Annotated in this window: 52 protein-coding genes, 1 pseudogene and 1 riboswitch (1 of these 54 only partly in view); of the genes and pseudogenes, 25 read left to right on the forward strand and 28 right to left on the reverse strand. The window is 72.3% G+C overall.

Annotated features, from left to right (window positions below; genetic code table 11):
• Window positions 1-17: 17 nt before the first annotated feature.
• A complete protein-coding gene (locus ACZ4O3_RS14920) occupies window positions 18-548 on the reverse strand; it encodes a hypothetical protein (protein WP_467722357.1) in 531 nt (176 codons plus the stop codon).
• A gap of 131 nt (window positions 549-679) precedes the next feature.
• Complete coding sequence (locus ACZ4O3_RS14925; RefSeq protein ID WP_467722358.1) at window positions 680-1675, reverse strand: WD40 repeat domain-containing protein; 996 nt, start codon at window positions 1673-1675, stop codon at window positions 680-682.
• Between the two features lie 94 nt (window positions 1676-1769).
• On the opposite strand from ACZ4O3_RS14925, the gene ACZ4O3_RS14930 reads away from it, so the two are divergent.
• From ACZ4O3_RS14930 to ACZ4O3_RS14945, 4 genes are all read left to right on the forward strand, one after another.
• A complete protein-coding gene (locus ACZ4O3_RS14930; RefSeq protein WP_467722359.1) occupies window positions 1770-2453 on the forward strand; it encodes a GDSL-type esterase/lipase family protein in 684 nt (227 codons plus the stop codon).
• Window positions 2454-2509: 56 nt separating this feature from the next.
• Complete coding sequence (locus ACZ4O3_RS14935; RefSeq protein ID WP_467722360.1) at window positions 2510-2866, forward strand: Uma2 family endonuclease; 357 nt, start codon at window positions 2510-2512, stop codon at window positions 2864-2866.
• 177 nt (window positions 2867-3043) lie between these two features.
• Window positions 3044-3679, forward strand: coding sequence for a maleylpyruvate isomerase family mycothiol-dependent enzyme (locus ACZ4O3_RS14940; protein ID WP_467722362.1), 636 nt, complete (start codon window positions 3044-3046; stop codon window positions 3677-3679).
• Between the two features lie 67 nt (window positions 3680-3746).
• Window positions 3747-4739, forward strand: a complete 993-nt coding sequence (locus tag ACZ4O3_RS14945; RefSeq protein ID WP_467722448.1) for an aldo/keto reductase — start codon at window positions 3747-3749, stop codon at window positions 4737-4739.
• A gap of 229 nt (window positions 4740-4968) precedes the next feature.
• Here the strand turns inward: ACZ4O3_RS14945 and thpR are convergent, their stop codons facing one another.
• Complete coding sequence (gene thpR, locus ACZ4O3_RS14950; RefSeq protein WP_467722363.1) at window positions 4969-5541, reverse strand: RNA 2',3'-cyclic phosphodiesterase; 573 nt, start codon at window positions 5539-5541, stop codon at window positions 4969-4971.
• 26 nt (window positions 5542-5567) lie between these two features.
• Here thpR and ACZ4O3_RS14955 point away from each other — a divergent pair.
• A pseudogene (locus ACZ4O3_RS14955) lies at window positions 5568-6083 on the forward strand (GNAT family N-acetyltransferase); the annotation flags it as partial.
• Between the two features lie 38 nt (window positions 6084-6121).
• Here ACZ4O3_RS14955 and ACZ4O3_RS14960 read toward each other — a convergent pair.
• Together ACZ4O3_RS14960 and ACZ4O3_RS14965 are read right to left on the reverse strand one after the other, a co-directional pair.
• Window positions 6122-7471 carry an MFS transporter gene (locus ACZ4O3_RS14960; RefSeq protein ID WP_362720887.1) on the reverse strand — a complete coding sequence of 450 codons (1350 nt, stop codon included), beginning with the start codon at window positions 7469-7471 and terminating at the stop codon, window positions 6122-6124.
• Window positions 7472-7553: 82 nt separating this feature from the next.
• Window positions 7554-7991, reverse strand: a complete 438-nt coding sequence (locus ACZ4O3_RS14965; protein ID WP_362720890.1) for a MarR family winged helix-turn-helix transcriptional regulator — start codon at window positions 7989-7991, stop codon at window positions 7554-7556.
• A 190-nt stretch (window positions 7992-8181) separates the two neighbouring features.
• Here ACZ4O3_RS14965 and ACZ4O3_RS14970 point away from each other — a divergent pair, with 190 nt between their 5' ends.
• Window positions 8182-8376, forward strand: coding sequence for a ribbon-helix-helix protein, CopG family (locus ACZ4O3_RS14970; RefSeq protein WP_352223476.1), 195 nt, complete (start codon window positions 8182-8184; stop codon window positions 8374-8376).
• Between the two features lie 25 nt (window positions 8377-8401).
• On the opposite strand, the gene ACZ4O3_RS14975 is transcribed toward ACZ4O3_RS14970, so the two are convergent.
• Window positions 8402-9853, reverse strand: coding sequence for an NCS2 family permease (locus ACZ4O3_RS14975; RefSeq protein ID WP_362720894.1), 1452 nt, complete (start codon window positions 9851-9853; stop codon window positions 8402-8404).
• Between the two features lie 112 nt (window positions 9854-9965).
• Here ACZ4O3_RS14975 and ACZ4O3_RS14980 point away from each other — a divergent pair, with 112 nt between their 5' ends.
• Window positions 9966-10223, forward strand: coding sequence for a DUF2530 domain-containing protein (locus tag ACZ4O3_RS14980; protein ID WP_467722450.1), 258 nt, complete (start codon window positions 9966-9968; stop codon window positions 10221-10223).
• A gap of 112 nt (window positions 10224-10335) precedes the next feature.
• A complete protein-coding gene (locus ACZ4O3_RS14985) occupies window positions 10336-12735 on the forward strand; it encodes an HAD-IC family P-type ATPase (protein ID WP_467722366.1) in 2400 nt (799 codons plus the stop codon).
• A 64-nt stretch (window positions 12736-12799) separates the two neighbouring features.
• On the opposite strand, the gene ACZ4O3_RS14990 is transcribed toward ACZ4O3_RS14985, so the two are convergent.
• From ACZ4O3_RS14990 to ACZ4O3_RS15000, 3 genes are all read right to left on the reverse strand, one after another.
• Entirely contained in the window at window positions 12800-13585 is a 786-nt protein-coding gene (locus ACZ4O3_RS14990) for a DUF5707 domain-containing protein (protein ID WP_362720899.1), read from the reverse strand.
• 369 nt (window positions 13586-13954) lie between these two features.
• The gene (locus ACZ4O3_RS14995; protein WP_467722368.1) at window positions 13955-17071 is read right to left on the reverse strand and encodes a sacsin N-terminal ATP-binding-like domain-containing protein; all 3117 of its coding nucleotides are present in this window, start codon (window positions 17069-17071) and stop codon (window positions 13955-13957) included.
• A gap of 600 nt (window positions 17072-17671) precedes the next feature.
• Window positions 17672-18598, reverse strand: a complete 927-nt coding sequence (locus tag ACZ4O3_RS15000) for a DUF3027 domain-containing protein (protein ID WP_362724059.1) — start codon at window positions 18596-18598, stop codon at window positions 17672-17674.
• Window positions 18599-18981: 383 nt separating this feature from the next.
• On the opposite strand from ACZ4O3_RS15000, the gene ACZ4O3_RS15005 reads away from it, so the two are divergent.
• The 4 genes from ACZ4O3_RS15005 (at window position 18982) to ACZ4O3_RS15020 (ending at window position 22466) form a co-directional block, all read left to right on the forward strand.
• Window positions 18982-20352 (forward strand): MFS transporter, encoded by a 1371-nt coding sequence (locus ACZ4O3_RS15005; protein ID WP_467722452.1) that lies wholly within the window; start codon window positions 18982-18984, stop codon window positions 20350-20352.
• A gap of 80 nt (window positions 20353-20432) precedes the next feature.
• Entirely contained in the window at window positions 20433-20906 is a 474-nt protein-coding gene (locus ACZ4O3_RS15010; protein WP_384987114.1) for a DUF2771 domain-containing protein, read from the forward strand.
• A gap of 23 nt (window positions 20907-20929) precedes the next feature.
• The gene (locus ACZ4O3_RS15015; RefSeq protein WP_467722370.1) at window positions 20930-21628 is read left to right on the forward strand and encodes a futalosine hydrolase; all 699 of its coding nucleotides are present in this window, start codon (window positions 20930-20932) and stop codon (window positions 21626-21628) included.
• Window positions 21615-22466, forward strand: a complete 852-nt coding sequence (locus tag ACZ4O3_RS15020; protein ID WP_467722371.1) for a 1,4-dihydroxy-6-naphthoate synthase — start codon at window positions 21615-21617, stop codon at window positions 22464-22466. The genes ACZ4O3_RS15015 and ACZ4O3_RS15020 overlap by 14 nt, the downstream gene beginning before the upstream one ends.
• Before the next feature lie 51 nt (window positions 22467-22517).
• On the opposite strand, the gene ACZ4O3_RS15025 is transcribed toward ACZ4O3_RS15020, so the two are convergent.
• Complete coding sequence (locus tag ACZ4O3_RS15025) at window positions 22518-22901, reverse strand: cold-shock protein (protein WP_351711400.1); 384 nt, start codon at window positions 22899-22901, stop codon at window positions 22518-22520.
• Window positions 22902-23089: 188 nt separating this feature from the next.
• Here ACZ4O3_RS15025 and ACZ4O3_RS15030 point away from each other — a divergent pair, with 188 nt between their 5' ends.
• Window positions 23090-23344 (forward strand): hypothetical protein, encoded by a 255-nt coding sequence (locus tag ACZ4O3_RS15030; RefSeq protein WP_362730943.1) that lies wholly within the window; start codon window positions 23090-23092, stop codon window positions 23342-23344.
• Here ACZ4O3_RS15030 and ACZ4O3_RS15035 read toward each other — a convergent pair.
• Both ACZ4O3_RS15035 and ACZ4O3_RS15040 read right to left on the reverse strand, forming a co-directional pair.
• Window positions 23317-23955, reverse strand: a complete 639-nt coding sequence (locus ACZ4O3_RS15035) for an HAD family hydrolase (RefSeq protein WP_362730945.1) — start codon at window positions 23953-23955, stop codon at window positions 23317-23319. The genes ACZ4O3_RS15030 and ACZ4O3_RS15035 overlap by 28 nt on opposite strands.
• A 182-nt stretch (window positions 23956-24137) precedes the next feature.
• Window positions 24138-25067, reverse strand: a complete 930-nt coding sequence (locus ACZ4O3_RS15040) for a hypothetical protein (protein ID WP_467722373.1) — start codon at window positions 25065-25067, stop codon at window positions 24138-24140.
• A 232-nt stretch (window positions 25068-25299) separates the two neighbouring features.
• On the opposite strand from ACZ4O3_RS15040, the gene ACZ4O3_RS15045 reads away from it, so the two are divergent.
• Window positions 25300-27837: a helicase-associated domain-containing protein gene (locus ACZ4O3_RS15045; RefSeq protein WP_467722374.1), complete on the forward strand. Its 2538-nt coding sequence runs from the start codon at window positions 25300-25302 to the stop codon at window positions 27835-27837.
• A 92-nt stretch (window positions 27838-27929) separates the two neighbouring features.
• Here ACZ4O3_RS15045 and ACZ4O3_RS15050 read toward each other — a convergent pair whose 3' ends face one another.
• The gene (locus ACZ4O3_RS15050) at window positions 27930-28469 is read right to left on the reverse strand and encodes a hypothetical protein (RefSeq protein ID WP_467722376.1); all 540 of its coding nucleotides are present in this window, start codon (window positions 28467-28469) and stop codon (window positions 27930-27932) included.
• A gap of 220 nt (window positions 28470-28689) precedes the next feature.
• Here ACZ4O3_RS15050 and ACZ4O3_RS15055 point away from each other — a divergent pair, with 220 nt between their 5' ends.
• Window positions 28690-30360 carry a DNA repair helicase XPB gene (locus ACZ4O3_RS15055; RefSeq protein WP_362720842.1) on the forward strand — a complete coding sequence of 557 codons (1671 nt, stop codon included), beginning with the start codon at window positions 28690-28692 and terminating at the stop codon, window positions 30358-30360.
• Here the strand turns inward: ACZ4O3_RS15055 and ACZ4O3_RS15060 are convergent.
• Window positions 30291-31556 (reverse strand): glycosyltransferase 87 family protein, encoded by a 1266-nt coding sequence (locus tag ACZ4O3_RS15060; protein WP_467722454.1) that lies wholly within the window; start codon window positions 31554-31556, stop codon window positions 30291-30293. The two genes, ACZ4O3_RS15055 and ACZ4O3_RS15060, sit on opposite strands and share 70 nt — an antisense overlap.
• A 33-nt stretch (window positions 31557-31589) precedes the next feature.
• Window positions 31590-31775, reverse strand: coding sequence for a hypothetical protein (locus ACZ4O3_RS15065; protein ID WP_362720845.1), 186 nt, complete (start codon window positions 31773-31775; stop codon window positions 31590-31592).
• Window positions 31776-32145: 370 nt separating this feature from the next.
• Here ACZ4O3_RS15065 and ACZ4O3_RS15070 point away from each other — a divergent pair, with 370 nt between their 5' ends.
• Window positions 32146-34224 carry a HelD family protein gene (locus ACZ4O3_RS15070; protein ID WP_467722378.1) on the forward strand — a complete coding sequence of 693 codons (2079 nt, stop codon included), beginning with the start codon at window positions 32146-32148 and terminating at the stop codon, window positions 34222-34224.
• Window positions 34225-34287: 63 nt separating this feature from the next.
• On the opposite strand, the gene ACZ4O3_RS15075 is transcribed toward ACZ4O3_RS15070, so the two are convergent.
• Window positions 34288-34980 carry a copper homeostasis protein CutC gene (locus ACZ4O3_RS15075; protein ID WP_467722380.1) on the reverse strand — a complete coding sequence of 231 codons (693 nt, stop codon included), beginning with the start codon at window positions 34978-34980 and terminating at the stop codon, window positions 34288-34290.
• 159 nt (window positions 34981-35139) lie between these two features.
• Complete coding sequence (locus ACZ4O3_RS15080) at window positions 35140-35814, reverse strand: maleylpyruvate isomerase family mycothiol-dependent enzyme (RefSeq protein WP_362720854.1); 675 nt, start codon at window positions 35812-35814, stop codon at window positions 35140-35142.
• A gap of 47 nt (window positions 35815-35861) precedes the next feature.
• Here ACZ4O3_RS15080 and ACZ4O3_RS15085 point away from each other — a divergent pair, with 47 nt between their 5' ends.
• Both ACZ4O3_RS15085 and ACZ4O3_RS15090 read left to right on the forward strand, forming a co-directional pair.
• Complete coding sequence (locus ACZ4O3_RS15085) at window positions 35862-36527, forward strand: HD domain-containing protein (protein ID WP_362720857.1); 666 nt, start codon at window positions 35862-35864, stop codon at window positions 36525-36527.
• Between the two features lie 10 nt (window positions 36528-36537).
• Window positions 36538-37611 carry a GNAT family N-acetyltransferase gene (locus tag ACZ4O3_RS15090; protein ID WP_467722382.1) on the forward strand — a complete coding sequence of 358 codons (1074 nt, stop codon included), beginning with the start codon at window positions 36538-36540 and terminating at the stop codon, window positions 37609-37611.
• Window positions 37612-37621: 10 nt separating this feature from the next.
• On the opposite strand, the gene ACZ4O3_RS15095 is transcribed toward ACZ4O3_RS15090, so the two are convergent.
• Window positions 37622-37891 (reverse strand): DUF4031 domain-containing protein, encoded by a 270-nt coding sequence (locus ACZ4O3_RS15095; RefSeq protein ID WP_467722383.1) that lies wholly within the window; start codon window positions 37889-37891, stop codon window positions 37622-37624.
• 10 nt (window positions 37892-37901) lie between these two features.
• Window positions 37902-38288 carry a hypothetical protein gene (locus ACZ4O3_RS15100; RefSeq protein ID WP_467722385.1) on the reverse strand — a complete coding sequence of 129 codons (387 nt, stop codon included), beginning with the start codon at window positions 38286-38288 and terminating at the stop codon, window positions 37902-37904.
• 55 nt (window positions 38289-38343) lie between these two features.
• Between ACZ4O3_RS15100 and ACZ4O3_RS15105 the strand changes: the two genes are divergently transcribed.
• The 3 genes from ACZ4O3_RS15105 (at window position 38344) to ACZ4O3_RS15115 (ending at window position 41743) form a co-directional block, all read left to right on the forward strand.
• Complete coding sequence (locus ACZ4O3_RS15105) at window positions 38344-39288, forward strand: MurR/RpiR family transcriptional regulator (protein WP_467722387.1); 945 nt, start codon at window positions 38344-38346, stop codon at window positions 39286-39288.
• A gap of 111 nt (window positions 39289-39399) precedes the next feature.
• Window positions 39400-40329, forward strand: a complete 930-nt coding sequence (gene murQ, locus ACZ4O3_RS15110; protein ID WP_467722388.1) for an N-acetylmuramic acid 6-phosphate etherase — start codon at window positions 39400-39402, stop codon at window positions 40327-40329.
• A gap of 16 nt (window positions 40330-40345) precedes the next feature.
• Window positions 40346-41743 carry a PTS transporter subunit EIIC gene (locus ACZ4O3_RS15115; RefSeq protein ID WP_362729074.1) on the forward strand — a complete coding sequence of 466 codons (1398 nt, stop codon included), beginning with the start codon at window positions 40346-40348 and terminating at the stop codon, window positions 41741-41743.
• Here ACZ4O3_RS15115 and ACZ4O3_RS15120 read toward each other — a convergent pair.
• A complete protein-coding gene (locus ACZ4O3_RS15120) occupies window positions 41671-42216 on the reverse strand; it encodes a hypothetical protein (protein ID WP_467722390.1) in 546 nt (181 codons plus the stop codon). The two genes, ACZ4O3_RS15115 and ACZ4O3_RS15120, sit on opposite strands and share 73 nt — an antisense overlap.
• Window positions 42217-42226: 10 nt before the next feature.
• On the opposite strand from ACZ4O3_RS15120, the gene ACZ4O3_RS15125 reads away from it, so the two are divergent.
• Window positions 42227-42805: a hypothetical protein gene (locus ACZ4O3_RS15125; RefSeq protein WP_467722392.1), complete on the forward strand. Its 579-nt coding sequence runs from the start codon at window positions 42227-42229 to the stop codon at window positions 42803-42805.
• Between the two features lie 36 nt (window positions 42806-42841).
• Here ACZ4O3_RS15125 and ACZ4O3_RS15130 read toward each other — a convergent pair whose 3' ends face one another.
• The 3 genes from ACZ4O3_RS15130 to ACZ4O3_RS15140 form a co-directional block, all read right to left on the reverse strand.
• Complete coding sequence (locus tag ACZ4O3_RS15130) at window positions 42842-44395, reverse strand: carboxylesterase/lipase family protein (protein WP_467722394.1); 1554 nt, start codon at window positions 44393-44395, stop codon at window positions 42842-42844.
• Window positions 44396-44504: 109 nt separating this feature from the next.
• On the reverse strand, window positions 44505-45374 hold the full coding sequence (locus tag ACZ4O3_RS15135) for a metallophosphoesterase family protein (protein ID WP_362729855.1): 870 nt from the start codon (window positions 45372-45374) through the stop codon (window positions 44505-44507).
• A 593-nt stretch (window positions 45375-45967) separates the two neighbouring features.
• Entirely contained in the window at window positions 45968-47095 is a 1128-nt protein-coding gene (locus ACZ4O3_RS15140; RefSeq protein WP_467722396.1) for an NADH:flavin oxidoreductase, read from the reverse strand.
• 283 nt (window positions 47096-47378) lie between these two features.
• Between ACZ4O3_RS15140 and ACZ4O3_RS15145 the strand changes: the two genes are divergently transcribed.
• The gene (locus ACZ4O3_RS15145; protein ID WP_467722397.1) at window positions 47379-47627 is read left to right on the forward strand and encodes a hypothetical protein; all 249 of its coding nucleotides are present in this window, start codon (window positions 47379-47381) and stop codon (window positions 47625-47627) included.
• Window positions 47628-48028: 401 nt separating this feature from the next.
• On the opposite strand, the gene groL is transcribed toward ACZ4O3_RS15145, so the two are convergent.
• The 4 genes from groL to thrC all read right to left on the reverse strand — a co-directional run bounded on the left by groL (window position 48029) and on the right by thrC (window position 52381).
• Entirely contained in the window at window positions 48029-49651 is a 1623-nt protein-coding gene (gene groL / locus ACZ4O3_RS15150) for a chaperonin GroEL (protein ID WP_351711336.1), read from the reverse strand.
• Window positions 49652-50080: 429 nt separating this feature from the next.
• Entirely contained in the window at window positions 50081-50287 is a 207-nt protein-coding gene (locus ACZ4O3_RS15155; RefSeq protein WP_007493268.1) for a cold-shock protein, read from the reverse strand.
• Window positions 50288-50754: 467 nt separating this feature from the next.
• The gene (locus tag ACZ4O3_RS15160; RefSeq protein ID WP_362719938.1) at window positions 50755-51030 is read right to left on the reverse strand and encodes a MoaD/ThiS family protein; all 276 of its coding nucleotides are present in this window, start codon (window positions 51028-51030) and stop codon (window positions 50755-50757) included.
• 46 nt (window positions 51031-51076) lie between these two features.
• Complete coding sequence (gene thrC, locus ACZ4O3_RS15165) at window positions 51077-52381, reverse strand: threonine synthase (RefSeq protein WP_362719941.1); 1305 nt, start codon at window positions 52379-52381, stop codon at window positions 51077-51079.
• 18 nt (window positions 52382-52399) lie between these two features.
• Window positions 52400-52562: riboswitch (SAM riboswitch) on the reverse strand.
• A gap of 157 nt (window positions 52563-52719) precedes the next feature.
• On the opposite strand from thrC, the gene ACZ4O3_RS15170 reads away from it, so the two are divergent.
• Together ACZ4O3_RS15170 and ACZ4O3_RS15175 are read left to right on the forward strand one after the other, a co-directional pair.
• The gene (locus ACZ4O3_RS15170; RefSeq protein WP_362719944.1) at window positions 52720-53664 is read left to right on the forward strand and encodes a glucosyl-3-phosphoglycerate synthase; all 945 of its coding nucleotides are present in this window, start codon (window positions 52720-52722) and stop codon (window positions 53662-53664) included.
• 93 nt (window positions 53665-53757) lie between these two features.
• Window positions 53758-55191 (forward strand): alpha,alpha-trehalose-phosphate synthase (UDP-forming), encoded by a 1434-nt coding sequence (locus ACZ4O3_RS15175; protein ID WP_467722399.1) that lies wholly within the window; start codon window positions 53758-53760, stop codon window positions 55189-55191.
• Between the two features lie 51 nt (window positions 55192-55242).
• On the opposite strand, the gene otsB is transcribed toward ACZ4O3_RS15175, so the two are convergent.
• A protein-coding gene (gene otsB / locus ACZ4O3_RS15180) for a trehalose-phosphatase (RefSeq protein ID WP_362719950.1) crosses the window boundary here: on the reverse strand, window positions 55243-56004 show its 3' portion. Its footprint extends 87 nt past the window's final position; the window shows 762 of its 849 coding nt (coding positions 88-849); the start codon falls outside the window, past its right edge — the gene reads right to left on this strand; its stop codon occupies window positions 55243-55245.

Below are 56004 nucleotides of genomic sequence, written 5' to 3' on the forward strand. Positions count from 1 at the left end.
CCCGCCGTCGGCCCTTCTCAAGGTGCCGGGGTGCCGACCGTGGCGGTGACGGCGCCGATCACGCCGGTGCTGCTCACGGTGACCGAGACCGTGACGGGCCGGATCGGGTTCGGCGGGACGATCGGGTTGGGCGGGACGACGGGAGAGACCAGCACGAAGGAGGGGCGGGTCTTGAGGGTCGTGGTGGCCCCCGCGGAGAAGGGCAGGCTGTCCCGGCCCGCGCCGACCAGGTCGTACGCACCGCCGCTGGACCCGCCGGTGCCGCCGGTGCCGTCCAGGCTGCTGATGATCTGGGCGGTGCCGCCGCCGACGGCGGCGGGGAGGGTGAGGACGGTGACGTCGAGGGTGCCCGTGACACGGATCTTCTCGGCCGGGCCGGCGAACGTGCCGCTGACCGGCAGGCGGACCGTACGGAACTGCGGGAGGGCGGCCGCGGCCCGTGCGGTCCGGGTGGGCTCGGCGGTGGCGGCGGTGGCGGGGACGGTCAGACCCAGGGCGGCCGTGAGCAGGCAGACCTTCCCGGCCAGGCGCAGGGCGTTGCGGCGCATGGGTGCTCCAGATTCCGTGGGGCGGGACCGGTCGCGTACCTCCGCCCCCGACCCGCGGGACCTTCCCAGCCTGCGCGGGCCGGCGCCCGGCCGCCCCTCCGGTGACCCGAAAGGGTGACGTCCGCCGGGGGTCAGTGCCGGCGGGTGGGCGTGCGCCGCATCCGGCGCAGCCCGAAGAGGGCGAGCACGACGACGCCGACGGCGATCGCGCCGGCCTCGACCTTGCCGCCCGCCGGACCGCCGCCGTCCCCGGAGGCGGCCGAACTCCCGTCGGCGGACGGCGCCTTCCCGGCCGGCCCGCCCGGCACGTCCTCGGCCTGCACCGGGCTTTCGGAGCCCTCGCTGCCGTACATCAGCCTGGTCCCGTCGGCGGAGTAGCTGACCGACTCGCCCTGTTTCTGCAGCGGCACGTCGAGCCGTCCCTCGCGCCTGATCTTCCCGCCGTTCCAGTCGTAGTAGATGCCGCCGAAGTAGCCGCGTACGGCGAGCTGCTTCCCGTCGGGCGAGAAGGCGGCGTCGGTGGCCCAGAGGTCGACGGGGGCGACGGGCCTGAAGACGTTGGTGCCGGAGGAGGACAGCGTCGCCGGGCCCTCGTAGAGATGCCCGCCGTCCTCCTTCTTGTCGATGATGTACACGCGGCCGGTCTCGGGGTGGACGATCAGCGACTCGGCGTTCCGGGCGCCGTTCGCGTACTTGACGACGTACTGGGTGGCCCTGATCGTCTGGTTCCGAAGGACCTTCGGCTCGGGCAGCCGGTAGATCCACACGTACGGCCAGCTGCCGTCGAGGTTGTCGCCGATGTCACCGACGTAGATCTGGTTGTCGGGGCCGATGGAGATGGCCTCGACGTCACGGGGCCTGCCGATACCACTGAGCGTGACGGTCGCGACGGTCTTCCCGGTCGCGCTGTCGACGGCGTAGACGTAGGGGCCGTCGTCGCTGTCGTTGTGCGTCCAGTAGATGCCGGGGTGCAGGTGGGAGGCGGCGAGACCGCTGGACTCGGTGATCCGCGGGTCCGTGATCGTGAACCCCTTGTCGCCCGTGCCGTCGGCGGCGGAGGCGGGTGCGGCGGCGAGGGCACCCGTGAGCAGGATCCCGGCGAGAAGGGCGAGCGAGCGTGGACGCATGGGCCCAAGCCTGCCATCCCGTGCTGTGTCCGGCCGCGGCGGACGTGTCGGTCCTCACACCCCACCCCTCCTCCTGATCGTCCATCATGAGCGGATGCTCAGGTTCATGCCCGTCGGGGACTCGATGACCATCGGCAGCACGGGCGAACACACATGGCGGTACCGCATGTGGCAGCACCTGTGCGCGACCTACGGCGGCCCGTTCAGGCTGGTCGGCCCGCGCGAGACGCTGTACGACAAGCTCGCCGAGGCGCCCGTGTCGTACTCCTACGCCGACCCGGACTTCCCCCGCGCCCACCTGGCCGGCTGGGGCGAGGGCTGGCTGCACATGGCGCCGCTGATCGAGGAAGCGGTGCGGTCCTGCCGCGCCGACGTGCTCCTCGTCTCCCTCGGCCTGATCGACCTTGGCTTCTACACGAACGCGGAGCAGACGGCGGCCAACGCTCAGGCCTTCGTGGCGGCCGCCCGGGAGGCCAACCCGCGCATCCGCATGGTGGTGCTGCCGGTGATCCCGAACATCCGCGCCGCTTCGGACCCGCAGTTCGCGGAGCAGGTGGACCTCTTCAACGTCCTGCTGGCGAAGACGGTCGCCGACCTTGACGAGCCCCGCTCCCCGCTGCTGCTGGCCTCGCCCCCGCCCTCGTACGACATCGACACCGACACCTACGACGGCACCCACCCCAACGCGAACGGCGAACACCGCATCGCGGAGGCGTTCGCGGAGGCGATGTGGCAGGGGTGGGACCTGGGCGAGGAGTACGCGGCGGCAGCGGACTGACCGGATCCCGCCGAAGCCCGGTCCGCCCGGGGCGTCTGAACGGATTCGCGTCCGACGTGAGCGTGATGGCCGAGGGGGCGGCCGAGAACGGGAAGGGGCTCTGGCGCTACCAGGACGTCGAGTTCCTCGCCGAGGCCATCTCCCGGGGCACCGCGGCCAACGACTACGGCCCGAAGAAGACCGCCTACGCCAAGGCCCCCGTCTACCTGATCGCCGGCCCCTGCCAGCGCCGCTGCCACGTCTGCACCAACCCCAGGGGCGACGACCACGCGACCGGGACGAAGGGCGGCTTCGGCGACGAGGCGGACCTCACGTCGACCGCCGTCGGGCTCACCCTGAAGACCGACGAGTTCCCGACCGATCAGCCTCGCACGCAACGGAGTCGGGCCTTTCCTGCGGGCTCCTTCGGCTAGGCTCGACGGTGCCTGCCGTCACCGCGCGCGAAGGTGGTCCCGGATGCCGGACTACGGCCTCGGCCTCTCCGCCCTGGACGGCGGCCCCGCGGTCCCCGACCTGGTGGCCGAGGGGAACGAGCTCGACGCCCTGGTGTCGGCGCATCCCGACTGGACCAGGCCGACTCCGGCCGCGGGGTGGACGATCGCCCACCCCACCTCGCCTCGGCCGACGCCAACGTCGTCATCGCCGTACGGACCCCGGACGCGTTCGACGCCGTGCTGAAGCAGGCCGAGGCCGCGGGCGCCCGGTACGCCGATCTGGACGCCGCGGCGGGAGCGGCCGAACCGCGGGCAACGCTGCTGGAGCGCTGGCGGGAGGGCCGGACCGAGGTGGCGGCGGCGCTCCGTGACGTGCCCCGCGACCACGGGTGGTTCCCCTGGTACGGCTCGCGGCTGGCCACCGCGCTCATGACACCGCTGCGGCTGATGGAGACCTGGGCCCACGGCCAGGACGTCCTCGACGCGCTCGGGGTCTCCCGCCGCCCGACGGACCGGCTCCGGCAGGTGGCCGCGCTGGGCGTGACCGGACGGGAACTGTCCTTCCACGCCGCCGGGCTGCCCGTCCCGGCCGAGCCGTTCCACGTCGAACCGACCGGTCCCGGCGGCGAGATCTGGGCATGGGGCCCGCAGGACGCGGCGCAACGGGTGCGGGGCACCGCCCTCGACTTCTGCCTCCGGGTCACCCACCGCAGGTCCCGGGCCGAGACGGGTCTCCGGGCGGCCGGCGCGGACGCGGACACCTGGCTCGGCATCGCCCGCGTCTTCCCGTGAGGAACTCCGGGCCGGCCGGTCCGAAGCGCTTGCCTAGAGCGCACTCCACGACGTTGGCTGGGTGACCATGAAGTACACGCAGCTCGGACGTACCGGACTCAAGGTCAGCCGACTCGTCCTCGGCACCATGAACTTCGGCCCGCAGACCGACGAGGCCGACAGCCACGCGATCATGGACGCGGCGCTGGATGCCGGCATCAACCTCTTCGACACCGCCAATGTGTACGGGTGGGGTGAGAACAAGGGGCGGACCGAGGAGATCATCGGCAGCTGGTTCACCAAGAGCCCCGGCCACCGCGACAAGGTCGTGCTCGCGACCAAGGTGTACGGCAACATGGCCGCCGACGGTGACGCCTGGCCCAACCACGACAAGCTGTCCGCCGTCAACATCCGGCGGGCCGTCGACGCCAGCCTGAAGCGGCTGGGCACCGACTACATCGACGTCTACCAGTTCCACCACATCGACCGCCGGACCCCCTTCGAGGAGATCTGGCAGGCGATCGACACCCTCATCGCCCAGGGCAAGATCCTTTACGTCGGATCCTCCAACTTTCCCGGCTACAAGATCGCCCAGGCCAACGAGATCGCCGCCCGCCGCAACGGCACGATCGGCCTGGTCAGTGAGCAGTGCCTCTACAACCTCGTCGAGCGGCGCGCCGAGATGGAGGTCATCCCGGCCGCGCAGGAGTACGGCCTCGGGGTCATCCCCTGGTCGCCGCTGCAGGGCGGCCTGCTGGGCGGTGTGATCAAGAAGGAGGTGACGGGCGGACGCCGGGCCAGTGGCCGGGCCGCCGACTCCCTCGCCAACCCCGCCCTCCGCGCCAAGATCCAGGCCTACGAGGACCTGCTCGACAAGCACGGGGTGGAGCCGGGCGAGGCCGCGCTGGCCTGGCTGCTGACGCGTCCGGGCGTGACGGGTCCGATCGTCGGCCCGCGCACCGGCGAGCAGCTGGAGTCGGCGCTGCGCGCCGTCGAGCTGGAGCTGAGCGAGGAGCTGCTGGCCGGACTGGACGAGATCTTCCCGGGCCCGGGGCCCTCTCCGGAGGCCTTCGCCTGGTAGCCGGCTTCAGGGGCAGCGTCCCGTGAGGGGCGCTGGGGGTGCCCCCGGCCTTCGGCCGGGGGGCAGGAACTGCGCGACCGGCCACGAACGGCCCGCGGCCGGCATCGGGCGGCCGCAGTTCCCCGGCCCGCCCTCACCGCATGGCAGAGGCCACCGCAACCACCACGAACAACAACACAAGCGCACCGGCCATGATCCGGTTCCGGGTCTTCGGGTCCACGCGACGAGCCTAACCGCCCGCCCCGAGCTCCCAGCGGGCGACCGGCTCGTACCGTGGCTGCTCGCCCGGTACCCCCGACGTCGGCAGGTTGCTGCGCACCAGCGCCAGGTCGCCCACCGTCCAGGTCCGGCTCGTGAACTCCGCGAGCAGGGTGAGGCAGGGCCCGGTCTCCACCGCCTCCCGGCTGCGCGCCACCGTCAGGTGGGCCTTGTAGCGGCGGTGCTCCCCCATCGGTACGCCCGCCTTCCGCGCCGCCGCCTCCGCACGGTCGGCGAGCAGCCGGAGGGTCCCCAGGTCGCCGTCGGCGCCCGCCCACAGGGCCCGGCCATGGCCGAACTGGCCGCCGCCCGCGACGGACAGCCGGAACGGCGGGGTGCGGTGGGCCGCCCGGGCCAGCCGCTCCGACAGGTCCGGTACGAGGCCCTCCTCGACCTCGCCGTAGAACGCGAGGGTGAAGTGCCAGCCGGGGCGGCCGGTCCAGCGCAGCGCCTCCGCGCCCGGCAACCGCTTCAACCGGTCGACCTCGACGGCGAGTTCGGCCGCCACCTCGGGCGGGGGCAGCACGGCGGCGAAGAGTCTCATGCGGACCACCCTGCCATCATGAGGAGATGCCTATCCCCATCAGAGAAGGCGGCCACGACGACGTGCCCGCGATAATCGGCATGCTCGACAGCTGTGTGGAGTGGCTGGTGGGGCAGGGGCGGACCGAGCAGTGGGGGACCACGCCGCTGTCGGAGAACCGGAAGACGGCGGAGTCGGTCGTCGCCTGCATGGACAAGGGCGTGACCTACATCGCCGAGGCCGACGGGGTGCCGGCCGCCACGCTCACGGTCACCGACGCGCCCGGCGCCTGCCTGTCGCATCTCCCGCCGCCCGGTGAGCCCGAGCGGTACATCCACTGGCTGGCCTCCGACCGCCGCTTCAAGGGCCACGGCGTGGGCAGCGCCCTGCTGGCGCACGCGGCCGAGGAGACCCGGCGGGCCGGGGTGTCGCTGCTGCGGGTGGACTGCTACGCGGGCGCCGACGGCAAGCTGGTCCGCTACTACGAGGGCAACGGCCTCGTCCGCGCGGAGGCCTACACCGTGGGGGACGGCCGGGCGGGGCAGGTGCCGGCCCGGAGGCTCCAGTCCTGCGGGCCGGCACCTGCCGGCGTCGTCCGGTCTCAGGCCGCTGGCGCGAGCTGTTCCTGGGTCTCTCTCGGGACGAACCGCACCCGCGGATGTCCGCCGTGCCAGCCGACCGACAGGCGGAGGTTGCCGACGCGGGCCAGGACCAGGCCGATCACCACGGCCGCCGCGGCGGCGATGGCACCGCCCACCGCCAGGCCGGCGCGGACACCGTACGCGTCGGTGATCCAGCCGGCGATGGGGGCGCCGATGGGCGAGCCGCCCATGAACACCATCATGTACAGGGCCATCACCCGGCCGCGCATGGCAGGGTCGGTGCCCATCTGGACGGTGGTGTTGGCGGTGACGTTGACCGTCATGCCGAACATGCCGATCGGGACCATGAGCAGGGAGAACAGCCACAGGGACGGCGCGGTCGCCGCCACCAGCTCCAGGCCGCCGAAGGCCACGGCCGCCGCGATCATCACCCGCATCTTGGCCGTGCCGCGTCTGGCCGCGAGCAGGGCGCCGGCCAGGGAACCGACCGCCATCAGGGTGTTGAAGAGGCTGTAGGAGCCGGCGCCCGCGTGGAACACGTCGTCCGCGAAGGCGGACAGGTACACGGGGAAGTTGAAGCCGAAGGTGCCGATGAAGCCGACCAGGATGATCGTCCACATCAGGTCGGGGCGGCCTGCCACGTAGTGCAGGCCCTCCCGCAGCTGGCCCTTGCCTCTCGGCGCCCGCCGCACGACGTGCAGGTCACGCGCGCGCATCAGCGTCAGGCCGACGATGGGGGCGACGAAGGACAGGCCGTTGAAGAGGAAGGCGTAGCCGGTGCCGACGCCGGTGATCATCAGACCGGCGACGGCGGGGCCGACCAGGCGGGCCGACTGGAAGTTCGCGGAGTTGAGGCTGACCGCGTTCTGCAGCTGGTCCGGGCCGACCATCTCGGAGACGAAGGACTGGCGAGCCGGGTTGTCGACGACCGTGGCGAGGCCGACGACGAACGCGGCGAGGTAGACGTGCCACACGTGCACATGGCCGGAGAGGGTCAGCAGCGCCAGTGCGATGCCGGTGAGGGCCATGGACGTCTGGGTGACGAAGAGGGCACGGCGCTTGTTCAGCCGGTCGACGAGGACTCCGCCGTAGAGGCCGAAGAGGAGCATCGGCAGAAACTGCAGGGCGGTGGTGACACCGACCGCGGTCGCGGAGCCGGTGAGGCTGAGGACCAGCCAGTCCTGGGCGATGCGCTGCATCCAGGTGCCGATGTTCGAGACGACCTGGCCCGCGAAGAACAGGCGGTAGTTCCTGACCTTCAGCGAGCCGAACATCGAGGACCTGCGAGGGACGGGGGTAGTCGGGGCGGTCGGTGCGGGGGCGGAAGGTGCTCCGGATCCCGTACTCAAAGTGCGTTCGCCTCCTCTTTTTCTGGCTCGTTCGCCTGCGGGGCGCTCCAGCCCCTTCGGCTCACTCGCGGGTGAAGGGTTCCTACAGGTGCGCGAGTTTCTCCAGGACGGGGGCGGCCGCGCGGAGCTTGGCCCACTCGTCCTCGTCGAGGCCGTCGACCAGGCCGGCCAGGAACGCGTTGCGCTTGCGGCGGCTCTCCTCGAGCATCGCCTCGGCCTGCTCGGTCCTGGTGACGACCTTCTGGCGCCGGTCCTCGGGGTGCGGCTCCAGACGGACCAGTCCCTTGGCTTCGAGCAGCGCGACGATGCGGGTCATCGAGGGCGGCTGCACATGCTCCTTGCGGGCCAGCTCACCGGGGGTGGCCTGGCCGCAGTTGGAGAGGGTGCCCAGTACCGACATCTCGGTGGGGCTCAGTGACTCGTCGACCCGCTGGTGCTTCAGCCGTCGCGAGAGTCGCATCACGGCGGAGCGGAGGGCGTTCACGGCGGCCACGTCGTCGCCATGGGTAAGGTCCGGCATGTTCTTTAGAGTAACTCATTACCCTACCTAAGGACCACCCGGGACACGCCCCTTCGCCCGTGACCTCGGCCACGGAATCCGGGGGTCCGGGGTCGCGGGGTGTCCACCGGAAAACATCGCGTCACCCATACGAGTGAGTCAAATCCGGAAAGTCACGCACCGGACGCCCGGATGTGGCGCCCTCATATGCATGGGGACCAGTGTGCTCAGCCTGCGGATAGACAAAGAGCTGCTCGACCGGCTCCGCCATCACGCGGCGAAAAGGGGAATGAGCGTCCAGGACTACGTGGTCCGGACGCTCATTCGCAACGACTTCGACGAGCGGTTCTCGGCCGCCGTCGAGGAGACGGAGAGGTTCTACGGCGATCAGGTCAAGGTCACGTGAGCCCCCCGCCCGATCAGGGCCGGAATCAGGTGAGACCCAGGGCCGGCATCAGGTAGTAGAAGGCGAACACGGCCGCGACCGCGTACATCGCGACCGGGATCTCCCTGGCCCGGCCGGCGGTCAGCCGCAGCACCACGAAGGTGATGAAGCCCATGCCGATGCCGTTCGTGATCGAGTAGGTGAACGGCATCATCACCATGGTCACGAAGGCCGGGATCGCGACGGTGTAGTCGGCCCAGTCGATCTCCTTGATCGAACCGGCCAGGATCAGGAAGCCCACCGCGAGCAGCGCCGGGGTGGCGGCCTGGGAGGGGACCATCGTGGCGACCGGGGTCAGGAACAGTGCCACGGCGAACAGCGCGCCGGTGACGACGTTGGCGAAGCCGGTCCGCGCGCCCTCGCCGACGCCCGCCGTCGACTCCACGAAGCAGGTGGTGGCCGAGGAGGAGCTGGCACCGCCGGCGGCGACCGCGACGCCGTCGATGAAGAGGACCTTGTTGATGCCCGGCATGTAGCCCTGGGCGTCGGTCAGCTTGGCCTCGTCACTGACGCCCATGATCGTGCCCATGGCGTCGAAGAAGCAGGACAGCAGGACGGTGAAGACGAAGAGGATGCCGGTCAGCACGCCGACCTTGCCGAAACCGCCGAAGAGGCTGACCTTGCCGAGCAGGCCGAAGTCCGGGGTGGAGACGGGGTTGCCGGGCCACTTCGGGACGGTCAGGCCCCAGGTCGTCACATGGGCGACGGAGTTGACGATCAGCGCGAGCACGGTCATCGCGACGATGGAGATCAGGATCGCGCCGGAGACCTTGCGGACGATCAGTGCGAGGGTCAGCAGCACGCCGAGCACGAAGACCAGGACCGGCCAGCCGTTGAGGTGACCGTCGGAACCGAGCTGGAGCGGGACGGTGGTCTGGGCGACGTCCGGGATCCGGCTGACGAACCCGGAGTCCACGAGGCCGATCAGCATGATGAACAGGCCGATGCCGATCGAGATCGCCTTGCGCAGGCTGTAGGGCACGGCGTTCATCACGCGCTCACGCAGACCGCTGGCGACCAGCAGCATCACGACGATGCCGGCCAGCACCACCATGCCCATGGCGTCCGGCCAGGACATCCGGGGCGCCAGCTGGAGGGCGACGACGGAGTTCACGCCGAGACCGGCGGCGAGCGCGATCGGGACGTTGCCGATGACACCCATGAGCAGCGTCGTGAAGGCGGCGGTGAGGACGGTGGCGGTGACCAGCTGACCGTTGTCGAGCTGGTGGCCGTACATGTCCTTCGCGCTGCCGAGGATGATCGGGTTCAGCACGATGATGTACGCCATCGCGAAGAACGTGGCGAAGCCGCCGCGCACCTCGCGGGCGAGGGTGCTGCCCCGCTCGGAGATCTTGAAGTATCGGTCGAGCGCGCCGTACGCGGGGGTCGCACCCGGCTGTTCGGGGGCGGGGGCCTGAGTGGGAGCCGGGGTCGACATTGGATGTTCCTACGATCAGAAGTAGCCAGACACAAACGGTTTCAGTATGAACGTATGAGTTCCAGATCGCTATCTCCGCGCGTAGACCCTGCGGATGCGTAAGCTGAGCACCATGGCGAAGTGGACTCCCCAGCACGAGGCACCGGAACCCCTGGAGGGACCCGTGGTGCCGACGATCATCGGCGGCACGATCGTCTGGTTCGCCATCTTCCTGGTCCAGCTCCCTTTCTACGGCTGGTACGCCGACCACGGTCACACCTGGTGGGTGTGGACCTGCCTGGCCGGCGGCGGCCTCGGGCTGATCGGCATCTGGTACGTGAAGAAGCGGGACGCGGCCATCAAGCGGGCGCAGGCCGCCCGCTCCCTGTAGGGGCGATCCCCGGGGCCGCTCTACAACCAGGGCACGACCCGGCTCCTCCGCTGGTCGGATCTTCCGGGCACTCGGCAGGTGAACGCGCAAATCCGCACGTACCGTCGAACGTATGACGCACATCGACGCGGGCGCGGAACTCGACCCTGTGCATCCGGTTCCGCTGCCACCCCCGGCCCGAACGGGCGGACTGACCGCCGCCCAGGTGGCGGAGCGGATCGCGCGCGGCGAGGTGAACGACGTACCGGTGCGCGGCAGCCGCTCGTTCGGCGAGATCGTGCGGGCGAACGTCTTCACCCGGTTCAACGCGATCATCGGTGTGCTGTGGGTGATCATGCTGGTGGTGGCGCCCATCCAGGACAGCCTGTTCGGCTTCGTGATCCTGGCCAACACGGGCATCGGCATCGTGCAGGAGTGGCGGGCGAAGAAGACCCTGGACTCGCTCGCGGTGATCGGCGAGGCGCGGCCGACCGTGCGCCGCGACGGAGCCGCGGTGGAGGTGAGCACGGCCGAGATCGTGCTCGACGACCTCATAGAGATCGGCCCCGGCGACAAGATCGTGGTGGACGGGGTGTGCGCCGAGGCCGACAGCCTGGAGATCGACGAGTCGCTGCTCACCGGCGAGGCCGACCCGGTCGTCAAACGCCGTGGCGACCCGGTGATGTCAGGCAGTTTCGTGGTGGCCGGCGGCGGCGCCTTCGCGGCCACGAAGGTCGGCCGGGAGGCCTATGCCGCCCAGCTCGCCGAGGAGGCCTCCCGCTTCACGCTCGTCCACTCCGAGCTGCGCTCCGGTATCTCGACCATCCTCAAGTACGTGACCTGGATGATGGTCCCGGCTGCGATCGGCCTGGTCGCCACCCAGCTCGTCGTCAAGAACAACGGACTCAAGGACGCCGTCGCCCGTACGGTCGGCGGCATCGTGCCGATGGTCCCCGAGGGTCTCGTGCTGCTCACCTCCGTCGCCTTCGCGATCGGCGTGATCCGGCTGGCCCGCCAGCAGTGCCTGGTCCAGGAACTCCCCGCGATCGAGGGCCTGGCCCGCGTCGACACCGTCTGCCTGGACAAGACCGGCACGCTCACCGAGGGCGGCATGGACGTCACCGAGCTGCGGGCCCTGAACGGGGTGGACGAGACGTACGTGCGCAAGGTGCTGGGCTCGCTCGGCGAGTCCGACCCGCGGCCGAACGCCTCCCTCCAGGCGATCATCGACGCCTGTCCCGACAGCGAGGACTGGCGGTGCGTGGAGTCACTGCCCTTCTCCTCCGCCCGCAAGTACAGCGGGGCGACCTTCAGCGAGGGCGACGGGGAGCTGAGCACCTGGCTGCTGGGGGCGCCGGACGTGCTGCTCGGCGCCGACGACCCGGCCCTGGCCGAAACCGTGCGCCTCAACGAGGAAGGTCTGCGGGTGCTGCTGCTGGCACGCGCCACCCGGGACCTCGACGACCCGAAGGTCGCGCAGGGCGCAGGCGCCACCGCCCTGGTGGTCCTTGAACAGCGGCTGCGGCCGGACGCCGCCGACACCCTGCGCTACTTCGCCGACCAGGAGGTCCGGGCGAAGGTGATCTCCGGAGACAACGCGGTGTCGGTGGGTGCGGTGGCCGCGAAGCTCGGGCTGAGCGGGACCACGGTGGACGCGCGCAGGCTGCCCACCGAGCCCGGCAGGATGGCCGAGGCCCTGGACGAGGGCACCGTCTTCGGACGGGTCACCCCGCAGCAGAAGCGGGAGATGGTGGGGGCGTTGCAGTCGCACGGGCACACGGTCGCGATGACCGGGGACGGCGTGAACGACGTTCTCGCCCTGAAGGACGCGGACATCGGCGTCTCGATGGGTTCGGGTTCCGAGGCCACCCGGGCGGTCGCGCAGATCGTCCTGCTCAACAACAGCTTCGCGACGCTGCCCTCGGTGGTCGCCGAGGGGCGCCGGGTGATCGGCAACATCACCCGGGTCGCCACCCTGTTCCTGGTCAAGACGGTCTACTCGGTGCTGCTCGCGGTGCTGGTGGTGTGCTGGCAGGTCGAATACCCCTTCCTGCCCCGGCACCTGACCCTGCTGTCCACCCTCACCATCGGCGTCCCGGCCTTCTTCCTGGCCCTCGCCCCCAACAAGGAACGGGCCAGACCGCACTTCGTCCGCCGCGTGATGCGCCACTCGATACCGGGCGGTGTGCTGGCCGGTGTCGCGACCTTCGTGACCTATCTGCTCGCCCGGCACTACTACACGGGTCCCGGCTCCCTGGACGCGGAGACCAGCGCGGCGACCCTGACCCTGTTCCTGATCTCGATGTGGGTCCTGGCGATCATCGCCCGTCCCTACACCTGGTGGCGGGTGGTGCTGGTGGCCTCGATGGGCGTGGCCTTCGTCTTCGTCCTCGCGGTGCCGGCCCTGCAGAGCTTCTTCGCGCTGAAGCTGGTGGGCACCGTGATGCCGTGGACCGCGGTCGGCGTGGCGGTGGTGGCCTCGGCGGTACTGGAGGTCCTGTGGCGGTGGGTGGAGCGGCGCTTCCCGGTGTGAGCGGCGAAGCACGTCCGCCCCACCGGTGCGGCACCGGCGGGGCGGACGTCGGGTTCCGGTGGGGCTACTGCACGTCGACGTAGTCGCCGGTGGCGCTGACCGCCGGGGTCGTGGACGTGCCTGCGAAGGAGTAGCGGTAGTAGCCGTCCGCCGTCGCCGTGGTCGTCGTCTTCAGGGCGCCCGTCGAGGAGGACTTGATGGTCTTCAGCGTGGTGTAGGTGCTGGAGCCCTTCTTGCGGAACTGGAGCTTGACCGACTGGGTGCCGTAGCCGGAGTACTTGGCCGCGTCCCAGTTGGCGCGCGTCAGGGACCCGGTGACCGTGATGGTCCTGCCCTTCTTGACCGGCTCGGGGGCGGCGTTGACCGTCAGCTTGGACAGGCGCTGGACCGAGACCTTGCCCAGGTTGTTCCCGAAGGTGGCGGGGTTGCCGTCCGCGTCGAAGGCGATGGCGCCCGCCTGCCAGGTGCCGGCGACGCTGTTGACGACGTCATTGTGGCTGGCGCTGAGGGTGGCCTTGCAGCTCTGGACGGTCGAGGAGGTGTCCGTGCAGGTCGCAAGGTCCGAGGGGGCCACGCCGTACTCGGACGACTTGATGTCGGAGCCGTGGTAGATGACCGGGATGGTGAAGAAGTCGCTGCTCTTCAGGCTGGCGTCGTGGGTCACCTTGTAGGTGATCGAGAACTTCACGGAGCCCGTGGCGGGCACGACAACGGCCTTCCCGCCGTTGACCTTCACGCTGGAGAAGGTGACGTTCAGCGTGGTGCTGCCGGCGGCGTGCGCGGCCGGGGCGACGAACGCGGTGAGGGCCAGGGCGCCGGAGACGGCGGCCACAGTGGCACGAATGCGCATGAATTCCCCAGTGGGAACAGTGGGCACGAGGCCCAAGTGATCTAGGAAGTCTGTTGACTCAGTGAGAAGATCCACGAGGGGCGGGAGTGGTTGTACGTGCGAGACATATTCCGGTCAGATTTTGATTGCTTTGCAACCGGATTACGTTCCCATGGGATTACTCCACGTCGACGCAGTCGCCCGTGGCGTTGCCCCCCGGGGTCCGGACTCCCTCCGCCGGTCGCCCTGACCCCAGCCCGCCGCGCCAGGGACGAGGAGACCCCCGAGCCGGTCACCGACGTCTCGTCCGTGGGCGCTCGACCCGGACCGCTTCGCGTGCTTCCCGGAAGTGGCCGCGGACCGGCCCGGGCGGCTCCTCGGTCGAACCACTCAGTCGAACCAGCGGTCCCTGGCCAGTTCCTCCGTGCGTGACGCGTCCTCCAGCAGGGCGGCCACCTCGAAGCGGCGTGGCCACTGGCCGGACGCCCAGGCGAGGCCCGCGGCGACGCCCTCCAGGGTGGCGGCGTGCAGGACGCCGTCGCCGGTGAGCCGCCAGTCGATCTCGACGCCGTCCACCACCAGTTCCTCGTGCTCGACGTAGGTCACCGGGGTCCGCGGTCCGAGCAGGACGTGAACCGACTCCGGGACGTCGTGTTCGGTGCCCTCCGAGTCGACCGACCCCGTCACCGACTCGCTCAGCCGCCGCACCTGGAACAGTTCGGCCAGTTCGGCGGCGCGGGCGGGCCGTACCGGGAGCAGCGGCACGCCGGTCGTGAACGGCAGCAGGTCCGGGGAGTCGACGACCACCGCGTCCGCCGCGTCCACCACCTCCACCCGGCCGTCGACCACCGCCCGCAGCTCGTCGGGGAGGGTCACCTGCTCGGGGTCCAGGTCCGCCAACGCGCCGTACAGGGCGTGCAGCTGGGCGCCGGTGACCGAGCGGTCCGGGTCGGCGAGGCGGTCCAGGAGTTCGGCGGCACCGCCCGGCTCGTCGAGGAGGGCGGCCACCGAGGTCCGTACCCCCAGCGCCCGCAGCACCTGCTCGTCCTCGAAACCGGTGGCGTCGGCCTCCTCGTAGAGGCCGCGCAGCAGCGGGTCGCCGCCCGAGGCCAGCAGACCGGCGGGACGGCGGCCGTCGAGCACCGGGTGGCCGCGCAGCCACCAGGCCGTGTACGGCCGTACGACCTCGTGGGTGCCGTCCGGCAGCAGGATGCGGACCGGCTGGGTGAGGGCGTCCCGCAGCGGCGGCCGGGCGAGCAGCGCGAGCGCCTCGGGCCAGTGGTCCTCGTCGACGAGGTCGAGGTCGCGGACGGCGACCAGCTCGGTGGCGACCGGGGGTACGGGGGTGTCCGGGAAGCGGTCGAGGACGTCCTCGCACCAGACGTCGACGGCGTCGAGCAGGCCGGCGTCGTCGGGCTCCGCGAAGTCGCCCTCGCGCGGCTCCAGTTCGTCCGGGTCCAGGACCACGTCGGTGGCGCGGACCAGGGCGAAGTCCGCCAGCACCCCGCAGGCGGCCAGTGGCTGTTCGCCCCACTTCTGCGCCAGCTCGGCGTCCACGGCGGCCAGTTCGTCCGCCCTGATCACCCGGGCGAACGGGCTGCCGGGGAGGACGAGTTCACCGGCGGGTGCCAGCTCGCCGTCCTCGTCGGGCAGGGCGAGGGCGCCCAGCCAGGGCTCGTCACCCGGTTCCAGGCCGGCGTCCCGGACCAGGGCGAGGACGGTGTCCGCCAGCTCCTCGGCGTCCGGGGTGTCCTCCTCCCAGCTCAGGCCACCGTCGTCGTCCAGGGACGCGGCCACGGCGGCCCGCACCTGCGGGGTGGTGAGGACCGCGCGCGGAGTCGCGGGCAGGGCGCCGAGCTTCTCCAGCAGGGGGTGGGCGGCGTCCTGGTGGGCGACCTTGAGGCCGAGCCGGGCCAGGACCTCGGGGTCGATGACCGCGTCCGGGGCAGGCAGCAGGATCTGCCGGGGCCCGATCGTCGTACGCCCGTCGGCGAGCGGCACCGGCAGGCCCGACAGCCGTTCCGGGTCGACGCCCGCGAGGCTGTCGTAGAGCCGCCACCACCAGTCCGGGTCCTTCTCCAGCCCGGCCAGGCGGTCGACGGCGTCGGCGAGCGGCAGCCGGGTGACGGACAACGTCCGCAGTTCCACCCGGCGTTCGAGACCGGCGGGCAGGAGGGTCGGGAGGACTTCCGCGAGCACCCGGACCGTGTCCGCGCCCGCCCCCTCCACGATCTCGGCGTCCCGGGGGCGCAGCGCCTCGGGCAGTTCGCTGTCCTCGCCGGCGTCGACGGCGGGCGGCAGGAACGCGGTGCGCGGCAGCCGCTCCAGGATCGCCTGGCGCAGCGCGCCGTCCAGCTCGCCCTTGCCGAGCGGGCCGGGCACCAGATGGATGATCTCCTCCCCCACCGGCCGCCAGCCGGCGAGGAGTTCGGCGTACGCGTCGGCCGCGCGCTGCACCAGGAAGTCGGTGAGCGGGCCGGGGGCGGCGTGCCGGCGGGTGGTGTCGAGGGGGAAGGACGCGATGAGCAGGGCGGGGACGCCGAGGGGCTCGTCGCTGGGGGTGGGGGCGTGCAGCACGGCGGCGGTGCGCGGGCGGTCCGGGGCGCCCGCGGCGTCCGTGGGCACGGCCCAGGTCAGCGACCAGTGCGGGCGCAGCCGCTCCTCGACCGGCCGGCCGGCGAGCAGCTCCGGGGTGAGCGGGCCGTGCGCGCGGACGGTACGCCAGCGGGTGGTGCCCTGCTGGGAGTCGTCCACGACGGTGAGCGCGCCGTCGGTGCCGCGGCGCAGCGTGCGCACGGTGTCGCCGGTCTCGATCACGACCTCCGCCAGGCCCGGCAGGGCGAGCAGGAGGGCGTCGTCGACGGCTGCCAGGAGGCGCTCGGCGAGATCGGTGGCCGCGGTGTCCCGGAGCGGCAGGATCACGACCGTGTCGTAGGGGTCGGGGGCGGTGCCCTCGGCGGTGAACGGGAGCCGCAGCAGCGGCACATGGCCGTCCCGGCGACGGATCTCGTCGCCGAGACCGCCGCTCTGCCGGGCGGTCTCCTCGGCCAGTTCCCGGGCCTCGGGCAGCGACCACCGCACCCCGCCGTGCCGGCCGACCACCGCGGGCTCGTCGGTCACCGCGAGCACGGCGGCGAAGCCGACCCCGAACCGTCCGACGGCGCCGTCGGTGTCCTCCCGCTTCGCCGACGCGCGCAGGGTGGAGAGGGACTCGACGCCGGCCGCGTCCAGCGGGGCACCGGTGTTGGCGGCGAACAGGACGCCGTCGCGGAGGGTGAGCCGGAACCGGCCGGGGACACCGGCGCGGGCGGCCGCGTCGGCGGCGTTCTGGGCGAGCTCCACGACGAGCCGGTCCCGGTAGCCGCCGAGGACCAGGTCCTCCTCGGCGTTGGCGTCCTCACGGAACCGGGCGGGGCTGGTGGCCCAGGCGTCGAGGACACCGCGCCGCAGGCGGGCGGTACCGAACGGATCGGCGCCCTCGGCGGCGGGCCGCACGAACTTGCTCACGTTCACTCTCCTCGTCGACGTGAGGAGAAGGTACCGCGCGCCGGGGACCCACCCGGCCGCCCGCCCGCCCCGATCAGCCGAGCAGCGGACGCCCGTTCCCCGGCCCGGCGCCCACGAGCGGCCGACCGCACCCTGACGCCGTACGCGGACACCGCTTTGGCCTGCCGCCGGGCACGGACCGACCAGGCACACCGGGCCCACCACCCGGGCCCCACGGACCGCAGCCCCCGCCGAGACGGCGACGACGGCGACCCGCCCAGGAACCGAACGGCAGCTGCCCGGACGCGCAACGCACCGCGGCGCGGATGTCCCTACGGCCTGCCAACGGGCGCGGGCCGCCACGCATGCCGGGCCCGGCGCCCCGGATCCACGGGGGGCGGCCCGGGCGGTGGCGAGGGCGCACGCCCGGAACCCCGCCGGCCGGTGGCCGGGTGTCGTGCCCCGCCGCACCATGTCACGGCGAGGAGGCGGCTCCGGCCTGGCGACGGACGCGCGACGGCCAGGCGGCCGGGCCCGCCACCCGCAGGGGCGGCCGGCGCGGTGGTGCCGGCGGCCCGCCCGAGAAGCCGGCCGGTGATCGCCGCTCCGGGAAGTGGCGGGTCAGGAGTGGCCCAGCTCCGCCGATGTCTCGTCCTCCGCCGCCGGTACCGAGCCGGAGTCGGCCGCGGGGCGGAGCGGGAAGGGATCGACGCGGGTCTCGTCGATCACCGGGGGTGCCACCACCGGGGGCTTCGGCATGACCGCGGCCTCCGAGTGGCCGCCGCAGCCGTAGGCGAAGGAGACGACCCGGCCGTCGGCCGGGGAGAACTCGTTGGCGCAGACACCGAAGGCCTGGCCCAGGGAGCCGCCCACAGGGGTGAGGAAGCCGCAGCTGACGCAGGTGGCGGGGGCCGCCTGGGCCATGGGGGTGGTGGCTCCGAACGCCTCCTCCCAGCGGTCGGCGGCGATGTGCAGGCCGTAGCGGGACAGGACGCGGGCGCGGCGCATGCCCAGTTCCTCGGCGACCGCGGCGATCGTGCCCCGGGAGGGGACCGTGGGGAGGTTCGCGGGGGTGCCCGCGGTGACGTCGGCGTCCTCGGCCTCGGCCAGCTCCTCCATCTCCTCCGAGACCGGGGAGTTCGGTTCCGGTCCGTCCTCGCCGGTGTAGCCGGGCTCCAGGCGGAGGTCCTCGGCCTCGGTGGGGAGCAGGTCGCCGGGACCCATGTCGCCGGGGCGCAGCCGCTCGCTCCAGGGCACCCACTCGGGGGCGAGGAGGGCGTCGGAGCCGGGCAGCAGGACGACCTCGTCCAGCGTGACGAGTTTGGCGCGGGAGGCGCGGGCCACCGTCACCGCCCAGCGCCAGCCGCGGTACCCGAGTTCCTTGCACTCGAAGTAGTGCGTGACGACGCGGTCACCCTCCGCCACCGCTCCGGCGTGCTCGCCCACCACTCCGGGTGCAGCGGCCTCCTCGGCGGCGGTCCGGGCGAGGTCGACGGCCTCGGCGCACAGACGGTCGGGGGTGCGGCTTCGCGTTGTCGCTGCGCTCACAGGTATCGCTTCTCTCCTACGCCGTCTCACGAGTGCGGCTGCCTCCGGCGGTGGGGCGGACGGAGCGGACCTGTGGGCCGCATCGACGTCCGCGTCCGATCGCGCTCGGGCGCACCTCTGCCATCCATTGTGCTTTATGGCTGAGATACGCACGCTACCCCGTCGCCGGTCATGGGCGACAGTCCGGCGCGGGGGCTGCGCGGCGACGGGAGCCGGCAATCGCCATGACCCCGCGCCCCCGCGGTGCGCCGCGGCCCCTCTCCGGCTCCGACTCGCTCGGTCACAAAGTGCACCAGGAACTGTCGTCTCAGGGCACTATGAACCACGTGGCAACCGCGAAATCCCCCCAACACACCGTCGGGGTCGGTAGCGGTGCGGGCCGGATGCGCGGTGCCGTCCGCTCCGTCGGGCGTGCCCTGCACCTCCCGGTGACCGGTACCGCACGGGGCATCCGCAAGGCCACGCACGCGCACGGCGCCGGCGAGTCCGGTCTCGGCAAGCTGATCGAACTGCACGCGGTCAACGGCGCGGGCGACGTCATGATCACCGTCGCGCTGGCCTCCACCGTGTTCTTCTCCGTGCCGACCGACGAGGCCCGGGGGCGGGTCGCGCTCTACCTCGCCATCACCATGGCGCCCTTCACCGTCCTCGCCCCGGTCATCGGTCCCCTCCTCGACCGCCTCCCGCACGGCCGGCGCGCCGCCATGGCCGGCGCGATGCTCGCCCGGGCGCTGCTCGCACTGATCATCTCGGGGGCGGTGGCCGGCGGCAGCCTGGAGCTGTATCCGGCCGCGCTCGGGGTGCTGGTCGCGTCGAAGGCGTACGGCGTGGTGCGCAGCGCCGTCGTGCCCCGGCTGCTGCCGCCCGGGTTCTCCCTCGTGAAGGCCAACTCACGCGTCACCCTCGCCGGGTTGCTCGCCACCGGGGTGGCCGCCCCGGTCGGGGCCGGGCTGCACGCCATCGGCGACCCCTGGCCGCTCTACGGCGCCTTCGTGATCTTCGTGGCCGGGACGTTCCTCTCCTTCACCCTCCCTTCCAAGGTCGACTCGGCCAAGGGCGAGGACGTGGCGCTGCTCGCCGCCGACGAGGAGCACCTGCACGGCCCGCTCCGGAAGGACCGGACGGACCGGACGGACCGCAAGGAAACGAAGCGGCCGGGGCTGCGGACGGTAGGGCCCGCCGTCACCCACGCGCTCGGCGCGAACGCCGCGCTGCGCTGTCTCTCCGGCTTCCTGATCTTCTTCCTGGCGTTCCTGCTCCGCGAGCACCCGCTGACCGGCGAGAGCGCGGCGGTCTCCCTCGGGATAGTGGGCGTCGCGGCGGGCGCGGGCAACGCGCTCGGTACCGCGGTGGGGGCCTGGCTGCGCTCGCGGACGCCCGAGATCATCATCGTGACGGTGGTCGCCGTGGCGCTGGGTACGGCGATCGTCGCTGCCCTGTTCTTCGGCGCCTTCCTGGTGGCCGTACTGGCCGCGGTGGCCGGATTCGCCCAGGCGCTGGCCAAGCTCTGCCTGGACGCGCTGATCCAGCGGGACGTCCCGGAGCAGGTGCGCACCTCGGCGTTCGCCCGGTCGGAGACGCTGCTCCAGATGGCCTGGGTGTTCGGCGGCGCGGTGGGCATCGTGATGCCGCTGAACGGCACCCTGGGCCTGGTGGTGGCCGCCCTCATCGTGGCTGCCGGCTGGCTGGCCACCCTGCGTGGCCTGCTCAGCTCCGCCCGGCACGGCCCCCGTACCCGGCCGAGGGTGGCCTGAGGAACGCACCTGGCGTAACGAACCGGGCACGCCGCACCCCACGTGGGGAGCGGGCCGGGAGGTCCCGATAGCCTTCGGCCATGACCACGCTGCAATCCCGCTCGCGACGCCGCCGCGTCGTCGCCGCCGCCGGCGCCGTTTCCGCCGGACTGCTCGTCCTGTCTGCCTGTGACAAGCCGACGCCGATCGCCACGATCACCGTCGGTACGTCCTCGGTCAGCGCCGAGGCCACCTGTTACAACGACGGCAAGGCCCTGAACACGGCCTCGCTCGCGAACTGCCTCAAGGACACCGGGATCAAGTCCATCAAGGTGGACCCGGACGACACGGTCCGCTTCGGCGTCGACCCGAAGATCGCGGACAACGGCTGGACGATCCTGATGAACGGTCAGCCGCTCACCGACTCCAGCAAGAAGACCTACCGCACGATCCCGGGCAGCGTGTTCTTCAACGCCCAGTACGGCGCCTCCGGCAACTCGACCCTCGTCTCCATCAAGGAGGGCGACAAGTCGGTCCTGGGTCTGTGGTCCTTCAAGCTCAAGAAGGACGCCTGACCACGTCCGCCGTACGCGTCCTCGTGACCACCGCGGTCCCGGCCGAACGGGACGCGGTGGCGGGGGCGTTCACGGACGGGACGACCGAGGTACGGCTGTCGGCCGCGACGCTGCTGCGCACCGCCGAAGGGTACGACCTGCTCGCGGCCGGAGTGGGCCCGGCCAGGGCCGCCGCCCTCACCGCGACCGCCCTCACCGCGGCCGCCCTCGACGGCCGGCCCTACGCCCTGGTCGTCTCCGCCGGGATCGCCGGCGGTTTCCGGCCGGCCGCGCCGGTGGGCTCGCTGGTCGTCGCCGACGAGATCATCGCGGCGGACCTGGGCGCCGAGACCGCCGAGGGGTTCGTGCCGGTCACCGAACTGGGATTCGGGACCGTCAGCCACCGTCCGCCGGATTCACTCGTACGAGCCATCGCCGAGGCGACCGGAGCGCGCCCCGGAGCGGTACTCACCGTGTCCACCGTGACCGGCTCGGCCCGCCGCGCCGCCGACCTGTGCGCCCGGCACCCGCACGCCCTCGCCGAGGCCATGGAGGGCTTCGGCGTGGCCGAGGCGGCCGCCGCGCACGGCGTGCCCGTCCTGGAGATACGCGCGGTCTCCAACCCCGTCGGCCCCCGCGACCGCGCCGCCTGGCGCATCGCGGACGCCCTGGCCGCCCTGACCGGGGCCTTCGGGAAGCTCGCGCCCGCCCTGGAGAGTTGGAACCCTCATGACCACCGCTGACTCGCTGCGCATCGCGTACTCGCCCTGCCCGAACGACACCTTCGTCTTCGACGCCCTCGCCCACCACAGGGTCCCGGGGGCGCCCGCCCTCGACGTGACCTTCGCGGACATCGACATCACCAACGGCATGGCCGAGCGCGGCGAGTCCGACGCGCTGAAGGTGTCCTACGCCGTCCTGCCGTACGTCCTCGACGAGTACGCGCTGCTCCCCTGCGGGGGCGCGCTGGGCCGGGGCTGCGGGCCGCTGGTGCTGACCCGGGAGGCGGGGACGGACCTCACCGGCCGTACGGTCGCCGTGCCGAGCGAGCGGTCGACGGCGTACCTGCTGTTCCGCCTCTGGGCGGCGGACACGCTCCCCGGCGGGGTCGGCGAGATCGTCGTCATGCCCTTCCACGAGATCATGCCGGCCGTGCGGGACGGCAAGGTCGACGCGGGGCTGGTGATCCACGAGGCACGCTTCACCTACCAGAACTACGGGCTGCACAAGCTCGCCGACATGGGCGAGCACTGGGAGGCCACCACGGGTCTGCCGATCCCGCTCGGCGCGATCATCGCCAAGCGGTCCCTGGGCGCGCGGAGGCTCACGCGCCTCGCCGAGGCGATCCGTACGTCCGTCCACGCGGCCTGGGAGGACCCCGAGGCCTCCCGGCCCTACGTCATGGCGCACGCCCAGGAGATGGACCCGGCCGTCGCCGACCAGCACATCGGGCTCTACGTCAACGAGTTCACCTCGGAACTCGGCGAGGACGGCTACGCGGCGGTACGCGGACTGCTCACCCGGGCGGCGGCCGAGGGACTCGTCCCGCCCCTCGGTCCGCACGCACTCGATTTCCCGTAAAAGCACTTACGGGACGTGCACGCTTACGCGACTTGCCTGTCTCTTACGCGCTTACACGTCAAGCTGGTCCGCGACCGCGCGCAGCAGTCCGGCGATCTTCGCGCCGGCGGCCTTGTCCGGGTATCGGCCGCGCTCCAGCATCGGCGTGATGTTTTCGAGCAGGGTCGTCAGGTCCTGCACGATCGAGGCCAGTTCGTCCGGCTTCTTGCGCTGGGCGGCGGCGACCGACGGGGTGGGGTCGAGCAGGACCACCGACAGTGCCTGGTCACCGCGTTGACCGGCGACGACGCCGAACTCCACGCGCTGCCCGGGCTTGAGTACGTCGACCCCGTCGGGGAGAACCGAGGAATGGACGAAGACGTCACCGCCGTCGTCACGGGAGAGAAAGCCGAAGCCCTTCTCGCTGTTGAACCACTTGACCTTGCCGGTAGGCACGTCTGTCCTCGTCCTCGTATCTCGTCGGAAACTGCTCGGTGAACTTCTGAATGCAACAGCTCTGGAACGGGCCCTGACAGCACTCGGGCGGGTCGACCATGACCCGCCGGTACCAAGGCTAATGGTCTTCGGGCGCGTGACAAGACGTCGCCCGGTTGTTCCTTCGGGCAGGGAACTACCCTGGTCGAGTGCGTGACAAAACCCAAGCGAATTCCGCCGGGCCCGGTGACCGACTGATCCGTGCCGGTGCCGTGCTCTTCTTCATCGGTACGGTGGCCACTCTCGTCACCGTGATACCGCTGTTCCTCGGCGCGAAGCCATTTCCGACCTACATGTACCTGTTGAGCATGCTCATGGGCGTCGGCTTCCTGGTCGCGGGCGCCGGAGTGCTCCAGTCCATCGCGGCGGGGCGCCGTCAGGCGCGGGAGGCGTCCGCGCGGTAGGCCGACAGCCAGGCCGGGAGTTCGGTGAGGTCCCCGAGGACCACGTCGGCGCCCGCCGCGAGCAGCTCGTCCGCGTCACACGGCCCGGTGGCCACGGCGACGGACAGCGCTCCGGCGCCACGTGCCCCGCGCACGTCGCCGACGTGGTCGCCGACGTACACGCCCGCACCGTGCTCGCGCAGCGCGGCGGCCTTCTGCTCGGCCCAGAGGTCACCGACCACCGCGTCGGGGACCATGCCGAGATGGCTGAGATGCAGCTTCGCATTGGGCTCGTACTTCGCGGTGACCACGACCGCCTTGCCCCCCGTGCCGCGCACCGCCTCGATCGCCTCGCGGGCGCCGGGCATGGCGGGGGTCGCGGATATGGCGATCTCCGGATACATCGCCCGGTACAGCTCGCTCATCTCCGCGACCCGCTCGGCCGGGAACCAGTTGATCAATTCGTCGGCGAGCGGCGGCCCCAGCCGGGTGACCGCCAGATCGGCGTCGATGTAGGTCCCCGTCCGCTCGGCCAGCGCCGTGTAGCAGGCGTGGATCCCGGGCCGGGAGTCGATGAGGGTCATGTCGAGATCGAAGCCGACGGTGAGGGCGCGAGAAGTCATATGCGCCATTGTGCCGGGGCACCGGGTGCGGTCGTCGACGCGCTGCGGCCCGTGGGGGCTTGCCGCGCAGTTCCCCGCGCCCCCGAACGTGGGACCACCCGTCCTGGCTCGAGGGGCACGGGGAACTGCGCGAACGGCCCCCACCGGCCCGCAGCCGCCCGACGGCCGCACCCCGCGAACCCGCGCCCGCCTCACCGCGTCCGCTGCGACCGCCACACCAGGTACAGCGCCGACGCCACCGCCGCCCCCCGGACCACCCACGGCCACGTCTCGCCCACCGCGACGCTCATGTGTCCCTCGGCGATCGGGGCGCCCCACCGGCCCGCGCTCCGTCCCCACAGCCAGACCAGCCCCGCCGTGACGGACAGCCCCGGTACCCACATCACGGCCAGCTTCGTCTCCGCCGGGGTGAGCCGTCGGGAGCCGTAGGCGATGAGCCAGCCGAGGAGCAGCGCGAACCAGTTGCCGAGGACCGCGCCCACGACCAGCGCGGCGGCGGCGAGCAGCAGCAGGGGGTTGCTCCAGCCGGCGACGGGCCGCGGGACGACCCGGAGACGACGACGGACGGGCGGCACGACCTCCTCGGCCGCCGGAACCGGCCCGGCGGTCTTCTCCGGCCCCTTGGGGGTCTCCTCCGCCGGCTCGTCCCCGCGCGGCCGCGGCTTCCTCAGCAGCTCCGGGATCTCCACGCCGCCCACGAACCCCGGCACGCTGTCGCCGTCCCCGAACGGGCTGCTGTCCACCCGCCACCACTCGCGCGGCGCGGGGCCGTCCTCCGCCTCGGCGGGCCGCGGACGCGGTACGACGCGCCGCAGGTCCTCCCCCCCGGCGGGCGCCCCGGCCTCCCGCTGGACGGGAACCGGGCCCGTCGGCGGTGACGGCGCGGCCTCCGTCGTCCCCCCCGCCGCCTCGACGACCTCGTCGGGCGAGCCCAGCCGGTCCAGGATGCGCCGCACGGCGGCGGGACTGTCGACGGTCGCCTTGGCCCGGTGCCGGTCGATCTCGTTGCGCAGACCCGACACCAGCCGCATCCGCTCGGCCGACGACAACTGGCGCCGGTGCGCGATGTCCCCGACCCGGCTCAGATACTCGTAGACGACCTGATCGCTCTCGATACCCACGAAGTCCCCTCCGGGGCCGCTGCGTTGGATGACCTGTCGCAACGACGGTAGCGCAGGTCACGGCTTATGCCGGCCCGCACACCGGCGGGCAACGTGTCTCCCGGCGGGGGCGGTTGCCGTACCCGGCCTCCCGGAGCGCCGGCCGCCGCCCGGGGCGACGCGCGTACGGTGGGCGGAGCCGGAACCGCCGGGTGATCCCGGTCGCCGCCCCGCACCCGCTACCGTGGGTCGGATGAGCAACCCGGCCACCCCGCCGCGCTCCCTCGCGGAGGCGCTTCGCGCCAGGGACGACGCCTCCCTGGCGGTCCTGCTGCGCGCCCGCCCCGACCTCATCACCCCCGTCCCCACCGACCTCACCCAGCTGGCCACCCGGGCCGGCACCCGCGCCTCGGTGCTGCGGGCCCTGGAACGCCTGGACCGCTTCGCCCTGCAGACCGCGGAGGCGGTGGCGGTGGCCGGCGACCCGGCGTCCTACCCGGAACTGCTGGGCCTGATGGCCGGCGACGGCGCGGACCCGCTGGTGACCGCCGCCCTGCCGCGCGCCCTCGGCACGCTCCGCGACCAGGCGCTGGTGTGGGGCGACGACGACCGGCTGCGGCTGGTGCGGACCGCGCGCGAGGTGCTCGCCCCGTCCCCTCAGTACCCCTCGCCGACCGGGCTGGGCCCGACCGTGCGGGAGGCCACCTCGGGCATGTCGCCGGGCCGGATCCAGGAGATCGTCGCCACCGCCGGGCTGCCCTCGACACACGACTCGGTGTCCGCGGCGGATGCGCTGGGCAAGCTGTTCGGCCACCGCAAGAAGATGGCGAAGCTGCTCGCCGGCGCGCCCGCCGAGTCCCTCGAGGTCCTCTCCCGGCTGGTCTGGGGGCCGTCCTACGGGCAGGTCACCCCGGAACCGGCCGCCCATCTGCGCTGGCTCCTGGACCGCGGCCTGCTGCTGCCGACCGCGCCGGGCACGGTCGTCCTCCCCCGCGAGGTCGCCCTGCACCTGCGCGAGGGCCGGGCGCACCGCGAGCCGGAGCCGGTGCCGCCCGTGGTCGAGACGGCCGTGACACACCGTCCACAGGTTGTGGACACGACGGCGGCCGGACAGGCCTACACCGCGCTCGCCACCGTCGAGGAGCTGCTGAAGGACTGGGACGAGGGCGGCCCCGCGGTGCTGCGGGCCGGCGGCCTGAGCGTCCGGGACCTGAAGCGCACCGCCGTCGCCCTGGACCTGCCGGAGCCGGTCGCCGCCTTCTGGGTCGAGCTGGCGTACGCGGCCGGGCTGCTGGCCCCCGACGGCGAAGCCGACGAACGCTACGCGGCCACCCCCGGCTACGACGAGTGGCGGGACCTCCCCCCGGCCGAACGCTGGGCCCAGCTCGCCCAGGCCTGGCTCACCGCGACCCGCGCCTCCGGCCTGGTCGGCGGCCGGGACGCCAAGGACCGTTCGCTGTCGGCGCTCGGCCCCGGTCTCGACCGCTCGGCCGCGCCCGAGGTACGTCACCGGGTGCTGACCCTGCTGGCCGGGCTCCCGGAGGGCGCCGCCCCGGTCGCCGCCTCGGTACTGGCCCGGCTGCGCTGGGAACGCCCGCTGCGCGGCCCGCAGCAGCAGGGCGAGGACCTGCGCGGCCGGCTGGCCCGCTGGACCCTGTCGGAGGCCGAGCTGCTGGGCGTGACGGGACGCGGGGCGCTGTCGGCGCAGGGCAGGGCGCTGCTGGGCGCGCCGGCGGTGGAGGCGGGGAAGGAACCCGAGCCGCAGGAGCCCGCCGGGCCCGGCGACAAGCTTCCCGTGCACCACCACCGTCCCGCCGCCGTCCTCGAACCCCTCTCCCCGCCCGAGCAGGCCGTCGCCGCCGCGGCCGCGGGCCGTCTCCTCGCCCCGCTGCTGCCCGAGCCCCTCGACCACGTCCTGCTCCAGGCCGACCTGACGGCGGTCGCCCCCGGCCCGCTGCGACGCCCGCTCGCCGACGCGCTGGGCATACTCGCCGACGTCGAGTCCAAGGGCGGTGCCACCGTCTACCGCTTCACGCCCGCCTCGGTCCGCCGCGCCCTGGACGCCGGCCGCACCGCCACCGACCTGCACGCCTTCCTCACCAGCCACTCCCGCACCCCGGTCCCGCAGCCGCTCGCCTACCTGATCGACGACGTGGCCCGCAAGCACGGCCATCTGCGGGTGGGGGCGGCCTCGGCGTACGTGCGCTGCGACGACGACACCGTCCTGAACGAGATCATGGCCGACAAGCGGGCCGCCGCCCTGCGCCTGCGCCGGCTGGCCCCTACCGTGCTCGCCACCCAGGCAGACCCGGCCGCCCTGCTGGAGGGCCTGCGCGCGATGGGCTACGCGCCCGCCGCCGAGTCGGCCGAGGGCGACGTCCTGATCGCCCGCGCCCACGCCCACCGCACCCCGCCGCGCTCGGCCCCCGAGCCGGTTCCGGACGGCCCGCCCCCTCCGGACAGCACCCTCCTGACCGCCGCGATCCGCGCGATCCGCGCCGGCGACCTGGCCGCCACCACCCCGCGCAAGGCGGCCGGCGCCGCCGTCCAGGGCGGCGCACTCCCGCGCACCACCGCCGCCGAGACCCTCGCCACCATGCAGGCCGCCGTCCTCACCGGCGGCACCCTGTGGGTCGGCTACGTCAACGCCGAGGGCACCGCCAGCCAGCGCGTCATCGCCCCGATCCGCGTGGAGGGCGGCTTCGTCACGGCGTACGACCACACGGCCGACGAGGTGCGCACCTACCCCCTGCACCGGGTGACCGGGGTGGCGGAACTCGCGGAGGAGTAGCCCCGCGGGAGCGGCTCCAGGTCGTGTTGCGAAAGTCCCGTCGTTCGCCCGAAGGGCGGGCCGCACGGCAGACGGGACTTTCGCAACACGACCTAGCAGTACCGCACGGGCGCGTCCGCCGGCAGGGCGAAGTGGGTACGGGCCAGGGCCCGCAGCCCGGCGGACTCCATCTCCTCGTCGACGCGGGACGCGGCGTGCCGGCTGAAGTGGGCGGCCGTCCACTCCGCGTCGTCGTCGGCCGGCTCCTCCTCGGAGACCACGCGGTAGCCACGGTGCGCCGCGTCCCGCTCCAGCCGCACCACCTGCGGTATCTGCGCGCCGCCGCACTCCACGAGGGTGCCCGCGCGCTCGCCGTACTCCAGGCACAGGGTGTTGATCCCGGCCCGCACCTGACCCCCGCTCTCCGACAGGTCCAGGACCTCTGCCCGGCAGAACCACCGCGATCCGAGGCCGGCCTCGCCCTCCCCCGCCCCGGTGCCCCCGGCCCGCGCCGCCAGCCGGGCCTCGATCGCCGGGCGTACCTCGGCCCACAGACCGGCGTCCACCCCGGCCGACCCGTGCGCCCACACCGCCGTCACCACCAGCACCGCCACCGCCCCGGCGCCCGGCCCCCAGATACGTACGGACGTCACCCCACCCCTCCTCACCGAACCACGCCTTCCACGGCCCCCCACGGGACATGACCCCCGAGACGGGCCCGAGGTTGCACCGGAGGGTCCCGCGCCCCCGGACGGCACGATCTGCCGAGCGGCGGAGGTGATCGTCCGCCCATGAGGCACACTGGAACTTTGGCCCATGACAATGGCCGCCATGGCGATGGCCGCATGAGCCGAAAGGGAAAGGGTGCCGCGCGTGAATGGTCCGTTGATCGTCCAGTCCGACAAGACGCTGCTCCTGGAAGTCGACCATGAGCGGGCCGACGAATGCCGTCGGGCGATCGCGCCCTTCGCCGAGCTGGAGCGGGCTCCGGAGCACATCCACACCTACCGGGTGACCCCGCTGGGCCTGTGGAACGCGCGGGCGGCCGGGCACGACGCCGAGCAGGTCGTGGACGCGCTCGTGGAGTACAGCCGCTACCCGGTGCCGCACGCGCTGCTGGTCGACATCGCCGAGACGATGGACCGCTACGGCCGGCTGACGCTCTCCAAGCACCCGGCGCACGGGCTGGTGCTCACCACCACCGACCGGCCGGTCCTGGAGGAGATCCTGCGCTCCAAGCGGATCGTCCCGCTGGTCGGCGCCCGGATCGACCCCGACACCGTGGCCGTGCACCCCTCCGAGCGCGGGCAGATCAAGCAGACGCTGCTGAAGCTGGGCTGGCCTGCCGAGGACCTGGCCGGCTACGTGGACGGCGAGGCCCACCCGATCGAGCTCGCCGAGGACGGCTGGGCGCTGCGGCCGTACCAGAAGCAGGCCGTCGAGAACTTCTGGCACGGCGGCAGCGGCGTGGTCGTCCTCCCTTGCGGGGCGGGCAAGACGCTGGTCGGCGCCGGCTCCATGGCACAGGCCAAGTCGACGACCCTGATCCTGGTCACCAACACCGTCTCCGCGCGCCAGTGGAAGCACGAGCTGGTGAAGCGGACCAGTCTGACCGAGGACGAGATCGGGGAGTACAGCGGGACGCGGAAGGAGATCCGGCCCGTCACAATCGCCACATACCAGGTGCTCACCACCCGGCGGAAGGGCGTCTACCCGCACCTCGAACTCTTCGACTCCCGTGACTGGGGTCTGATCGTCTACGACGAGGTCCATCTGCTGCCGGCTCCTGTCTTCAAGTTCACCGCCGACCTGCAGGCGCGCCGGCGGCTGGGGCTGACGGCCACCCTCGTGCGCGAGGACGGCCGGGAATCGGACGTGTTCTCCCTCATCGGGCCCAAGCGTTTCGACGCCCCGTGGAAGGAGATCGAGGCGCAGGGCTACATCGCGCCCGCCGACTGTGTCGAGGTGCGGGTGAACCTCACCGACTCGGAGCGGCTCGCGTACGCCACCGCCGAGACCGAGGAGAAGTACCGCTTCTGTGCGACCACCGCGACCAAGCGGAAGGTCACGGAGGCGATCGTGAAGCGTTTCGCGGGGCAGCAGATCCTGGTCATCGGCCAGTACATCGACCAGCTCGACGAGCTGGGCGAGCACCTGAACGCGCCCGTCATCAAGGGCGAGACCTCCAACGCCCAGCGCGAGAAGCTCTTCGACGCCTTCCGCGAGGGCGAGATCAGCGTGCTGGTGGTGTCGAAGGTCGCCAACTTCTCCATCGACCTGCCCGAGGCGACGGTCGCCATCCAGGTGTCCGGCACCTTCGGCTCCCGTCAGGAGGAGGCCCAGCGCCTCGGCCGGGTGCTGCGCCCCAAGGCCGACGGGCACCAGGCCCACTTCTACTCCGTCGTCGCCCGCGACACGATCGACCAGGACTTCGCCGCCCACCGGCAGCGGTTCCTGGCGGAGCAGGGCTACGCCTACCGCATCATGGACGCCGACGAGCTCCTCGTGGAGGGCACGGAGGGCGTGGGCGGCACCGAGGGCTGAGTCCGCCGCCCGGCGGGGCCGCGCCGTCGTACGGCCACGGCCGCGCCCGCCAGCAGCGCAAGTCCCAGCAGCGGGTACGGCCCCGCGAACGGCTGCTGCCACCACGGAAGGTGCAGGTCCCGGTCGCCCTCGTGCGGCAGCAGCCACATCGTGCGGGCGGTGAAGACGAGGGCCGCGCCCGCCGCGAGGAGCCTGCGGCGCTCCGCCCTGAGCACCGCCAGCAGCGGGACGCACCACACCCAGTGATGGGACCAGCTGATCGGGCTGATCAGCAGTGCCGTGAACGCGGTGATCAGGATGCCCCAGCGGTCGCCGTGAGTCACGGGACTCACGGGGCTCACGGGGTCACGGTGGGTGCGGGCGGCCAGCCACAGGCCCGCCGCCGCGAGCACGGCCGTCGGGAGCGCCCAGGACAGGCCCGGTGCCTCCGTGCCCGTCACCCTCGCGATCAGGCCCTGGAGCGACTGGTTGTCGACGATCCAGGCCTTGCCGACCCGGCCGGTCTCGAACACGCGCCGCGTCCAGAAGTCCACGGTCGCCCCGGGCAGGAACAGTGCGCCGAGTACCGCCGTACCGGCGAAGGACGCCGTCGCGACGCCCGCCTCCTTTCTGCGTGCGGTGAGGAACAGATAGGCGATGAAGATGGCCGGGGTGAGTTTGACGCCCGCCGCGATGCCCAGGGCCAGGCCCCTGGCGCGGGCACCGGGTGGGCGGGTGAGGTCCCACAGGACCAGGCAGGTGATCGCCAGGTTGATCTGGCCGAAGAGCAGGGTCTGGAAGACCGGCTCCAGCCAGAGCGCGACGGCGGTGGCCGTGCACAGCACGGACAGGGGTGCCGGGCGTCCGGCCAGACGGGCGGAACGGGCGACGAGACAGGCGAGCAGGAGCGCGTTGCCCGCGAGGAACGCCGCCTTCAGGGCCGGTACGGGAAGCCAGGCCGTCGGGACGAACAGGACCGCCGCGAAGGGCGGGTACGTCGCCGGCAGCCGCCACTCGGTGACCGTGAAGCCGTACAGGTCACTGCCGTGGACCACGGCCTCGCCCTCGGCCCGGTAGACCAGCAGATCGGCCATCGGGGCGTGCAGCAGGACGCAGAGGGCGACGAAGGAGGAGAGGGAGACCGCCAGGAAGGAGAAGGAGAGGGCAACGGGGAAGGAATCGGGGAGGGCGCGGGAGGGCAGGGGGGATGACGTCACCGTCCGGTTCGGCACGGAGGTGACACTATGACGTCACCTGCGGTGTATTCCTGCTTCCTCGCCGTATTCGCCGAGTATGACGACGCTGAACGCCGCGCCGACGAACACCTTGACGGCCCGCAGGGCGTCGCCCAGACGGTGCTGGGAGTGCGGGACGCCGTCCAGGGCGGTGGCGCCCGGCGGACGGCTGGGGGCTGGATGGATGGTTGCTGCGCTCATGTCTCCATGGTGGAACTTCGGACCCGGGTACGGCATCGGTCCACGGGTCCAATCTCCGGGCTCCCCCGGTCCACCCGCCGATGGACCCCGCCCCCCACCTCCGCCCCACCCCACGAGGGACACGCCCCCTAGGGGATCCGGCCCGGGAGGACCACACCTCCTGGGGGACCCGGCCCCGCCCGGCCCCGCCCGTCGGCACGCCCGGAGTAAATCCATTGGCCTCCCCGCGCCCCCCTCATTAGAATCTCCGCTCTTGCCCGCCTCCCTCCCCGGAGTGCCGCCGCCCGGACGGAAACCGGTCGGCTGATCGCCACCTGTGCGCCACTCACCCCTGGGCGCCACCCACCCGCAGGCTTCCGGAGGCACCCCCTTGTCCACGCCCGCCCACGACCCCCTCACGGCCCCGCACGCACAACCCGCCACCGACCCCCTCTCCCGTGAGCGCGCCCACCTCGCCGGGTCCCGGGCCGCCCTGCGCGCCATGCGCGAGGACGTCGAGTCGCTGGACATCAGCGACGTCACCGCGAACTGGGTCAACGCCGAGGTGCTCGCCCGCCAGATCGACGAACGCATCAAGGCGCTGGCCGACCTCAGCGACACGCCTCTCTTCTTCGGCCGCCTCGACTACCTGCACGCCCCCGGCGCCGACCAGGCCGAGGGCGCGTTCGGCGAGCGCTTCTACATCGGGCGCCGGCACGTCCACGACCACGACGGCGACCCGATGGTCATCGACTGGCGGGCGCCGGTCTCGCAGCCGTTCTACCGCGCGTCCAAGAAGGACCCGATGGACGTGGCGCTGCGCCGCCGCTTCGGCTACACCCGCGGCGACATCACGGCGTACGAGGACGAGCACCTGTCCGACCCCGCCGAGGCGGCCCGGACCAGCAAGCTGCTCCAGCAGGAGATCGAGCGTCCGCGCGTCGGCCCGATGCGGGACATCGTCGCGACCATCCAGCCCGAGCAGGACGAGATCGTGCGCAGCGGGCTCGGCGGAACCGTGTGCGTGCAGGGCGGGCCGGGAACCGGGAAGACCGCCGTGGGTCTGCACCGGGTCGCGTATCTGCTCTACGCGCACCGGGAGCGCCTCGCCCGCACCGGCACCCTGGTCATCGGCCCGAACCGCTCCTTCCTCCACTACATCGAGCAGGTGCTCCCGGCACTGGGCGAGCTGACGGTGCAGCAGGCGACGGTGGACGACCTGGTGGCGAAGGACATCGAGGTGCGCGGCACCGACACCGCCCCCGCCGCGGTCATCAAGGGCGACGCGCGGATGGCGGAGGTGCTGCGCAGGGCCGTCCAGGCGCACGTGACGATGCCGAGCGAGCCGGTCGTGGTGGTCCGCGGCTCCCGGCGCTGGCGCGTCCCGGCCTACGAGCTGGAGGACATCGTCAGGGAGCTGCTGGACCGCGGCATCCGGTACGGCGCCGCGCGCGAGGCCCTGCCGCAGCGCATCGCCCACGCGGTGCTGGTCCAGATGGAACGTTCAGGAGAGGCTCCCGACGACCGTGTGCAGGACTCGGTGGCCCGCAACGCGGCGGTGAAGGCGGCCGTCAAACAGGTCTGGCCGCCGGTGGACCCGGCGAAGCTCGTGCTGCGCCTGCTCAGCGACGCGGACTTCCTCGCCGTGCACGCTGCGGGGATCCTCACCGACGAGGAGCAGAAGACGATCGTCTGGGCGAAGCCGGTGCGCAGCGTCAAGTCGGCCAGGTGGTCGGCCGCGGACGCCGTGCTGATCGACGAGACGACGGACCTCGTCCAGCGGACGCACTCCCTCGGCCATGTGGTCCTGGACGAGGCGCAGGACCTGTCCCCCATGCAGTACCGCGCGGTCGGCCGCCGCTGCACCACCGGCTCGGCGACCGTCCTCGGCGACCTGGCGCAGGGCACCACGCCCTGGGCGACCCGGAGCTGGGACGAGGCCCTGTCCCACCTCGGCAAGTCGGACGGCGTGATCGAGGAACTGACGGCGGGTTTCCGCGTCCCGACGGACGTCATCACCTACGCCTCCCGGCTCCTCCCGCACATCGCCCCCGGCCTGACCCCGGTGGCGTCGGTCCGTGAGAACCCCGGCTTCTTCGCGCTCCGGCAGATCAAGGACACCGGCGAAGTGGTGGCAGCCTGCGAGGAGTTGCTGCGCAACGAGGGTTCGACGGGCCTGATCGCGGCGGACGCGCGGGTGCCGGAGCTCGCGCAAGCCCTGGCGGCGGCGGGCATCGGACACCTCGCCCCCGGCGAGGAGACGACGGCCGAGACCCGCCTCACCCTGGTCCCCGCGTCTCTGGCCAAGGGCCTGGAGTACGACTACGTGGTACTGGACGAGCCTCAGGCGGTGGTCGACGGCGAACCCGACGAGCGCACCGGACTGCGCCGCCTCTACGTCGCCCTCACCCGGGCCGTCTCCGGTCTGATCGTGACGCACACGGCCCCGCTCCCGCCCCAGCTGACCTGACGCACCCCGTCCCCGGCCGCCGGACACGGTCCGGCGGCCCGGCGCGGCTCCCCTCGCCCCGGCTCAGCCCTCGTCCAGGATTCTCCGCCACTCCCGTACGACCGGCGCCGAGACGGGTCCGTCCCAGCCGCCCGGCCGTGCCGCGCCGCCGATGTGGAAGGCGTCGATCCCCGCCGCCCGCAGGCCGGGCACATGGTCGAGCCGCAGGCCTCCCCCCACCAGGAGCGTCTGTCCGTACCCCGGCTCCCCGCGGCGCCGCGCCTCGGACAGCAGGGTGGGCAGGCCCTCGTCCACGCCCGTCGCCGCGCCCGCGGTGAGATAGGTGTCCAGGCCCGGAAGGTCGGCGAGCTGCTTGCGCAGCGCGTCGCGGTCGGCGGCGCGGTCGATGGCCCGGTGGAAGGTCCAGCGGCAGCCCGTCAGCTCGGCCACCACACGCTCCACGGCCGCCAGGTCCACATCGCCGCCCGGACCGAGGAAGCCGAGCACGAACTGGTCGGCGCCCGCCGCCCGCAGCTCCCCGGCCACCCCGGCCAGGCGGTCGGCGTCCCCCGCCGCGAACCCGTCCGCCAGCCTCAGCATCACGCGCAGGTCGATGTCGACGGCGGCCCGGATCGCGGTGAAGGTCTCCGGCCTCGGGGTCAGCCCGTCGGCCGCCATGTCGGTGACCAGTTCGAGGCGGTCCGCGCCTCCGGCCTGGGCGGCGACCGCGTCCTCGGCGTCGAGCGCGATCACCTCCAGGACTGCACGCGTGCTCATAGGGCCCCTTCCGTGGTGTTCCCCGTGTACCCCTGGCACGGCCTGCCGATCCGGGAACCGGCCGGCCGCAGGAGGTCTAGTCCAATCCAAGGGTACGGGGGGACCGTATACGGACGCGAGACCGCCCCCGGCCGCTCACCCGCAGCGATTCAGCCCCTCTCACCCGTACAGATTCAGTTCCTCCGCCGTCGCCCCCGTCAGCTCGTACGACGCCCCGTCGGGCGCCCGCCCGGTGTACAGCCGCACGAGCGTCGCCGAGTCCCCGATGAAACGGGCCGGGGTCCGCGTCCCGCTCGCCGCGCCCAGCTGCAGCGGCTCGTCCGCCTCGTCCAGGTCGGCGTGCACCCGCAGCCGCCCCCGGTCCCGGGTGATCCGGGCCAGCAGCGAGAGCGCGTACGGCCGCCCCTCGCCGGTGTAGGCGCCGGGCTCGCCGAGGCAGGCGCGGACGTCACCGGCGTGCACCCACTCCCCGAAGGCGATCCCGTCCCAGGCCCCGTCGGTCCGCCCGGCGATCACCTCCCCGGCCTCGGTCATCCCGCGCTCCAGCTCGTCGAGGACCCGCGCGTTCGTCCAGCCGGCACGGTCGGCGATGTCCCGCTCGTTCGACTCCGGCGAGAACGCGCCCTTCTCGAAGCGGCTCTCCACCACCCGGATCAGCCCGGCCGAACAGTGGGCGAGGACATCGCGCACCGTCCACCCCGGACACGCGGCGGTCGGCAGCGCGAAGTCCGCGTCCGGCCGGGAGCGCAGGAGCGGGAGCAGCGCGTCCCGCTCGACGGCGAGCAGACGTCCGGGGAGCGAGGGGTCACGTACTTCGTCAACGGCAGCAGTCATGCGTTCCACGCTAGGGGCTCGCCGGTGGCGCGCGGGAGAATGGGCGCATGGCCGATCTCGACGCCCTGCGCTCCCGTTGGCTGACCGCCTTCCTCAGGTCACGGGACGACGACTCCTGCGTTCCCTCCCCGTACCGGTACGCCGACGAACTGCTGCGCCGCTGGCAGGAGCCCCAGCGCCGCTACCACACGCTGGCCCACCTCGTCGCGGTCCTCGACCACATCGACGTACTGGCGCAGTACGCGGACGAGCCGGACCTGGTGCGGCTCGCCGCCTGGTTCCACGACGCGGTGTACCTGCCGGAGCGGTCGACGAACGAGGAGCGCTCGGCCCGCCTCGCCGAACGCGCCCTGCCCGAGGCCGGGATCTCCGGCGCCGGGACCGCCGAGGTCGCCCGCCTGGTCCGGCTCACCGTCACCCACGACCCGGCCCCCGGCGACCGCAACGGCGAGGTCCTGTGCGACGCCGACCTCGCGATCCTCGCCGCCCCGCCCGCCGCGTACGCCGCCTACACCGCGGAGGTGCGCGAGGAGTACCACTTCGTCCCGAACGACGCCTTCCGCGCGGGCCGTTCCGCGATTCTCCGTCAACTCCTCGACCTGCCAAGGCTGTTCAGGACGCCGTACGGCAGGACGGAGTGGGAGCCGACCGCCCGCTACAACCTCGCCGCCGAGCTGGAAATGCTGTCGACCGCACAGGATCCGGCGTCCTAGGGTGCCGCTCATGCGTGAAACGGGCGGGGATCAGGTGGAAGAGGCCGTCGCGGGCTGCGTGGCGGCGCTGCGGCCGACGGTGGCCCGGGACTGGGCGGAGGTGAGGGCAGGGGGCCTGGACTGGAACTGCCACGAGACGGCGGTCCACGTCGCCGACGACCTCCTCGCGTACGCCGCCAATCTGGCCGGGCGCGCCCAGGACGCGTACGTGCCCTTCGAGCTCAAGCTAGACGACGGCACCGACAACTCCGGCCTGCTGCACGTGATCGAGACGACCGGGGCCCTGCTCGCCGCCGCCGTCCGGACCGCCCCGCCCGGGGTCCGCGCCTTCCACCCGTACCCCTTCCGCAGCGCCGACCGGACCGGCTTCGCCGCCATGGGCATCGCCGAAGTACTGCTGCACACGCACGACATGGCGGCGGGCCTCGACATCGCCTACCGGCCCTCCGAGGAACTGGCCGCATCCGTCCTGGAGGTGCTCTTCCCGCACGTCCAGCCCGGTCCGACGCCCTGGGCGACCCTGCTGTGGGCCACCGGCCGCGGCGAGCTGCCCGGCCGCGCCCCGGTCACCGGCTGGCGCTGGCACAACAACCTCGTCATCGCCGCCGACCGTCTCGACCTCGTCGGCATCCGCCCCGCCGAGGCCCGTGACCTGCGCCTCGGCGGCGACGGCGGGTTCGAGTGGACCGAGGGCGGCCCGTACGAGGGCACCCGGGACGCCGCCGGTTTCCTGCTGAAGGCCTACGAAGGGGGCGTACACCGGCCGGAGTTCGGCGTCTTCGCCCTGGTCCGCCGGGAGGACGGCCGGGCGGTCGGCGGCATGGGCTTCCACGCCGCGCCGGACGAGGAGGGCCGGGTCGAGATCGGCTACGACCTGACGGAGCCCGCCCGCGGCCACGGCTACGCGACGGAGGCGCTGCGCGCGCTCGCCGGCTGGGCCCTGTCCCGCCCCGACGTGACCTCCCTCTTCGCCACGGTCGAGCCCGGCAACGCCCCCTCCCAGGCGGTCCTCACCCGCGCCGGCTTCACCAGGGTGAGCGAGGACGGGGAGGGGCCGGCCTTCGAACTGCGGACGGCACGGTAGGAGCCGGCGGTCACCGGGGCATGTCGCCCTTGCGTCTGCGCAGCCCCGCCCCGTGCAGCAGCCGCACCACCTCGCGGCTGCTGACCTGCACCGCGCCCGCCCGGACCGCGTCCGCGTACCGATGCGACGGAACGTCGTAGTGGTCCCGCTCGAAGGCCCGTCGGGGTACGCCCAACTCCTCGGCGAAGTCGTGCAGTTCGGCGTAGGACACGTCGCTGACCAGGTGGGACCACATACGTCCGTGGCCCGGCCAGGTCGGCGGGTCGATGTACACCGTCATGAGAGCACCCTCACGAGGACGCCATCCCGCCGCCCGTCGCCGGGCCCAGGGAGCCGACGGAGGCGACCTTCACGCCCGCCTTGTGGCACACCCAGTGCGGGTCCGGGCCCAGCTCCGGTTCGACGTCCAGGGCGTGCGGGTCGCCGGTGCCGCACACCGGGCACAGCGGCCAGCGGCCGTGCCGTTCCAGCAGCGCGTCCTGGACGTCCTGGGCGACCAGCCCCGCCACGTACGCCACCCCGTCCGGCCACTGCTCCACCCACCAGCGGCGCTGTACGACGGAGTCCTCGACCAGCGACACGACGTCCGCCTCGGCCACCCGGCCCGCGACCAGGTCGGCGAGGACCAGGGCGCGGGCGGCGTGCAGCGCCTGTTCCAGAGGGGTTACGAGGTCCATGGTCCTATTGTGCGCGGTCTTGACCGGGCACCCGAAACGAAAATATCTTTCAAGGGTGACCGAGAACGTGAAGGAAATTTTCGGCAACCGCCCGGGCGGGACCCCGGCGCGGGGGAGCGCGCCGCCGGCTCCGGCCGCCCTCGCGGCCAAGGTGCGTACCCTCGCCCCCTCCATGACCCGCTCCATGCAGCGCGTCGCCGAAGCCGTCGCGGGCGACCCCGCAGGCTGCGCGGCCCTCACGGTCACCGGACTCGCGGAACGCACCGGCACGAGCGAGGCGACCGTCGTGCGCACCGCCCGCCTGCTGGGTTACCCCGGCTACCGCGATCTGCGGCTCGCCCTCGCCGGGCTCGCCGCGCACCAGCAGTCGGGACGGGCACCCGCGATCACCACCGACATAGCCGTCGACGACCCGATCGCCGACGTCGTCGCGAAACTCGCCTACGACGAGCAGCAGACCCTCGCGGACACGGCTGCCGGCCTGGACACCGTGCAGCTGGGGGCCGCGGTGAGTGCGCTCGCCGGGGCCCGGCGGACCGACGTCTACGGCATCGGGGCGTCCGGACTGGTCGCCCAGGACCTCACCCAGAAGCTGCTGCGGATAGGGCTGATAGCGCACGCGCACAGCGATCCGCATCTGGCGGTCACCAACGCCGTGCAGTTGCGGGCGGGTGACGTGGCCATCGCCATCACGCACTCCGGCGCTACCGGGGACGTCATAGAGCCCCTGCGGGTCGCGTTCGAACGGGGAGCCACGACCGTCGCCATCACCGGGCGGCCAAATTCCTCGGTGACGCAGTACGCCGACCACGTGCTGACGACCTCGACCTCGCGGGAGAGCGAGCTGCGGCCGGCCGCGATGTCCTCGCGGACCAGTCAGCTGCTGGTGGTGGACTGCCTGTTCGTGGGTGTCGCGCAGCGGACGTACGAGGCGGCGGCTCCGGCGTTGGCGGCGTCCTACGAGGCGCTGGCCCATCGGCACCGGAACGTTCCTCGATAGACCGCAGTACGTGATCTCCGCAGGAACGCGTCCGTCCCTCGTGCCTTGTCGCGCGGTTCCCCGCGCCCCTGAGTTGATGCACTCGTCCGTGTTGAGAAAGAGCCGTTTCCCATGACCACCGAAGACCGTGCTCTGCGCACCGAACTCGAAACGCTCACCACCGAGGCGTTCCGGCCGGAACTCGCCGAGATCGACACACTGGCCACCCTCGACATCACGCGGCTCATGAACGCCGAGGACGCCGGCGTCGCGGCCGCCGTGGCGCTGCGGCTGCCGGAGATCGCCGGGGCCATCGACGCCGTGGCCACCCGGATGGCCCGGGGCGGGCGGCTCGTCTACGCCGGTGCCGGTACCGCGGGCCGGCTGGGGGTGCTCGACGCCTCCGAATGCCCGCCCACCTTCAACACCGCCCCCGGGCAGGTCGTCGGCGTCATCGCGGGCGGGCCCGAAGCCATGGTCACGTCGGTGGAGGGCGCCGAGGACTCGGCGGAGCTGGCCCGGAAGAACCTCGACGCCCTCGGGGTCGGCGCCACCGACTCCGTCGTCGGTGTCTCGGCCTCCGGCCGTACCCCTTACGCCGTCGGCGCCGTCGAGCACGCCCGCGCCCTCGGTGCCCTGACCGTCGGTCTCTCCTGCAACGCGGGCAGCGCGCTGGCGGCCGCCGCCGAGCACGGCATCGAGGTGGTCGTCGGTCCCGAACTGCTCACCGGCTCCACCCGCCTGAAGGCCGGCACGGCCCAGAAGCTCGTCCTGAACATGCTGTCGACGATCACGATGATCCGGCTCGGCAAGACCTACGGGAACCTGATGGTCGACGTCCGGGCCTCGAACGAGAAGCTGCGCGCCCGGTCCAGCCGGATCGTGGCCCTCGCGACCGGCGCCGGGGACGAGGAGATCGAGCGGGCCCTCGTCGCGACCCGCGGCGAGGTGAAGAACGCCATCCTGGTGATCCTGGCCGGTGTCGACGGGCCCACCGCCGCCCGCCTTCTGGAGGAGTCCGGCGGCCGTCTGCGCGCCGCGCTCGCCACAGCGGCCGGCTGACCCGCACGCTCAGGGTGTGCAGAGATCGCCGTACGACACCGCCGCCGCCCTGCTGCCCCTCGTCGGCGGCCCCGGGAACATCACCTCCGTCGCCCACTGCATGACCCGGCTGCGGCTGGGGATCGCCGACCGTGAACGGGTCGACGACGAGGCGGTGCGGGCGGTGCCCGGGGTGCTCGGGGTGGTGACCGACGGGGACGGCCTCCAGGTCGTCCTCGGGCCGGGAGCGGTGGTGACCGTGACCGCCGAGTTCCAGCGGCTGCTCACGCCGGCGGCGGAGGCGGCCGACCGGCTCGCCGCCCGCGGCGCCGAGCTGCGCGCCGCCCGCGCCCGCCGCAACGCGACCCCCCTCAAGACCGCGCTGCGCCGCATCGCCGACGTCTTCGTCCCGCTCATCCCCGCCCTGATCGGCTGCGGGGTGCTGGCCGGTCTCAACGGGCTGCTCGTCAACGCCGGCCTGCTGCCCTCGCTCACCCCCGCGCTCGCCGCCATCGCCTCCGGCTTCATGGCCCTGATCAGCGTATTCGTCGGCTACAACACGGCGAAGGTGTTCGGCGGGACGCCTGTCCTCGGCGGTGCGGTCGCGGCGATCGTCGTCTACCCGGGCGTCGCTAAGGTGACCGCCTTCGGGGTGGCGCTCGCACCGGGGCAGGGCGGGGTGCTCGGCGCGCTGGCCGCCGCCCTGCTCGCCGTCCACGTCGAACGGTGGTGCCGGGGCCGCGTCCCCGAGGCCCTCGACGTCCTCCTCACCCCCACCGTCACCGTCCTCGTCGCCGGACTGGCCACCCTCTACGGCCTGATGTACGCCGCCGGGGTCGTCTCCTCCGCCATCGGGACGGCCGCGAACTGGCTCCTCGCCACCACCGGCCCCCTCGCGGGTCTGATCCTCGGCGGCCTCTTCCTCCCCCTCGTGATGCTGGGCCTCCACCAGGCCCTGATCCCCATCCACACCACCCTCATCCAGCAGCAGGGCTACACGGTTCTGCTCCCCCTGCTGGCGATGGCGGGCGCGGGCCAGGTCGGAGCGGCCCTCGCGGTCTACGTCCGCCTCCGCCACGACACCTCCCTTCGTACGACCATCAAGTCCGCCCTCCCGGCCGGACTGCTGGGCGTCGGCGAACCCCTGATCTACGGCGTCTCCCTCCCTCTCGGCCGCCCCTTCCTCACCGCGTGCGCGGGCGGCGCGGCCGGCGGGGCCTTCGTCGGGTTCTTCGCCGTACTCGGGGACCGGGTGGGCGCCACCGCCATCGGCCCCTCGGGCTGGGCCCTGTTCCCCCTGCTGACGGGGGACAGGGGCCCGGCCGTGGCGGCGGCGGTCTACGCCGGCGGCCTGCTGACCGGCTACGCCGTCGGCTTCCTCGCCACGTACGTGAGTTTCAGCGCCGGTGCCCCGAAATCCCCGCCATCCACGTGATGAAGTCCCCGGGACCGTGTCGGCACCGTGCCGGCGTCCCAGTAGTACGCGATGTCCACGTCGTCGCCGAGGTTCCGCAGCCGGGCGGCGAGGCCGGCGGAGACGGTCGGCGAGGTGCCGCTGTCCTTCGTGCCGAGCCGGATCCACCAGAACATCGGGTTCATCCGGTGCAGCCGCTCGGGGATGCCGCTGCCGAGCAGCGCGCTCGGACCCTCCGCGTGCCGGAGGCCGTAGAGGGTGAAGTGGCGGGCTGCGGTGGCCGTTGCACGACCACAGTTCTGCGTTTCACTCGCTTCACTTCCGTCCTTCTCCGGGCGGCTCGTGCGGCACGAGTGGAGCAGCGGCTGCTTATGGCTCCCTGTGCATCCGCGAATCGTCGCCACCATGGTCACCAATGGCTGGATGCGCTCAGCGGGCCGCCGCGGCCGAAGGCCGCTCACGCGGCCGGCAGCGCTGTCGGTGCCATGTGCCACGCTGGAGCCTATGAACCACTCCCAGCTCACCGCCCTGGGTCGGGCCCTTCGTCTGCTCGGCGAGCACGGGGAGGCGCTGACCGCCGGTACGCCCGACGCCAAGCTGCACGAGGTCAAGGACGACCTCCGGCGCGCTCTCGACCTGCTGGAGGAGAGCGTCAGCGCGGCCCCACCCACCACGCGGTGTGCCGAGCATCCGCAGGGGCCCGTGGACGAGAGCGCCCCGGACCTGTGTCTGCTCTGCGAGACACGGCGGCGGGCCGCCCGGCGATCGGAGTTCGCGGGCGGCCCCCGTCCGGTGCAGGGCGAGGCGTCCGCGGTGCCTTCGATGTCCCGGTACGGGGTGCGGGCCGACCGGCCGCAAGCCCAGCAGCGCTGGCTGCCGGAGGCGTGGAACGGACGGGAGTGGGAGCTGTGCGGCACCCCCCGCCGCGACCGGCGCGAGGCCGAGCTGTACATCAACGCCCAGCGCCGGGGGTCGCGGCCGGCCATGGCCTACCGGCTCGTCCACGAGTTCACCGACTACGAGGTGCTCCGGGTCTGGGGCAACCCGGTCCACGTGGACATCGAGCCCCTCGGCAACCTCTGACCCCTGGCTTCCGGTCCCGCTGCGGTCCCGCTCCGGTCAGCCGAGCAGGGGCGCAGGAGTGAACTCATGGCCCTCCCAGAGCTTTCGGCTCCGCTCCTCCGGATACGACGTCACCGTCGGCGTCGTGTCCAGTACCTGGGTGAGGCGGCTCTGGAGGTCGAACTCGGGCCAGCCCGGGTCTCCCGTCCTCGCGAACGCCGTCCATACCCTGCGGAAGCGGGCGGACAGGGCCTCGGCCTCGGCGGTGACACCGGTGCCCGCCCAGAGCAGGTTGGCGAGGTCGGCCTCGAACGTGCCGAACAGCAGCGGAATGTCCAGGCCGTGGCAGGCACCCAGCAGCCCGCCGTTGCCCGGGGCGCCCCAGGTCAGTTCGTAGAGGTGGGCCCGGCCGCCGGCCGCCGTCTGCGCCTCCGCCAGACGCAGCGACGGCATGCCGAAGAGCCAGTCGGTCTGCACCCGTTCGTACAGCTCGTCCGGCGACGCCCCGGGGAAGGCCTCGCGGTAGGCCTGCACCCCCGCCTCGCCGCCCGGTGCGAACAGCCGCAGGGCGCCGGTCGCCTGCTCCTCCGTGATCTTGCCGTACAACCCGCCCATGACCAGGAAGAGGCGGTACTCGTCGCGGTTGTGACCGACGAGGAGGTCCACGTCCCGGGCAAGGCCGGAGGCCAGCGCCTGCCAGGGCGTGGTGGGCAGCACCTCGCCGTCGACCACCGGCGAGAACGGTGTCATCGTGGGCGCTATCTGCCCCCAACGCCCCATGTACTGGGGCATCTTGACGCCCAGCGACTGCCCCACGTCCACCAGCCGGCGCGGGTCGGTCCCGGCCAGGTCGGCCATCGTGGGCCGCAGGCCGGCCTCCGCGGCGAGCGCCTGCGCGATGTCCCCGGCCAGTTCGGCCGAGAAGAACGTGCCCGGCACGCTCTGGGCGATCGCCCGCCGGAACAGGCCCCGCGCGCCGGGCATCGCCAGCAGCGCGGCCACCGAGCCGCCGCCCGCCGACTCCCCGAAGACCGTGACCTGGTCGGGGTCGCCGCCGAAGGCCGTGATGTTCTCCCGCACCCACTCCAGCGCCGCCACCTGGTCCAGCAGGCCCCGGTTGGCGGGCGCCCCCTCGATCTGGGCGAAACCCTCCATGCCGACGCGGTAGTTGAACGAGACCACGACCACGTCGCCGTCGCGCACGATGTGCTGGGCGTCGTAGCCGGGGCTGCCGGAGTGGCCCAGTTTGTAGGCGCCGCCGTAGATCCACACCATCACCGGGCGGCGGGCGGCCGGGTCCGGGTCGGGTGTCCAGACGTTCACCGTCAGCCAGTCGTCGCCCCCGGGGGCCTCCAGGACGCCGGTGCGTCCCTGGAGGCCCAGGTCCTGCGGGGGCGGCGGACCGAAGGCGTACGCCTCGCGCGTCCCGTCCCACGCGCGTGCCCGCCGGGGCGCCGCGAATCTCCCCTCCCCCACCGGGGGCTCGGCGAACGGTATGCCCCGGAAGACCGCGAGCCCGTCCTCCCGCAGCCCGCGCACGGCGCCCGCCGTGATGCGTACGACCGGTCCCTCGGCGACGTGAGGCGGCTCCGGAGACTGACTTGTCGTCATGCTCGCTCGCTTTCGGTGGGGGCGCTGCCGCGATCACGGCCGGTCACTCGTGGAACGTCCGGCACTTCGCACGAGTGCCGAACACCCCTCACCCGTATGGGTGAACCCGTCAGCCGTACTCGGCGACGAACGCCCTGGCCTGCGCCTCGTCGATCTCGTACACCGTCTCATGGGCCCGGGGATCGCGCGCATGGAAGGTGTGGCACAGCGGACCTGCGGGTCCGCCCAGCTCCACCAGGGAGGCCGACGCCCCGCGCACCGCCCGCTCACCGGGTGCCACGGTCAGGTCGATCCGGTTGACGACCCCCGGCGTCACCCACACCGGCACCGACTCCAGCAGGCCGAAGAGCTGGAGGTGGTAGTGCCCGTTGAGGATCATCCGCACGTCGCCGTCCCGGACCGCCGCCGCCAGCTCGCCGGGGTCGCGCAGCCCGAAGGCCCGCTGGGTCACCGAGAGGTCCAGGGCGAAGGGCGGGTGATGGAAGGCGAGGACCGTGCCGTGTTCGGCCGGGGTGCGCAGCACTTCGCGCAGCCACTCCAGCTGGGGCGCGCCCAGCCGGCCGTACACCTTGCCCGGCACCAGCGAGTCGAGGGTGACGAAGCGCCAGCCGCCGACCGTGCTGACGGCGGCCCGCTCCCCGCCGCCGAACGCCTGCTCGGCGCGGTCGGTGCCGTCGGCGTCCACGTGTCCGCTGCCCAGCACCTTGGCGAACGCCTCGCGCTCGTCGTGGTTGCCGGTGGTGTAGAGGACGGGGATGTCGCGGTCCCGCGCGTATCCGCCGATCAGCGTGCGCAGGGCGGTGTACGCCTCGACCGCGCCGTCGTCGGCCAGATCGCCGGTGACGACGACCGCGTCGAGGCCGGGGAGGCGGCGGAGTTCGCCGAGCATCAGCCGCAGGGAGGCGGTGGCGTTGACGCCGTGCCTGTTGGGAGCGTCGGTGCGGTCCAGGTGGGTGTCCGAGAGATGGAGTATCCGCATGCTCGGGACGGTACCGGCGAACTCCCGGCTCAGCACCGGCCGAGGCGCCCCACAGCCGTACGATCACCACCGGCCCGTCCTGCCGGCGCTCCCGGCGCCGCCGGCGGTGGAGAACGCGATCGTCATCGGGCTCACGGGCGGGGCCGCGACGGGTGTGTCCCCCTGGCGACCGTCAGGAATCCGCCCGCCCTGGCCGAGGCGGATGCGGCGGCCGCCGTGACCGACCGCCGGAGAGGGCCGCCCGCACCACCCCGTCCACGGCCGTGGACGGCCGGGGCACCGACCGACCCGCCCCTCTCCGCGCGGACGGAGCCGACCACCACGCACGCTCCGCGGCCCGCGCAGGCGGCGGTCGCGCGGTGCGGGTCCGCCCACGGGTTCTTCTCGCTGCTCGCCGGCCGGTACGAGGCCGAGCGGGCGTACCCGGCCACCGCCACCGTGCCGCGGCGGCGTCCGCGCCCCGGACCGAACCGCGGTCGCGACCCGCCCCCGGACGAACCGGTGCGACCGGCCACCGCCCCCGGCGGACACACACGCGCCCCCGGGTTCCACCGGCCGGTCGCCGGTGGGCCCGGGGGCGCGTGGGGTGTGGTTCAGCTCAGGGTCTGCAACGCCGCCGCGTCGTACGAGTTCAGCTCGTCCGTGCGGCCGGCCAGGACCTTCGCCGCCCACTGCGGGTCCTGGAGAATGGCGCGGCCGACGGCGACCATGTCGTACTCCTCGCGCTCCAGGCTGTCGAGCAGGTCCTCGATGCCCCGGACCGGCGAGCCCTCGCCCTGGAAGCCCTTGATGAAGTCGCCGTCCAGGCCGACCGAGCCCACGGTGATGGTCGGCCTGCCGGTGAGCTTCTTGGTCCAGCCGGCCAGGTTGAGGTCGGAGTCGTCGAACTCGGGGAGCCAGTAGCGCCGGGTGGAGGCGTGGAAGACGTCGACGCCGGCCGCCGCGAGCGGGGTGAGGATCGCCTCCAGCTCCTCCGGGGTCCCGGCGAGACGGGCGTCGTAGTTGTCCGACTTCCACTGCGAGAAGCGGAAGATCACCGGGAAGTCCGGGGAGACCGACGCACGTACGGCGGCCACGATCTCGGCGGCGAACCTGGTACGGGCGACCGGGTCACCGCCGTAGGCGTCGGTGCGGCGGTTGGTGCCCGCCCACAGGAACTGGTCGAGGAGGTAGCCGTGGGCGCCGTGCAGCTCGACCCCGTCGAAGCCGATGCGCTCTGCGGCGGCCGCGGCCTCGGCGAACGCGCGGACGACGTCGTCCAGGTCCTGCGAGGTCATCGCCTTGCCCTCGCCCTCGGTGCCGTCCAGGCGGATGCCGGAGGGGCCGACGGCGGGGGCGTCCGCGACCGGCGGCTGCCCCTGCTTGCGGACCATGCCGATGTGCCACAACTGCGGAACGATGGTGCCGCCGGCCGCGTGCACGCCCTCGGCGACCTTCGCCCAGCCCGCCAGCTGCTCCTCGCCGTGGAACCGCGGGACGCGGGTGCTCTGCCCGGCGGAGTCATGACCGACGTACGTGCCCTCGGTGACGATCAGACCGACGCCGGCGGCGGCCCGGCGGGCATAGTACGAGACCACGTCCTCGCCGGGAACGCCGCCCGGGCTGAACTGGCGGGTCATCGGCGCCATCACGATCCGGTTGGGGACCGTGAGCCCGTTCAGGGCGATGGGACGGGAGAGGATCTCGGCCGCGCGGGAGACGGAGGGCGGGGTGACGGTCACGTGGGGGGCTCCTCATGGCTGGGTCGTAGACCAGGCGGTATGTGCACGCGCATTGAGTGCACATGCGTTCACAACGACCCGCCCGGACGTCCCCATTCCCGCCCGAAAGACGTGTGACCCAGGACACAGACCGGACCGGTAGGGGCCGTCGGCCTGCTTCTGCGCGCTGGGGCTCCCGGGCGGTGGATTCCATCTCTTCGTCGCCGGCCTCGGCGGGGGCGCCGCCCTCGCCGAGGCGGCCGAGGCCCTCGAACGTCGTGACGCGGCCCGGGAGCAGGAGGAAGTGCTGTGCAGGAAGCGGGAGTTGCAGGACCGGGTGAGTGCGATCAAGGAACGGATACACAGCACGCGCGCACCCGCCCTGCGGGCGGCCACCGCCGTCGGATCCGCCTTCGCCATGCGGAACACCAACCCGGACTCCGAGGACGCGGCCTTCCTCGGAGTCTCCGACGAACCGAGATCCGCCCACGACGCGAACGACACGTTCGAGCCTGCCGGGCCGTCAAGACCGCTGGGGCGCGCACGCGAGTGAGTCGTTCCTGCTCGGCCGGCACCTCACCGGCCTCCTGGACGCCCCGGCCCCCTCGCGCACGAAGAGACGCGCACCCTGATCCACGAACGGCCGGTCCCGCGCACCGACGACACGGAACTCGTCGCGGCGGTGGACCGGATGGTGCGACACCACACGGCAGCGGAGCCGCTCACCGGCAGACGGGCCTGCTGCCGCGGTCGCCGCCGGAGTCCACGCGCGGGACCCGGACGTCCTGCTCTTCCCCGGGGTCCTCTGACGACACGCCCTGCCCGCATGGCAGTTCGTGCCATCACCACACACATGCACGCATGTCCTCGAACGGCGGAAACGCCCGAGGGCGGCACCCCCTGTCGGAACAGGGGGTGCCGCCCTCGGTCAGGACGAGCGATCGACAGGGTCGATCAGAAGTCCATGTCACCGCCCGGCATGCCGCCCGGAGCGGCCGCGGCGGCCTTCTCCGGCTTGTCGGCGATGACGGCCTCGGTGGTCAGGAACAGCGCGGCGATGGAGGCGGCGTTCTGCAGCGCGGAACGGGTCACCTTCGCCGGGTCGATGATGCCCTCGGCGATCATGTCGACGTACTCGCCGGTCGCGGCGTTCAGGCCGTGGCCGACCTGGAGGTTGCGCACCTTCTCGACGACGACGCCACCCTCGAGACCACCGTTGACGGCGATCTGCTTGAGCGGGGCCTCCAGAGCGAGCTTCACGGCGTTGGCGCCGGTCGCCTCGTCACCCTCGAGCTCCAGCTTCTCGAACACCTGGGAGGCCTGGAGCAGGGCCACGCCACCACCGGCGACGATGCCCTCCTCGACGGCCGCCTTCGCGTTGCGAACGGCGTCCTCGATGCGGTGCTTGCGCTCCTTGAGCTCGACCTCGGTCGCGGCACCGGCCTTGATGACGGCGACGCCACCGGCGAGCTTCGCCAGGCGCTCCTGGAGCTTCTCGCGGTCGTAGTCCGAGTCGGACTGCTCGATCTCGGCGCGGATCTGGTTGACCCGGCCCTGGACCTGCTCGGTGGAGCCGGCGCCGTCGACGATGGTGGTCTCGTCCTTGGTGATGACCACCTTGCGGGCGCGGCCCAGCAGGTCGAGGGTCGTGTTCTCCAGCTTGAGACCGACCTCCTCGGAGATGACCTCGCCGCCGGTGAGGATGGCGATGTCGTTCAGCATCGCCTTGCGGCGGTCGCCGAAGCCCGGGGCCTTGACGGCGACGGACTTGAAGGTGCCGCGGATCTTGTTGACGACCAGGGTCGACAGGGCCTCGCCCTCGACGTCCTCGGCGATGATCAGCAGCGGCTTGCCCGACTGCATGACCTTCTCCAGCAGCGGGAGCAGGTCCTTGACGGAGCCGATCTTCGAGTTGGCGATCAGGATGTACGGGTCGTCGAGGGACGCCTCCATACGCTCCATGTCGGTGGCGAAGTACGCCGAGATGTAGCCCTTGTCGAAGCGCATACCCTCGGTGAGCTCCAGCTCCAGACCGAAGGTCTGGGACTCCTCGACGGTGATGACGCCTTCCTTGCCGACCTTGTCCATGGCCTCGGCGATGAGCTCGCCGATCTGGGTGTCGGCGGCGGAGATGGAGGCCGTGGAGGCGATCTGCTCCTTGGTCTCGACGTCCTTCGCCTGCTCCAGAAGGGCACCGGAGACGGCCTCGACGGCCTTCTCGATACCGCGCTTCAGAGCCATCGGGTTGGCGCCGGCCGCGACGTTGCGCAGGCCTTCCTTGACCAGGGCCTGGGCGAGAACGGTCGCGGTGGTCGTACCGTCACCGGCGACGTCGTCCGTCTTCTTGGCGACTTCCTTGACCAGCTCGGCGCCGATCTTCTCGTACGGGTCCTCCAGCTCGATCTCCTTGGCGATGGAGACACCATCGTTGGTGATCGTGGGGGCGCCCCACTTCTTCTCAAGGACGACGTTGCGGCCCTTGGGGCCGAGGGTGACCTTGACGGCGTCGGCGAGCTGGTTCATACCGCGCTCAAGGCCGCGCCGCGCCTCCTCGTCGAACGCGATGATCTTGGCCATGTGAAGTGGTCCCTCCAGGACTGGGGGTGAGTCTTCGGACCGCGCCCGCGCCCGCGACGGACGGCTCGCCGACCCGTGGGTTCCTTGCCCCACCCGGCCTGCGGGCCTCACCGACCCGGTCCATTTTTGTCACTCTCACCTTCAGAGTGCTAACGCCAATGATTAGCACTCGCCCATCGAGAGTGCAAGGCGCGCTCGCGAAGCGAGTGCCCGTCGAGGGGTGGTGGCCGGGTGACGGGCGGACGCAAGCGCCTCCCGGAGACCGGGGTCCGCGCCACGGCCCCGGGCCGGACCGCGCCGGGACGCACGGCGGGCGCGCCAGGGCCAACTCGTCCCGGGCATGCCAAAGGGCTCGTAACCCATGACTCCCCATGGGATACGAGCCCTCTGACAAAGAGAGAAGAACGACGCTGTCAGTCGGCGCGCGCTTCAGCCGGTCGCGAGCCGGACCATGTCCGCCTGCGGCCCCTTCTGGCCCTGCGAGATCTCGAAATCGACCCGCTGACCTTCCTCCAGGGTGCGGTAGCCGTCCATCTGAATCGCGCTGTAGTGGACGAAAACATCCGCACCACCGTCGACCGCGATGAAGCCGTACCCCTTCTCCGCGTTGAACCACTTGACGGTGCCCTGAGCCATGCCTAACTCCCCTATTACTGGCCCTTGCACAGATCCACACTTCGCGGATCCGGGTCAGACCTCACCCCCCAATGGTTGGGGGCGTGCGCCGGAACGCGTCGACCGCGGCTGAATGTATCTGTCCAACTGCCGTCTGCAACAGGTCAATCGGACGAGAATTCTGGACGGGAAGGGTCCGGAATGTAGCAAGAATTCGGCCGAATTCAGGGCAAGTCGGGCCCTATAAAAGCCACAAAAGCCGCGTACAACCCGCGCACTTTGGCTACTTCTTGGCGGGTCGGCGGTATCGAATACGGGGCTTCCGACCTGGAGATCGGGACCGCGTTCCCCAACTGTACCGCGCTCAACCACACAGAATTGCCCCCTCCGCTTCTCTCACGGAGGGGGCAATCCGATGAACACTCGGTGATCGGCATTACCGAAGGTAATGTTCGGTCATCCGATCAGCCTGTCAGCAGGACGGCAGGTCAGCCGCCGGCCACGGCCGGGATGATGGAGACGCCGGCGCCGTCCGGGGTGGCCGTCTCCAGGCCCTGCTCGAACCGCACGTCGTCGTCGTTGACGTACACATTCACGAACCGGCGCAGCTTGCCCTCGTCGTCGAGAACGCGGGCCGCGATCCCGGTGTGGTTCTTCTCCAGGTCGGAGATGACTTCGCCGAGGGTGACCCCTTCGGCACTGACTTCGGCCTGCCCACCGGTGTAGGTGCGCAGGATGGTGGGGATGCGAACGGTGACGCTCACGTTGAAACCTCCGGTTGGGGCGACGCCCGGTATTTTTACGGCTGACTCAGGCGAGCCCGGCCTCACGGAACGAATCGAGTGTCGGCCGGATGGTCGCCGTGAGCCCGGTCCCCGCCACGGCGTCCAGCGTCTTCAGCCCATCACCCGTGTTGAGTACAACGACCGACTTCGCCGGATCGATCAGCCCGTTCTCGATGAGCTTCCTGGTGACTCCGACCGTCACACCGCCGGCGGTCTCCGCGAAGATTCCCTCGGTCCGCGCGAGCAGCTTGATCGCGTCGACGACCTCTTCGTCGGTGACGTCCTCCACCGCGCCGCCGGTGCGGCGCGCGATGTCGAGGACGTACGGACCGTCGGCGGGGTTGCCGATGGCGAGGGACTTGGCGATCGTGTTCGGCTTCTGCGGCCGGACCACGTCGTGACCCGCCTTGTAGGCCACCGACACCGGCGAGCACCCCTCGGCCTGCGCGCCGAAGATCTTGTACGGCCTGTCCTCCACGAGCCCGAGCCTGATCAGCTCCTGCAGACCCTTGTCGATCTTCGTGAGCTGCGAGCCGGAGGCGATCGGAATGACCAGCTGGTCCGGGATCCGCCAGCCGAGCTGCTCGCAGATCTCGTACGCCAGGGTCTTGGACCCCTCCGCGTAGTACGGCCGCAGGTTGACGTTGACGAAGCCCCAGCCCTCGCCGGCCGAGTCGCCGATCAGTTCGGAGCAGAAACGGTTCACGTCGTCGTAGTTGCCCTCGATGCCGACGAGTTCGCCGCCGTAGACCGCGGCCATGACGATCTTGCCCTGCTCCAGGTCGTGCGGGATGAACACGCAGGAGCGGAAGCCGGCCCGGGCGGCGGCGGCACCGACCGCGCCGGCCAGGTTGCCGGTGGAGGAGCAGGAGAGCGTGGTGTAGCCGAAGGCGCGCGCGGCCTCGACGGCCTGGGCGACGACCCGGTCCTTGAAGGAGTGCGTCGGGTTGCCGGAGTCGTCCTTGACGTACAGGCCGCCGGTGACGCCCAGTTCCTTCGCCAGGTTGTCGGCCTGGACGAGCTTGGTCCAGCCCGGATTGATGTTCGGCTTGGTGGCCACGTCCGCGGGGACGGGCAGCAGCGGCGCGTAGCGCCAGATGTTGGCGGGACCCGCTTCGATCCGCTTCCGCAGTTCCTCGGTGTCGTAGGCCGAGAAGTCGTAGGCGATCTCGAGCGGGCCGAAGCACTCCTCGCAGGCGAACACCGGGCCGAGCGGCACGCGGTGGCCGCATTCGCGGCAGCTCAGCGCAGTGGCGGGACCGAGGTCGACGGGCGCGGAACCAGAAGCGGCGGTGGAGTCGGTGGTGGGTGCAACAGTCTGCGCAGCCATGTGAGGCGAGGCCCTTTCTCCTCATCTTCCTCACGACGCATCTCGCCGTGAGACGGATTTGGCACCTTCCCTAGCCGGGAGCCTCGCGGGTGATCGACAGTGAGCGGCGATCCACGAGTAACCGACTGGAGGGTTGCCGGGGCTTCATCGGGCCGTATCCCTCTGCCCCTCTGGATGAGCGGTATGCAGTTGTCAACGTCGGGTGACCCCAGGACATGCGATGGTCACCGGCGTTGTTCAAGACTGTAACCGAAGGCCAGGACAGTTGAGAGAGCCGTCCGAACCGCGAGATGGATCACACCTCGCAGTGTGATCGTGACAGTGAGGAGCCGCTGACTGTGCTGGAAGAAGTCGAGCGCTGGCTGGCCACCCGCTCCTGGTCCGTGAACGACCGTCCGCTGCACCGGATACTCGCCGCCAAGCAGCGCAGCGGGCAGTCCGTCTCCGTCGTGCTGCCGGCGCTCAACGAGGAGGAGACCGTCGGCGACATCGTCGCGATCATCCGCCACGACCTGATGCGGCAGGCGCCGCTCGTCGACGAGATCGTGGTCGTCGACTCCGGTTCCTCCGACCGGACGGCGGCGGTGGCCGCGGCGGCCGGCGCCCGGGTCGAGCACCGCGACACGATCCTGCCGCGCATCCCCGCCGTCCCCGGCAAGGGCGAGGTGCTCTGGCGCTCCCTCCTGGTCACCACCGGGGACATCGTCTGCTTCGTCGACGCCGACCTGCGCGAGTTCTCCTCCGACTTCGTCACCGGGATCGTCGGCCCGCTGCTGACCGACCCGGACGTGGACCTGGTCAAGGCGATGTACGACCGCCCGCTCGCCGGTTCGGCCGGGCAGGGCGGCCGGGTGACCGAGCTGATGGCCCGTCCGCTGCTGAACATGCACTGGCCGCAGCTGGCCGGATTCGTCCAGCCGCTCGGCGGCGAGTACGCGGCCCGCCGCTCGCTCCTCGAACAGCTCCCCTTCCCGGTCGGCTACGGCGTGGAGCTCGGCATGCTGATCGACGCCCTGCACCTGGTCGGCCTGGACGCCCTCGCCCAGGTCGACGTGGGGGTGCGCAAACACCGTCACCAGGACGGCCAGGCGCTCGGCCGGATGTCCGCCGCGATCTACCGCACCGCCCAGCTGCGGCTGGCCCGCGGCCACCTGATCCGGCCCGCCCTGACCCAGTTCGAACGGGGCGAGGACGGCTTCGAACCGCGCACCTACTCGGTGGACACCGAGGAACGGCCGCCGATGGCGGAGATCACCGAGTACGCGGAGCGCCGGGTGGCCTGACCGTGGCCTGACTTGACCGTACGGCCGTATACGGTGGCGCGTCGGGCGCTGCCGTACGTTTGAGCGTTTCCGAGCCGGGCTAGGTTGTGGCGTATGGCTTTCACCAGCGGTGCTGAGGTGCTGGTCGCGTCCAACCGCGGCCCGGTTTCGTACGAGGTGCGCCCCGACGACGCGGACGGCGCGCTGCACGCCAAGCGGGGCGGCGGCGGGCTGGTCTCGGGTCTGTCGGCGATCGGGCCGGACGCGAACGCGGTGTGGGTGTGCGCGGCACTGAGCGACGGTGACCGGGAGGCGGTACGGCGGGCCGAGGGCGGCCGGCTGCCGGCCGGGGACACCGGCGGGCAGCAGGTCCGGATGCTCGACATCGCGCCGGACGTGTTCGCGGACGCCTACAACGGCATCGCGAACTCGGTGCTCTGGTTCGTCCACCACATGCTGTACCAGACCCCGCTGGAGCCGGTCTTCGACGCGGAGTTCCGGCGGCAGTGGGCGTCCTACCAGGCCTACAACCAGGCGTTCGCGGAGGCGCTCGCGCAGGAGGCCGGCCAGGGTGCGGTGGTGGTCATCCAGGACTACCACCTGGCGCTGGCCCCGCGGATGCTGCGCCGGCTGCGGCCTGATCTGCGTATCGGCCATTTCTCCCACACCCCGTGGGCGCCGCCGGACTACTTCCGGCTGCTCCCCGACGACATCGCGGCGGAGCTGCTCAGCGGGATCCTGGGCGCCGATCACGCGGCGTTCCTGACCCGGCGGTGGGCGGACGCGTTCGTGGCCTGCTGTCACGCGGTCCTCGGCCCCGGAATCCCGGCCGCCGGGGAGACCCGGATCGGGGTGCACGGGCTGGGTGCCGACGCGGAGTTCCTGCGGAAGCGGTCGCACGAGCCGGACGTGGACGAGCGGATGCGGACGCTGCGTGAGGAGATCGGCGAGGACCGCAGGACGATCGTCCGGGTGGACCGCACCGAGCTGTCGAAGAACATCGTGCGGGGACTGCTGGCGTACCGGCAGCTGCTCGACGACCACCCCGAGTGGCGGGAGCGAGTGGTGCATGTCGCGTTCGCGTATCCGTCGCGGCAGGACCTCGCGGTGTACCGCGACTACACGGCCGAGGTGCAACGGGTCGCGGACGACATCAACTCGACGTACGGGACGGCTGGTTGGACACCGGTGGTGCTGCACGTGAAGGACGACTTCGCGAGGTCGCTGGCGGCCTACCGGCTGGCCGACGTGGCGCTGGTGAACCCGATCCGGGACGGCATGAACCTGGTCGCCAAGGAGATCCCGGTGGTCTCGGACGAGGGGTGTGTGCTGGTGCTCTCGCGGGAGGCGGGGGCGTACGAGGAGCTGGGCGAGGACGCGGTGGTCGTGAACCCGTACGACGTCGGGGGGACGGCCGCGGCTCTCCAGGAGGCGTTGACCATGGGGGTGGAGGAGCGGGCGGAGCGGACGAAGCGGTTGGCCGCGGCGGCCACCGCGTTGCCGCCGACGGCTTGGTTTCTTGAGCAGTTGGCGGCGTTGGGGGGCTGAGTTCCTCGGCCGCGGGCCGGTGGGGGCTTGTCGCGCAGTTCCCCGCGCCCCCTACGGGGCGCTCTGCTCGGCCAGGTTTTTCAGCAGTCGTACGACTTCCTCCGGGCCGTCGACCACGAGGTCGGCTCGGTCGGCGAGTTCTGTGACCTCCGCGCTGCCGCTGCAGACCAGCAGGCCCGGGACGCCTTCCTCGCGCAGTTCCTCCACCGCAGCGAAGGCCGGGATGTCGCCCAGGTCGTCGCCGGCGTAGAGGATCACGCCCGCGCCGATCTCCCGTGCGTAGGCGCGCAGTGCCACACCCTTGTCCATCCCCGGCGGGCGGAGTTCCAGGACCAGGCGGCCCGGTTCGACGATCAGGCCGTGCCGCGTGGCCAGGCCGGTGAGCGGTGCGCGCAGGGCCTCGAAGGCGGCCTGCGGGTCGTCGGCCCGGCGGGTGTGGACGGCCAGGGCGTGGCCCTTGTCCTCGGTCCAGGTCCCCTGCGCCCCCACTCCGGCGATGACGGCCGGGAGTTCGGCGCGGACGGCCGCGATGCCGGGGTGCGGTGGGGGCGCGGTGATCTCGCCCGTCGCCGCGTCCCAGCGTTCGGCGCCGTAGTGGCCGAGGACGACGAGGTGGTCCAGACCGGAGACGCCGGCGAAACCGCCGTAGCGGACGGCGATCTCGGTGGGGCGGCCGGTGATGACGGCGACGGCGGCCACCTTCGGCGCGAGGGCCGCCAGGGCCGGTACGGCGTCCGGGTGGGCCCGCGCCTGCTCCGGGTCGGCGACGATCGGCGCGAGCGTCCCGTCGAAGTCGAGGCCGACGAGGGCGGA

Source organism: Streptomyces sp. NPDC026515 (genome assembly GCF_055567595.1).

Bases quoted from the DNA above. Each gene is read 5' to 3' on its own strand.
- ACZ4O3_RS14920 (WP_467722357.1), bottom strand. From the start codon at position 548: ATGCGCCGCAACGCCCTGCGCCTGGCCGGGAAGGTCTGCCTGCTCACG.
- ACZ4O3_RS14925 (WP_467722358.1), bottom strand. From the start codon at position 1,675: ATGCGTCCACGCTCGCTCGCCCTTCTCGCCGGGATCCTGCTCACGGGT.
- ACZ4O3_RS14930 (WP_467722359.1), top strand. From the start codon at position 1,770: ATGCTCAGGTTCATGCCCGTCGGGGACTCGATGACCATCGGCAGCACG.
- ACZ4O3_RS14945 (WP_467722448.1), top strand. From the start codon at position 3,747: ATGAAGTACACGCAGCTCGGACGTACCGGACTCAAGGTCAGCCGACTC.
- thpR (WP_467722363.1), bottom strand. From the start codon at position 5,541: ATGAGACTCTTCGCCGCCGTGCTGCCCCCGCCCGAGGTGGCGGCCGAA.
- ACZ4O3_RS14965 (WP_362720890.1), bottom strand. From the start codon at position 7,991: ATGCCGGACCTTACCCATGGCGACGACGTGGCCGCCGTGAACGCCCTC.
- ACZ4O3_RS14970 (WP_352223476.1), top strand. From the start codon at position 8,182: ATGGGGACCAGTGTGCTCAGCCTGCGGATAGACAAAGAGCTGCTCGAC.
- ACZ4O3_RS14975 (WP_362720894.1), bottom strand. From the start codon at position 9,853: ATGTCGACCCCGGCTCCCACTCAGGCCCCCGCCCCCGAACAGCCGGGT.
- ACZ4O3_RS14980 (WP_467722450.1), top strand. From the start codon at position 9,966: ATGGCGAAGTGGACTCCCCAGCACGAGGCACCGGAACCCCTGGAGGGA.
- ACZ4O3_RS14985 (WP_467722366.1), top strand. From the start codon at position 10,336: ATGACGCACATCGACGCGGGCGCGGAACTCGACCCTGTGCATCCGGTT.
- ACZ4O3_RS14990 (WP_362720899.1), bottom strand. From the start codon at position 13,585: ATGCGCATTCGTGCCACTGTGGCCGCCGTCTCCGGCGCCCTGGCCCTC.
- ACZ4O3_RS15005 (WP_467722452.1), top strand. From the start codon at position 18,982: ATGCGCGGTGCCGTCCGCTCCGTCGGGCGTGCCCTGCACCTCCCGGTG.
- ACZ4O3_RS15010 (WP_384987114.1), top strand. From the start codon at position 20,433: ATGACCACGCTGCAATCCCGCTCGCGACGCCGCCGCGTCGTCGCCGCC.
- ACZ4O3_RS15020 (WP_467722371.1), top strand. From the start codon at position 21,615: ATGACCACCGCTGACTCGCTGCGCATCGCGTACTCGCCCTGCCCGAAC.
- ACZ4O3_RS15035 (WP_362730945.1), bottom strand. From the start codon at position 23,955: ATGGCGCATATGACTTCTCGCGCCCTCACCGTCGGCTTCGATCTCGAC.
- ACZ4O3_RS15045 (WP_467722374.1), top strand. From the start codon at position 25,300: ATGAGCAACCCGGCCACCCCGCCGCGCTCCCTCGCGGAGGCGCTTCGC.
- ACZ4O3_RS15065 (WP_362720845.1), bottom strand. From the start codon at position 31,775: ATGAGCGCAGCAACCATCCATCCAGCCCCCAGCCGTCCGCCGGGCGCC.
- ACZ4O3_RS15075 (WP_467722380.1), bottom strand. From the start codon at position 34,980: ATGAGCACGCGTGCAGTCCTGGAGGTGATCGCGCTCGACGCCGAGGAC.
- ACZ4O3_RS15080 (WP_362720854.1), bottom strand. From the start codon at position 35,814: ATGACTGCTGCCGTTGACGAAGTACGTGACCCCTCGCTCCCCGGACGT.
- ACZ4O3_RS15085 (WP_362720857.1), top strand. From the start codon at position 35,862: ATGGCCGATCTCGACGCCCTGCGCTCCCGTTGGCTGACCGCCTTCCTC.
- ACZ4O3_RS15090 (WP_467722382.1), top strand. From the start codon at position 36,538: ATGCGTGAAACGGGCGGGGATCAGGTGGAAGAGGCCGTCGCGGGCTGC.
- ACZ4O3_RS15095 (WP_467722383.1), bottom strand. From the start codon at position 37,891: ATGACGGTGTACATCGACCCGCCGACCTGGCCGGGCCACGGACGTATG.
- ACZ4O3_RS15100 (WP_467722385.1), bottom strand. From the start codon at position 38,288: ATGGACCTCGTAACCCCTCTGGAACAGGCGCTGCACGCCGCCCGCGCC.
- murQ (WP_467722388.1), top strand. From the start codon at position 39,400: ATGACCACCGAAGACCGTGCTCTGCGCACCGAACTCGAAACGCTCACC.
- ACZ4O3_RS15125 (WP_467722392.1), top strand. From the start codon at position 42,227: ATGAACCACTCCCAGCTCACCGCCCTGGGTCGGGCCCTTCGTCTGCTC.
- ACZ4O3_RS15130 (WP_467722394.1), bottom strand. From the start codon at position 44,395: ATGACGACAAGTCAGTCTCCGGAGCCGCCTCACGTCGCCGAGGGACCG.
- ACZ4O3_RS15135 (WP_362729855.1), bottom strand. From the start codon at position 45,374: ATGCGGATACTCCATCTCTCGGACACCCACCTGGACCGCACCGACGCT.
- groL (WP_351711336.1), bottom strand. From the start codon at position 49,651: ATGGCCAAGATCATCGCGTTCGACGAGGAGGCGCGGCGCGGCCTTGAG.
- ACZ4O3_RS15155 (WP_007493268.1), bottom strand. From the start codon at position 50,287: ATGGCTCAGGGCACCGTCAAGTGGTTCAACGCGGAGAAGGGGTACGGC.
- thrC (WP_362719941.1), bottom strand. From the start codon at position 52,381: ATGGCTGCGCAGACTGTTGCACCCACCACCGACTCCACCGCCGCTTCT.
- ACZ4O3_RS15175 (WP_467722399.1), top strand. From the start codon at position 53,758: ATGGCTTTCACCAGCGGTGCTGAGGTGCTGGTCGCGTCCAACCGCGGC.